Source organism: Chryseomicrobium palamuruense, assembly GCF_042649045.1.
Lineage (GTDB): Bacteria > Bacillota > Bacilli > Bacillales_A > Planococcaceae > Chryseomicrobium > Chryseomicrobium palamuruense.
In genome coordinates this window covers 173,015-229,990 of the sequence record NZ_JBHSEF010000011.1, presented here as the reverse complement: position 1 = coordinate 229,990, position 56,976 = coordinate 173,015, and the positions used below count along the sequence as shown (strand labels likewise).

62 protein-coding genes and 1 riboswitch (2 of these 63 only partly in view) are annotated in these 56,976 nt (G+C 41.4%); of the genes, 7 read left to right on the top strand and 55 right to left on the bottom strand.

Annotation, left to right across the window (positions count from 1 at the left end; translation table 11 throughout):
- The 11 genes from spoIVA to prsW all read right to left on the bottom strand — a co-directional run.
- On the bottom strand, positions 1-1,211 hold the 5' portion of the coding sequence (gene spoIVA, locus ACFO0S_RS05665; protein ID WP_378140841.1) for a stage IV sporulation protein A. Its footprint begins 244 nt before the window's first position; the window shows 1,211 of its 1,455 coding nt (coding positions 1-1,211); the start codon lies at positions 1,209-1,211; its stop codon lies beyond the left edge, outside the window.
- A gap of 56 nt (positions 1,212-1,267) precedes the next feature.
- Positions 1,268-1,978, bottom strand: coding sequence for a hypothetical protein (locus ACFO0S_RS05660; RefSeq protein ID WP_378140840.1), 711 nt, complete (start codon positions 1,976-1,978; stop codon positions 1,268-1,270).
- Complete coding sequence (locus ACFO0S_RS05655; RefSeq protein ID WP_378140963.1) at positions 1,975-2,163, bottom strand: DUF2768 domain-containing protein; 189 nt, start codon at positions 2,161-2,163, stop codon at positions 1,975-1,977. Before ACFO0S_RS05655 ends, ACFO0S_RS05660 begins: the two co-directional genes overlap by 4 nt.
- A gap of 32 nt (positions 2,164-2,195) precedes the next feature.
- The gene (locus ACFO0S_RS05650) at positions 2,196-3,218 is read right to left on the bottom strand and encodes an NAD(P)H-dependent glycerol-3-phosphate dehydrogenase (RefSeq protein ID WP_378140839.1); all 1,023 of its coding nucleotides are present in this window, start codon (positions 3,216-3,218) and stop codon (positions 2,196-2,198) included.
- A 12-nt stretch (positions 3,219-3,230) separates the two neighbouring features.
- Positions 3,231-4,541, bottom strand: a complete 1,311-nt coding sequence (gene der / locus ACFO0S_RS05645; protein WP_378140838.1) for a ribosome biogenesis GTPase Der — start codon at positions 4,539-4,541, stop codon at positions 3,231-3,233.
- 92 nt (positions 4,542-4,633) lie between these two features.
- Complete coding sequence (gene rpsA, locus ACFO0S_RS05640) at positions 4,634-5,776, bottom strand: 30S ribosomal protein S1 (RefSeq protein ID WP_378140837.1); 1,143 nt, start codon at positions 5,774-5,776, stop codon at positions 4,634-4,636.
- Between the two features lie 115 nt (positions 5,777-5,891).
- Positions 5,892-6,479, bottom strand: coding sequence for a lysophospholipid acyltransferase family protein (locus ACFO0S_RS05635; protein WP_378140836.1), 588 nt, complete (start codon positions 6,477-6,479; stop codon positions 5,892-5,894).
- Complete coding sequence (gene cmk / locus ACFO0S_RS05630; protein ID WP_378140835.1) at positions 6,476-7,153, bottom strand: (d)CMP kinase; 678 nt, start codon at positions 7,151-7,153, stop codon at positions 6,476-6,478. Before cmk ends, ACFO0S_RS05635 begins: the two co-directional genes overlap by 4 nt.
- 77 nt (positions 7,154-7,230) lie before the next feature.
- A complete protein-coding gene (locus ACFO0S_RS05625) occupies positions 7,231-8,514 on the bottom strand; it encodes a PepSY1/2 domain-containing protein (RefSeq protein ID WP_378140834.1) in 1,284 nt (427 codons plus the stop codon).
- A 9-nt stretch (positions 8,515-8,523) separates the two neighbouring features.
- The gene (gene sleB, locus ACFO0S_RS05620) at positions 8,524-9,270 is read right to left on the bottom strand and encodes a spore cortex-lytic enzyme (protein ID WP_378140962.1); all 747 of its coding nucleotides are present in this window, start codon (positions 9,268-9,270) and stop codon (positions 8,524-8,526) included.
- 105 nt (positions 9,271-9,375) lie between these two features.
- Positions 9,376-10,074, bottom strand: coding sequence for a glutamic-type intramembrane protease PrsW (prsW, locus tag ACFO0S_RS05615; RefSeq protein ID WP_378140961.1), 699 nt, complete (start codon positions 10,072-10,074; stop codon positions 9,376-9,378).
- Positions 10,075-10,143: 69 nt separating this feature from the next.
- On the opposite strand from prsW, the gene ACFO0S_RS05610 reads away from it, so the two are divergent.
- Positions 10,144-11,124, top strand: a complete 981-nt coding sequence (locus tag ACFO0S_RS05610) for an asparaginase (protein WP_378140833.1) — start codon at positions 10,144-10,146, stop codon at positions 11,122-11,124.
- A 27-nt stretch (positions 11,125-11,151) separates the two neighbouring features.
- Here ACFO0S_RS05610 and ACFO0S_RS05605 read toward each other — a convergent pair whose 3' ends face one another.
- The 5 genes from ACFO0S_RS05605 to ACFO0S_RS05585 all read right to left on the bottom strand — a co-directional run bounded on the left by ACFO0S_RS05605 (position 11,152) and on the right by ACFO0S_RS05585 (position 15,973).
- Positions 11,152-12,111, bottom strand: a complete 960-nt coding sequence (locus ACFO0S_RS05605; RefSeq protein ID WP_378140832.1) for a YpdA family putative bacillithiol disulfide reductase — start codon at positions 12,109-12,111, stop codon at positions 11,152-11,154.
- Between the two features lie 5 nt (positions 12,112-12,116).
- A complete protein-coding gene (locus tag ACFO0S_RS05600; protein WP_378140831.1) occupies positions 12,117-12,860 on the bottom strand; it encodes a metallophosphoesterase in 744 nt (247 codons plus the stop codon).
- A 56-nt stretch (positions 12,861-12,916) separates the two neighbouring features.
- Positions 12,917-13,498 (bottom strand): LysM peptidoglycan-binding domain-containing protein, encoded by a 582-nt coding sequence (locus tag ACFO0S_RS05595; RefSeq protein WP_378140830.1) that lies wholly within the window; start codon positions 13,496-13,498, stop codon positions 12,917-12,919.
- A gap of 67 nt (positions 13,499-13,565) precedes the next feature.
- Positions 13,566-14,966, bottom strand: coding sequence for a RecQ family ATP-dependent DNA helicase (locus ACFO0S_RS05590; protein ID WP_378140829.1), 1,401 nt, complete (start codon positions 14,964-14,966; stop codon positions 13,566-13,568).
- Positions 14,963-15,973: a YpbB family protein gene (locus ACFO0S_RS05585; RefSeq protein WP_378140828.1), complete on the bottom strand. Its 1,011-nt coding sequence runs from the start codon at positions 15,971-15,973 to the stop codon at positions 14,963-14,965. Before ACFO0S_RS05585 ends, ACFO0S_RS05590 begins: the two co-directional genes overlap by 4 nt.
- Before the next feature lie 98 nt (positions 15,974-16,071).
- Between ACFO0S_RS05585 and ACFO0S_RS05580 the strand changes: the two genes are divergently transcribed.
- Complete coding sequence (locus ACFO0S_RS05580; RefSeq protein ID WP_378140827.1) at positions 16,072-16,320, top strand: ferredoxin; 249 nt, start codon at positions 16,072-16,074, stop codon at positions 16,318-16,320.
- 45 nt (positions 16,321-16,365) lie between these two features.
- Here ACFO0S_RS05580 and ACFO0S_RS05575 read toward each other — a convergent pair whose 3' ends face one another.
- From ACFO0S_RS05575 to ACFO0S_RS05520, 12 genes are all read right to left on the bottom strand, one after another.
- The gene (locus tag ACFO0S_RS05575) at positions 16,366-16,950 is read right to left on the bottom strand and encodes an ECF transporter S component (protein WP_378140826.1); all 585 of its coding nucleotides are present in this window, start codon (positions 16,948-16,950) and stop codon (positions 16,366-16,368) included.
- Positions 16,951-17,104: 154 nt separating this feature from the next.
- Positions 17,105-17,231: riboswitch (FMN riboswitch) on the bottom strand.
- Between the two features lie 79 nt (positions 17,232-17,310).
- Complete coding sequence (locus tag ACFO0S_RS05570) at positions 17,311-18,504, bottom strand: hypothetical protein (RefSeq protein ID WP_378140825.1); 1,194 nt, start codon at positions 18,502-18,504, stop codon at positions 17,311-17,313.
- On the bottom strand, positions 18,476-19,030 hold the full coding sequence (gene sigX / locus ACFO0S_RS05565) for an RNA polymerase sigma factor SigX (RefSeq protein WP_378140824.1): 555 nt from the start codon (positions 19,028-19,030) through the stop codon (positions 18,476-18,478). The genes ACFO0S_RS05570 and sigX overlap by 29 nt, the downstream gene beginning before the upstream one ends.
- Before the next feature lie 46 nt (positions 19,031-19,076).
- Entirely contained in the window at positions 19,077-20,843 is a 1,767-nt protein-coding gene (locus tag ACFO0S_RS05560; protein WP_378140823.1) for an ATP-binding protein, read from the bottom strand.
- Positions 20,836-21,552, bottom strand: a complete 717-nt coding sequence (locus tag ACFO0S_RS05555; RefSeq protein WP_378140822.1) for a response regulator transcription factor — start codon at positions 21,550-21,552, stop codon at positions 20,836-20,838. Before ACFO0S_RS05555 ends, ACFO0S_RS05560 begins: the two co-directional genes overlap by 8 nt.
- Before the next feature lie 119 nt (positions 21,553-21,671).
- Positions 21,672-22,856: a c-type cytochrome biogenesis protein CcsB gene (gene ccsB, locus ACFO0S_RS05550; RefSeq protein ID WP_378140821.1), complete on the bottom strand. Its 1,185-nt coding sequence runs from the start codon at positions 22,854-22,856 to the stop codon at positions 21,672-21,674.
- The gene (resB, locus tag ACFO0S_RS05545; RefSeq protein WP_378140820.1) at positions 22,853-24,511 is read right to left on the bottom strand and encodes a cytochrome c biogenesis protein ResB; all 1,659 of its coding nucleotides are present in this window, start codon (positions 24,509-24,511) and stop codon (positions 22,853-22,855) included. The genes ccsB and resB overlap by 4 nt, the downstream gene beginning before the upstream one ends.
- 12 nt (positions 24,512-24,523) lie before the next feature.
- Positions 24,524-25,060 (bottom strand): thiol-disulfide oxidoreductase ResA, encoded by a 537-nt coding sequence (gene resA / locus ACFO0S_RS05540; RefSeq protein ID WP_378140819.1) that lies wholly within the window; start codon positions 25,058-25,060, stop codon positions 24,524-24,526.
- Positions 25,061-25,195: 135 nt separating this feature from the next.
- Positions 25,196-25,933 carry a pseudouridine synthase gene (locus ACFO0S_RS05535; RefSeq protein ID WP_378140818.1) on the bottom strand — a complete coding sequence of 246 codons (738 nt, stop codon included), beginning with the start codon at positions 25,931-25,933 and terminating at the stop codon, positions 25,196-25,198.
- 9 nt (positions 25,934-25,942) lie between these two features.
- The gene (locus tag ACFO0S_RS05530) at positions 25,943-26,929 is read right to left on the bottom strand and encodes a D-alanyl-D-alanine carboxypeptidase family protein (protein WP_378140817.1); all 987 of its coding nucleotides are present in this window, start codon (positions 26,927-26,929) and stop codon (positions 25,943-25,945) included.
- A 13-nt stretch (positions 26,930-26,942) separates the two neighbouring features.
- Positions 26,943-27,536, bottom strand: coding sequence for an SMC-Scp complex subunit ScpB (scpB, locus tag ACFO0S_RS05525; protein ID WP_378140816.1), 594 nt, complete (start codon positions 27,534-27,536; stop codon positions 26,943-26,945).
- Positions 27,502-28,284 carry a segregation and condensation protein A gene (locus ACFO0S_RS05520; RefSeq protein ID WP_378140815.1) on the bottom strand — a complete coding sequence of 261 codons (783 nt, stop codon included), beginning with the start codon at positions 28,282-28,284 and terminating at the stop codon, positions 27,502-27,504. The genes scpB and ACFO0S_RS05520 overlap by 35 nt, the downstream gene beginning before the upstream one ends.
- A 53-nt stretch (positions 28,285-28,337) precedes the next feature.
- On the opposite strand from ACFO0S_RS05520, the gene ACFO0S_RS05515 reads away from it, so the two are divergent.
- Positions 28,338-28,850 carry a DUF309 domain-containing protein gene (locus tag ACFO0S_RS05515; RefSeq protein ID WP_378140814.1) on the top strand — a complete coding sequence of 171 codons (513 nt, stop codon included), beginning with the start codon at positions 28,338-28,340 and terminating at the stop codon, positions 28,848-28,850.
- Here the strand turns inward: ACFO0S_RS05515 and ACFO0S_RS05510 are convergent.
- The 11 genes from ACFO0S_RS05510 to ACFO0S_RS05460 all read right to left on the bottom strand — a co-directional run bounded on the left by ACFO0S_RS05510 (position 28,844) and on the right by ACFO0S_RS05460 (position 37,428).
- On the bottom strand, positions 28,844-29,206 hold the full coding sequence (locus ACFO0S_RS05510) for a GNAT family N-acetyltransferase (RefSeq protein WP_378140813.1): 363 nt from the start codon (positions 29,204-29,206) through the stop codon (positions 28,844-28,846). The two genes, ACFO0S_RS05515 and ACFO0S_RS05510, sit on opposite strands and share 7 nt — an antisense overlap.
- 111 nt (positions 29,207-29,317) lie before the next feature.
- Entirely contained in the window at positions 29,318-30,637 is a 1,320-nt protein-coding gene (gene lysA / locus ACFO0S_RS05505; protein ID WP_378140812.1) for a diaminopimelate decarboxylase, read from the bottom strand.
- A gap of 76 nt (positions 30,638-30,713) precedes the next feature.
- Positions 30,714-31,457, bottom strand: a complete 744-nt coding sequence (locus ACFO0S_RS05500) for a SigF/SigG family RNA polymerase sporulation sigma factor (protein ID WP_378140811.1) — start codon at positions 31,455-31,457, stop codon at positions 30,714-30,716.
- Positions 31,457-31,903 carry an anti-sigma F factor gene (gene spoIIAB / locus ACFO0S_RS05495; protein WP_378140810.1) on the bottom strand — a complete coding sequence of 149 codons (447 nt, stop codon included), beginning with the start codon at positions 31,901-31,903 and terminating at the stop codon, positions 31,457-31,459. The genes ACFO0S_RS05500 and spoIIAB overlap by 1 nt, the downstream gene beginning before the upstream one ends.
- Positions 31,900-32,241 (bottom strand): STAS domain-containing protein, encoded by a 342-nt coding sequence (locus ACFO0S_RS05490; RefSeq protein ID WP_378140809.1) that lies wholly within the window; start codon positions 32,239-32,241, stop codon positions 31,900-31,902. Before ACFO0S_RS05490 ends, spoIIAB begins: the two co-directional genes overlap by 4 nt.
- Before the next feature lie 124 nt (positions 32,242-32,365).
- Positions 32,366-33,670: a pyrimidine-nucleoside phosphorylase gene (locus tag ACFO0S_RS05485; RefSeq protein ID WP_378140808.1), complete on the bottom strand. Its 1,305-nt coding sequence runs from the start codon at positions 33,668-33,670 to the stop codon at positions 32,366-32,368.
- Positions 33,671-33,682: 12 nt separating this feature from the next.
- Positions 33,683-34,864 (bottom strand): phosphopentomutase, encoded by a 1,182-nt coding sequence (deoB, locus tag ACFO0S_RS05480; protein ID WP_378140807.1) that lies wholly within the window; start codon positions 34,862-34,864, stop codon positions 33,683-33,685.
- Positions 34,865-34,941: 77 nt separating this feature from the next.
- Complete coding sequence (gene xerD / locus ACFO0S_RS05475; RefSeq protein WP_378140806.1) at positions 34,942-35,832, bottom strand: site-specific tyrosine recombinase XerD; 891 nt, start codon at positions 35,830-35,832, stop codon at positions 34,942-34,944.
- A 55-nt stretch (positions 35,833-35,887) separates the two neighbouring features.
- Positions 35,888-36,328: a ferric iron uptake transcriptional regulator gene (gene fur / locus ACFO0S_RS05470; RefSeq protein ID WP_378140805.1), complete on the bottom strand. Its 441-nt coding sequence runs from the start codon at positions 36,326-36,328 to the stop codon at positions 35,888-35,890.
- A 104-nt stretch (positions 36,329-36,432) separates the two neighbouring features.
- Positions 36,433-36,840: a hypothetical protein gene (locus ACFO0S_RS05465; protein ID WP_378140804.1), complete on the bottom strand. Its 408-nt coding sequence runs from the start codon at positions 36,838-36,840 to the stop codon at positions 36,433-36,435.
- Between the two features lie 42 nt (positions 36,841-36,882).
- A complete protein-coding gene (locus tag ACFO0S_RS05460) occupies positions 36,883-37,428 on the bottom strand; it encodes an NUDIX hydrolase (RefSeq protein ID WP_378140803.1) in 546 nt (181 codons plus the stop codon).
- 64 nt (positions 37,429-37,492) lie between these two features.
- Here ACFO0S_RS05460 and ACFO0S_RS05455 point away from each other — a divergent pair, with 64 nt between their 5' ends.
- A complete protein-coding gene (locus ACFO0S_RS05455) occupies positions 37,493-38,395 on the top strand; it encodes an aldo/keto reductase (protein WP_378140802.1) in 903 nt (300 codons plus the stop codon).
- Between the two features lie 16 nt (positions 38,396-38,411).
- Here the strand turns inward: ACFO0S_RS05455 and ACFO0S_RS05450 are convergent, their stop codons facing one another.
- Both ACFO0S_RS05450 and ACFO0S_RS05445 read right to left on the bottom strand, forming a co-directional pair.
- Positions 38,412-38,678 (bottom strand): YqkE family protein, encoded by a 267-nt coding sequence (locus tag ACFO0S_RS05450; RefSeq protein ID WP_378140801.1) that lies wholly within the window; start codon positions 38,676-38,678, stop codon positions 38,412-38,414.
- 3 nt (positions 38,679-38,681) lie between these two features.
- Complete coding sequence (locus ACFO0S_RS05445; protein WP_378140800.1) at positions 38,682-39,869, bottom strand: acetyl-CoA C-acetyltransferase; 1,188 nt, start codon at positions 39,867-39,869, stop codon at positions 38,682-38,684.
- An 80-nt stretch (positions 39,870-39,949) separates the two neighbouring features.
- On the opposite strand from ACFO0S_RS05445, the gene ACFO0S_RS05440 reads away from it, so the two are divergent.
- Together ACFO0S_RS05440 and ACFO0S_RS05435 are read left to right on the top strand one after the other, a co-directional pair.
- A complete protein-coding gene (locus tag ACFO0S_RS05440; protein ID WP_378140799.1) occupies positions 39,950-40,807 on the top strand; it encodes a hydroxymethylglutaryl-CoA lyase in 858 nt (285 codons plus the stop codon).
- Between the two features lie 49 nt (positions 40,808-40,856).
- Positions 40,857-41,786 carry an alpha/beta hydrolase gene (locus ACFO0S_RS05435; RefSeq protein ID WP_378140798.1) on the top strand — a complete coding sequence of 310 codons (930 nt, stop codon included), beginning with the start codon at positions 40,857-40,859 and terminating at the stop codon, positions 41,784-41,786.
- Positions 41,787-41,835: 49 nt separating this feature from the next.
- Here the strand turns inward: ACFO0S_RS05435 and hutH are convergent, their stop codons facing one another.
- The 11 genes from hutH to yneA all read right to left on the bottom strand — a co-directional run bounded on the left by hutH (position 41,836) and on the right by yneA (position 54,188).
- Positions 41,836-43,350, bottom strand: coding sequence for a histidine ammonia-lyase (gene hutH, locus ACFO0S_RS05430; protein ID WP_378140797.1), 1,515 nt, complete (start codon positions 43,348-43,350; stop codon positions 41,836-41,838).
- Between the two features lie 140 nt (positions 43,351-43,490).
- Positions 43,491-44,822, bottom strand: coding sequence for a YjiH family protein (locus tag ACFO0S_RS05425; RefSeq protein WP_378140796.1), 1,332 nt, complete (start codon positions 44,820-44,822; stop codon positions 43,491-43,493).
- 22 nt (positions 44,823-44,844) lie between these two features.
- Positions 44,845-45,780 (bottom strand): agmatinase family protein, encoded by a 936-nt coding sequence (locus tag ACFO0S_RS05420; protein WP_378140795.1) that lies wholly within the window; start codon positions 45,778-45,780, stop codon positions 44,845-44,847.
- Positions 45,777-47,024, bottom strand: a complete 1,248-nt coding sequence (gene hutI / locus ACFO0S_RS05415; RefSeq protein ID WP_378140794.1) for an imidazolonepropionase — start codon at positions 47,022-47,024, stop codon at positions 45,777-45,779. The genes ACFO0S_RS05420 and hutI overlap by 4 nt, the downstream gene beginning before the upstream one ends.
- 3 nt (positions 47,025-47,027) lie before the next feature.
- On the bottom strand, positions 47,028-48,698 hold the full coding sequence (gene hutU, locus ACFO0S_RS05410) for a urocanate hydratase (protein WP_378140793.1): 1,671 nt from the start codon (positions 48,696-48,698) through the stop codon (positions 47,028-47,030).
- Between the two features lie 196 nt (positions 48,699-48,894).
- Positions 48,895-50,313 carry a helix-turn-helix transcriptional regulator gene (locus ACFO0S_RS05405; protein WP_378140792.1) on the bottom strand — a complete coding sequence of 473 codons (1,419 nt, stop codon included), beginning with the start codon at positions 50,311-50,313 and terminating at the stop codon, positions 48,895-48,897.
- 160 nt (positions 50,314-50,473) lie between these two features.
- Entirely contained in the window at positions 50,474-50,710 is a 237-nt protein-coding gene (locus tag ACFO0S_RS05400; protein ID WP_378140791.1) for a YneF family protein, read from the bottom strand.
- Between the two features lie 129 nt (positions 50,711-50,839).
- Positions 50,840-52,828 (bottom strand): transketolase, encoded by a 1,989-nt coding sequence (tkt, locus tag ACFO0S_RS05395; RefSeq protein ID WP_378140790.1) that lies wholly within the window; start codon positions 52,826-52,828, stop codon positions 50,840-50,842.
- A 71-nt stretch (positions 52,829-52,899) separates the two neighbouring features.
- A complete protein-coding gene (locus ACFO0S_RS05390; protein WP_378140789.1) occupies positions 52,900-53,133 on the bottom strand; it encodes a DUF896 domain-containing protein in 234 nt (77 codons plus the stop codon).
- 84 nt (positions 53,134-53,217) lie between these two features.
- Entirely contained in the window at positions 53,218-53,880 is a 663-nt protein-coding gene (locus ACFO0S_RS05385) for a YneB family resolvase-like protein (protein ID WP_378140788.1), read from the bottom strand.
- A complete protein-coding gene (gene yneA / locus ACFO0S_RS05380) occupies positions 53,877-54,188 on the bottom strand; it encodes a cell division suppressor protein YneA (protein WP_378140787.1) in 312 nt (103 codons plus the stop codon). Before yneA ends, ACFO0S_RS05385 begins: the two co-directional genes overlap by 4 nt.
- Positions 54,189-54,350: 162 nt before the next feature.
- On the opposite strand from yneA, the gene lexA reads away from it, so the two are divergent.
- Complete coding sequence (gene lexA / locus ACFO0S_RS05375; protein ID WP_378140786.1) at positions 54,351-54,974, top strand: transcriptional repressor LexA; 624 nt, start codon at positions 54,351-54,353, stop codon at positions 54,972-54,974.
- A gap of 35 nt (positions 54,975-55,009) precedes the next feature.
- Here lexA and glnA read toward each other — a convergent pair whose 3' ends face one another.
- From glnA to ACFO0S_RS05360, 3 genes are all read right to left on the bottom strand, one after another.
- Positions 55,010-56,344, bottom strand: coding sequence for a type I glutamate--ammonia ligase (glnA, locus tag ACFO0S_RS05370; protein ID WP_378140785.1), 1,335 nt, complete (start codon positions 56,342-56,344; stop codon positions 55,010-55,012).
- 19 nt (positions 56,345-56,363) lie between these two features.
- Positions 56,364-56,753 (bottom strand): MerR family transcriptional regulator, encoded by a 390-nt coding sequence (locus ACFO0S_RS05365; RefSeq protein WP_378140784.1) that lies wholly within the window; start codon positions 56,751-56,753, stop codon positions 56,364-56,366.
- 86 nt (positions 56,754-56,839) lie between these two features.
- Positions 56,840-56,976, bottom strand: partial view of a methionine gamma-lyase family protein gene (locus ACFO0S_RS05360; RefSeq protein ID WP_378140783.1) — the final stretch only. It continues 1,102 nt past the right edge of the window; only the last 137 of its 1,239 coding nucleotides appear in the window; the start codon falls outside the window, past its right edge; the stop codon is at positions 56,840-56,842.

The window sequence follows — 56,976 nt, the reverse complement described above, 5'->3', positions numbered from 1 at the left end:
GCGAACTCTGAATTCATATCCACTCGAATCATATGAATTACTGGGGCTTTGGCTCTTAGACGAACACCGTGAAACTGATTTTCTCTAATTAGTTCTGGCGGGTATGGAACAAAATCTTCTTCTGTTGGCATCGCAATTCCATATCCTGTTTCAATTGCCTCTGTGATTCCCTGGGAAAATTTATTGTAAGTTTTCCCTGCATGATAAAACTCTCTCAGCAATTTCAAGTAATCGCTTTTTGTCTCGACTTCATATGGTAGCCACTTTTTACACGCAGCTTCGTATAGCGACTCTTCAGGTTGAAGCTGAATGATTGCACAGCCACTTGCTGGATCTACATCGATTAGATGAGCAGTTTCTACAAATTCTACCGATTTCACTTCATCTACGATAGCTTCTACGTCACGTAATTTGTGGACATGATCTGCACGATGATGAAGTATTTGTTGCACTGAGCGCATCATGTCATTTTCTTCATCGTACTGAAGCCATTCCGGGGCTTCCAGTTCAATCGTTTCAATCGGGAATTCAAATAGCAAGCGTTTCACAAGTTCATCTAAACGACTCTTATTCATATCACGCACAGATGCAGCTTCAACAGGGATTTCATAACGGTATTCTAGTTCTGCTATCAACTCTTGTGTAGCAGGGCTATAAGGCGATTCGGAGTTGATAAGCAGTAGAAATGGTTTTCCAATTGCTTTCAACTGCTGAACAATTACTTCTTCTGGTCCTTGCACTTGTTCGCGTGACAAGCCATTTACAGTGCCGTCAGTTGAAACCACTATACCTACCGTAGAGTGGTCTTGAATCACTTTATCGGTTCCTTGTCTGGCTGCTTGTTCGAACGGGATGGGCTCTGGATGCCAAGGTGTTTGAATGAGTTTATTATGGTTGCCGATTGAATCAATCATGTACCCCACACAATCCACAAATCGAATCTTCATTTGGAGCTCAGACCCTTGAACGAAAATGGATGCCGCCTGAGCTGGAACGAATTTAGGTTCCGTCGTCATAATTTCATTTCCTGCAGAGCTTTGTGGCAGTTCATCAATCATGCGCTTCCGTTCCATTTCATCTTCAATCGTTGGCAATACCAAATGCTCCATCAGTTTCTTGATGAATGAAGATTTCCCCACACGAACAGGACCCACTACGCCTATATAAACATCTCCATGTGTACGCTTCGCTAATTCGTTCAGGCTACTCATTGATCTCTCCCTTCATTGTCACCATATGAAAAAATGACTCACAGTAGACCTGTGAATCATTCGGGTAACATAAATATAGGTTCATTCTGATCATTAATGGTATAAGGTAAAGAATACGCTGGTACGATCGGAGAATCTTGCTCAAGGAGATAGCGAATATCAGTACCCGGCTCGATTGGATCATCAAGCTCTTGAAGCTTCCTATTAAGTTCAATTGAATAGTCTATATAAATCTGACCAGATCCAGTTGCAACGAGTGGTAGTTGAGTTGTTGAATAAGGACTCTGAACAGTAACCTCATTTCCATATCCCATGATCTCGTAATCTAATTTGTAGACACCCTCTGCGATCGTTTCTGCTATGGGAGCGTAGCCGTTAATGGTCCGACGGAAATTTAAATCTCTCAATACTTCTGTCACACGCAAATCGACAAGCTTCACTGTAGGAGTTTCTTCCACATCACGAATGACGTATTGATAGATTCCCCCTGCTTCAAACGAATTGGGAGGTACTTGTCCCATGAAAGCAGGAATGAGCTTCTGAAAATCAACCGGGTATTTAATATATTGGTCTACGCTTTGATCTCTCGTTTTGATGGGTAGTAAACCACCTGAGTCTTCTTGGAAACGATCAACTGCTTGTTGAACTTGTTCTAATTGCTCCGGATAAGGGTTCACATTATCTGGCTGGTAGCCACTCTGATATCCACACGCAGATAGGAATAGCATAGTAACGGCAAGGACAATAATTAAGCGTTTATTTTTCATGCCGCCGTCCCTCTTGTTGGATTAAAAATGATATAAACCATCGAAAGGAACCCAAGTACTAAACATAGCCATGCAATGATACGCAATGGGATGGCTATTACTTTATTTTGAATTTTAGTGTTTACAAAGAGCATGATAAGCATTGCAATAAACATGAATCCCATGGAACCAAATGAGACCCACATTTTGTCTAAAGAAGACATACTTTCCCTACTTTCTAATCAAACGATTTAAAATCTTCGAGTTCATGCTTTTTTGTTCGTAGCATCAACTGATCCACGCCTTCACGCGGTGACAACTCTTCAAATAAAACAGCATATAGTGCAGCGGTAATTGGCATTTCAATGTCATGCTGCTTTGACAACTGATAGGCTGCTTTTGTTGTTCGAACGCCTTCAACGACCATTCCCATATCCTCTAGCACATCGTCAAGACTTTTTCCTTGTCCGAGTAGATTACCCGCTCGCCAATTTCGGGAGTGAACAGATGTACATGTGACGATAAGGTCTCCCATACCCGTCAATCCAATAAATGTATAGGGTTTCGCACCCATATGGGCACCTAAACGACTGATTTCAGCAAGTCCCCGGGTAATGAGAGCTGCTTTTGCATTGTCACCATAGCCGAGACCGTCCACGATCCCCGCCGCAAGAGCAATCACATTTTTTAAAGCTCCCCCAAGTTCTACTCCAATCACGTCATCATTGGTGTATACTCGGAAATACTCACTCATAAATAAATCCTGTACAAGCTCAGCGGCTGATAAATCAGTACTTGCCGCTGTCACTGTTGTAGGGTGACGTAAAACGACTTCTTCAGCATGACTTGGTCCAGATAAGACGACGATGCTTTTTCTAAACTCTTGCGGGATTTCCTCTTCCATGATTTCAGAAATTCTTTTTAAAGAATCCGGCTCAATTCCTTTTGATACGTGAACAAAGAGTTTTGGAACGGACAAAATCGTAACAAATTGTGCAATTACTTCACGAAAGGCTTTTGTCGGAACTGCGAGGACGATCACATCACTATGTTGCATCGCTTGTTCAAGAGATGACGTCGCTTGTAAATTATGTGGAAGCAGTTGTTCACCTAAATACTTTTTATTCGTATGCTGCTTTGTGATTTCATCCGCTTGACCCTTACGATGAGACCAAAGCAACGTTTGGTGGCCATTTTCAGCCAACACAAAAGCAAGGGCTGTTCCCCAGCTCCCTGCTCCAAGTACAGTTACATTCTGCATCGTATCACCCCTTTACGTACGAGCCCGAGCAATAATTTTAATCGGTGTTCCCTCAAAATCAAATGCTTCACGAATACGGTTTTCTAAGAAACGTGTATAGGAAAAGTGCATAAGTTCAGGTTCATTGACAAACACGACAAACGTTGGTGGTCGAGTCGCTACTTGTGTCGCGTAGTAAATACGTAATCGCTTCCCTTTATCAGATGGAGCTGGGTTACGAGCTACCGCATCCTCTATAACTTCATTTAAGATAGATGATTGAATACGCATCGAATGATTTTCACTTACTTTTTGGATGACGGGGAAGACGGAATGCACACGTTGCTTGGTCTTCGCAGAGACAAATACAATCGGAGCATAATCTAGGAACAAAAAATGCTCACGAATCTGTTGTGTGAAAACATTCATCGTCTTATCGTCTTTTTCAAGAGCATCCCATTTGTTTACAACAATGATGACACCGCGACCCGCTTCATGAGCATAACCTGCGATTTTTTTGTCCTGTTCTTGAATTCCCTCTTCTGCATTCAAAACAACTAATACAACATCTGAACGTTCTATAGCTTTTAATGCACGAAGAACACTGTATTTTTCTGTATTTTCATAAACTTTTCCTTTTTTGCGCATACCTGCCGTATCAATCATGACGTATTCTTGATTGTCGTACGAATAGTGCGTATCAATCGCGTCACGCGTTGTACCAGCCACGTCACTGACTATGACGCGGTCTTGTCCTAGCACCGCATTGATTAACGATGATTTCCCTACATTTGGACGCCCAATAAGAGAGAATTTAATGACTTCATCCCCGTAATCGGCTTCACCCTCTTCAGGGAAGTGCTTCGCTGCCTCATCTAAAAGATCTCCCAGACCTAGACCGTGAGAACCTGAAATAGGAAATGGCTCGCCCATTCCAAGAGAATAGAAGTCATAAATCATATCTCGCATGTCCGGGTTATCTATTTTATTGACAGCCAAAACCACAGGTTTTTTTGTTTTGTAGAGGATTTTCGCTACGTATTCATCCGCAGCTGTGACCCCTTCACGACCATTTGTTAAAAAGATAATGACATCTGCCTCTTCCATCGCAACTTCCGCTTGCTGTTTTATTTGTTCTAAAAAAGGCTCATCACTTATCTCAATACCCCCCGTATCTATAATACGGAAATCATGGGTTAACCATTCAGCTGAACTATAAATTCGATCTCGCGTTACCCCTGGTGTATCTTCTACAATCGATACGCGTTCGCCTACGATTCGATTAAAAATGGTTGATTTTCCAACGTTCGGTCGTCCGACGATGGCTACTACAGGTTTTGTCATTTGTTTCATCCTTCCAACTTCATCTATGAGGTATTATACACGATTCTAAGACAAAAAGAAAAAACAGAGGTGCTCAAGCACCTCTGTGATCACTAGTCTTTATTAAAATCTTTGAAGCGGTCGCCAAGAACATCTGAAATAGAGAAACCTGTTGATTCTTCAGGAAGTTCATAATCAGAATACTCTTCACTCGTATTTTCTAGAAGTTCTTTAATGCTTAACGACAGACGACGCTCTTCCGGTTTTACATCAAGTACTTTCACTTCCACTTGTTGCCCTTCCCTCAACACCTCATGCGGAGAGCCGATGTGTTGGTGGGAAATCTGTGAAATATGAACAAGTCCTTCGACTCCTGGGAATACTTCGACAAATGCACCATAGCTGACAAGTCGCTTTACAGTTCCTGTAAAAACGCTACCTTTAGATGCTTTTTCTTCAATAGACTCCCATGGTCCAGGCAATGTCTCTTTAACTGAAAGTGAAATGCGTTCTGCATCTCGGTCAACAGATAAGATTTTCACCTTTACTTGTTGGCCTTCTTGTAGTGCACTCGCCACATTGTCAAGATGATCATGAGAGATCTGTGAAATGTGTACTAGCCCGTCAACACCGCCAATATCAACAAATGCACCAAATGATGCAAGACGTTGAACTGTGCCCTCGACAATGCTACCTACCTCTAAATTATCTAGCGTTTGTTGTTTCAAAGAAGATTTTTGTTCTTCCACCACTGCTCGGTGAGATAGAATTACACGGTTCTTCTCTTTATCTAACTCGACAATCTTGAACTCGAGGATTTTGCCTTTATAATCATCAAAATTCTCAACAAAGTGATCTTCAATGAGTGATGCCGGAATAAATCCGCGTACACCAATATCAACCACTAAACCGCCTTTAACGACTTCTTTTACTTCGGTTTCGATAATTGTGCCATTGTGGAATTTCTCTTCAAGACCTTCCCACGCTTGTACTGCATCAGCTTTACGTTTCGAGAGAACATAATTTTCTTCTTCTACTTTTGTAACCAAGAGTGTTAATGTATCGCCTACATTCACAACGTCAGATGCTTTTTCTACATGCAAGCTGGATAGTTCGCTGATGGGAACAATACCGTCGAAAGGTGCGTTGTCAATTTGGACAGTAATTGATTTTTCATCAACCTGTGCTACTGTTGCTTGAACAAGATCCCCTTCTTTCAGTACTGGGATATCGTTTACATTCATTTCTTCTGTCATGTGATTATCCTCCTCCACTACGTCTCTACCTTATTTTAGTCGAAATTGGTGGCAAATACAAAAGCTAGCCATTATCTACTATATGGAAGACAGGTAAAAACTATTCCATTCGTCATTAGGAAGACCGATGTTCATCCAGTAATTTTTGAATTTCTTGCATGATTGCCATAGTTACTTCGTCCGCACTTGCTTTCCGTTCTCGATAAGGTGTCATATCAAGAGGTTTACCATAGACGACTTTTAACCGTTTAAAAGGTTTGTAAGGACCAATAATGGCTGCTGGAACGACGTATGCCTCACCACGCAAGGCAAAGAATCCTGCCCCGGCAAGCCCAGGCTTTAGCTGGCCATCTGTCGACCTTGTTCCTTCTGGAAAAAGACCTACGACATTCCCATCTTTAAGTAGGTTGATAGCTTTTCGCATCGCTTCCCGGTCACTCATACCTCGCTTCACAGGAAAAGCGTTTAGTTTTGGAATCAAATGTTTTAAGATGGGTGCTTCAAATAATTCCTGTTTGGCCATAAAGTGAACAGGACGCGGTGCTAGAATTCCGATGACCGGTGGATCTAGCGCATGAATATGATTGGAGCAAACGAGTACCCCACCTGATTTTGGAAAATCATCCCGACCAATTACGTTAAATCGGTAAATGGGGGATAACGCAGTGAAAACTGCTCCTTTGGCGAATTGATATAAATTCATCCCGACTGCTCCTTTGCCTTTACTAGATTCACAATCTCTTCAACTACGTCTTCAATAGTAAGTGTGGTTGTATCTAAAAATATTGCATCTTCAGCTTGAATGAGAGGTGATGCTTCTCGTTCACTGTCCAATTTATCGCGGCGTAAAATATCTTGCTTTAGCTCCTCTACAGGAATATGTATTCCCCGTGATTTATTATCCTCAAAACGCCTTCTTGCACGCTCGTCCGCACTTGCCGACATAAATAGTTTAAGTTCTGCGTCCGGAATAACATGTGTTCCAATATCTCGTCCATCCATTAAAACACCTCCCGACTCAGCGAGTTTCATCTGACGGTCAACCATTTCCTTTCGTACAGCAGCATGCGCAGCAACTTCTGAGACGTTTGCTGTAACTTCTGGCATTCGAATTGCTTCGGATACATTTTGTCCGTCTAAGTAGACTTGTTGTCCAGCCGGTGAAGGTTCCAACTCAATACATGAACTCATTAATAATTCAAGTAGTGCTTGTTCATCCGCAAGATTTTTTTTCTGTTGCAATGATTTATACGTTAACGCGCGATACATTGCTCCTGTATCTACATAGGTATACTGTAGTTTTTCAGCTGCCAATTTAGCAATTGTGGACTTTCCTGCACCAGCAGGACCGTCAATGGCAATACGAATTTTCTTCATTTCATTTCCTCCACTTCATCAAAATTAGTTTATCATAAAAACTCCTCCAATCGAAATGCATTGGAGGAGTAGGTAAATTACCCTTTTATTTTTTCTTTCTTTATAATTTTACCGTCTTTAGCATCAACGTACATCCTGTATTGAGTCCCTGTTTCTGTTCGAATCACCCATTCATAACAAAGAACTTGATTCATTTTCGAATCTTCAATATATGCTAATCGACTACTTTCCAATGTCACGTGATCATCAAGAATATTCTTTGAATCAATTTCGAGGGGTACTGTGTCAGGTAGGTTTTCTTTTTGAATATATTCAATCGGTTGGAGTCCGAGAATCTCTCCCGTATCTTTAGCAAGTTTCAGTTGAATACTATCACTGTATACGACAGCTTGATTTGGCACTTGTCTTGTAAAGGTGAAGTGCCATGCGACGTGATTTTCGCGACTCGACGTCATCACCGTATCCTCGTAACCTAAGTGCGTCATTTTTTCTTTTGCAAGTTGTTGAAGCTCTGCAGGATCTTTTGATTTTTCCGTAAATGGCTGTTCAATTAGTGTGGTCAGGAGATGACCACCCACTTTAGAATAGTCGGCGAATCCTTTTTTCTTGTCTCCACTAAATTCAATATGGTAGAACGGGTACGGCGCATTTTTTTTACTTTCGGTAATTCGAATCGTGGCATTTTTAAATTCAGGGAAATCTGTTTTCCATTTCTCCACCACTTCATTTTCTGACAATGTCTCTCCATCTAGATTTGCCATCGCCTTTTTCTTAGCATAATCTGCTTCACTTGTGGAAGCAGGAAAGTCTGTTTCCGTATAACTCTTAACAAGTTCATTTAACTTTCTCATTTCTTCCAAGGATTTTTCTGACGCTTGTTGATGATAGAAACGGCTGAGTAGTTCTTCTTTTTTCTCAACAGATCCATTTGATCGCATCCACTCAGAAGTCACTACTTGTAAATTTTCTCGACTCTTTCTCATGGCATCTTTCCATGTAGAAAAATCTAACTCACCATCTGATGTCAATTTTGCAGCATCTCCAATTCGAGCGAGATAATTTAACCAATAGACAGATGCATCCTCTTCAAAAGGTAAGGTACTCATTTCATTTCTGATTTTATCCGTCATACGCCATATGCCTTCTAGATCATCTTGCGCAAGATCAGCCTTGGCAGGAAGTAATGCTCCGTCCACATGTTCACCGAGTTGTTCCATGCTTTCCCCAATGTTATAGACTTTGCTGGCATAGTTTGTTGAGACTGTTGATGCCATTGCTTCATATCGTGATTGTTGCCATAGATAAAAAGAGCCCAATAAGACCAATGCAGCAGTTAAGGCGACACCCCATTTTAAATTCATGATAGCCTCCTATGCACAGAAAATGTGCCTTCCGATTGTTTTGATTTGTGGACGTGTCCAAATCCATTTGCTTGTTGCAGTAACTGGATTAAAATAGTACAGTGCGTTTTCTGTTGGATCCCATCCATTAATGGCATCAATGACGGCTTCTCTTGCTCGATCATTTGGTGTAAGCCATATCTGGCCATCATCAACTGCGGTAAATGCACGTGGTTGAAATATAACTTCAGAGACGGTGTTCGGAAATTGCGGAGACTCGATTCGATTTAAAATGACAGCAGCTACAGCTACTTGCCCCTCGTAGGGCTCACCGCGGGCTTCTCCGTAGACCGCACTGGCTAACAATTTAAGTTCATGTTCTGTATATCCTGGAGGAAGTTGTGCGGTAGAGGGCTGGCGGTACGTTTTCTTTACTTGTTCCTCTAATGGTTGTCCCCCGTAATAAGTGAATTCTCTTCCACTTTGAATTTGCTTATGGACATATTCTTTGTCAAAATCTGAAAATCCCACCAACTTCTTTTTAGTGGCTGATCCTGCAACTCCATCAATGGGGAGACCAAACTCTTTCTGAAAGGCTTTTAAAGCTTCTGCTGTTCCTTCCCCAAAATGTCCATCAATCGAGCCGTGATAGTACCCTAAATACTGTAATCGAGCTTGCAATTCGATGACATCGTCTCCATAACTTCCTTTGACCAGTTGCTGATCAGTAAAAGCCGCAACTGAAGAATCATCGTATGCGAGTGAAAAAATCATCATGAGCGAAAAAGCAAAGACTATAAATTTCTTATGCACAGCGTGATACCTCCTTTTACAAATAAAGGTGTGCAAAATTAATAAAACTATACAAAAAAACGCTCCTCACTAGGAACGTTTTTTTGTTTTCTCTTCAAATAACGGATGATTCCCCATGCGGTACTCTCTTGAAAAAATATGTGCTTGTTTGACTCTTGATAGCGCAATTAACCAAAGAGCAAGCATAAATAGCGACCAAATAAGCCATTGCTCGGTTTTTGAATACAGTAGAGTATTGTAAAACGTATGTAAGATAAAAGGTGCAAAAAATGCTAAAGCAATCTGTGATTTGACATAATTAGTTGAAAACTGTGCTCTCCCTAAATAATAACCCATAACAACCCCAAATAGTGCATGACTGGTGACGGGAAGCATGGCACGAAACAACGCTTCATCTATGCCAAAACTAATGAGATATAAAATATTTTCCACCGTCGCAAAACCTAGTGATACACTCGCCCCGTAAAGAATCCCATCATATGGATCATCGAACCGGGTTTGCTTGAAAATCGCAATAAATAGCATCAGCCACTTTACGAATTCTTCAAGAAAGGCAGATAACGGTCCGCTCCAAAAACTCTGAGCAGTTAACGTTGTTTCTTCTTGGACAACATGTTGGATAAAGAGTACTGGAAACGTTAATACAGCTCCGTACATAAAGGCATATAACAAAAGCCTAGATGGTTCCGAATCGATATCACGACGAAGGTAAAAGTAGCTAAATAATGCAAGAGATGGTGCAATTGCAACTGATAGCAGTATAAGCAGATCTTTTCTCCTCCTCTCGTGGTACTATAATCATATCCTATCTGGAATTTGAATCAAAGGGGTGTTGTTATGAAATCATTACTCGTTTTACACACAGGAGGAACCATTTCGATGCATGCGGATGCTGAAAGTGAAGCGGTTATACCATCTGAGAAAAATCCTCTTTCTGCAGAATTATCAAAATTAGCTTCCCTAGCTGATGTGCATGAAAGGGAAGTATTTAACCTTCCTTCACCACATATCACACCATCCAATATGATGACGTTAAAAAATGTCATTGAAGAAACTTCGCAAGAAACCCTTTATGATGGAATCGTCATAACGCATGGAACAGACACACTCGAAGAAACTGCTTATTTTTTAGACTTGACTCTTCATCTTGACATTCCTATCGTCATGACTGGTGCCATGCGTTCATCAAATGAAATTGGATCAGATGGAGTCTATAACTTATTATCTGCTGCTCGAGTGGCATTACACAGTTCGTCAAAAAATAAAGGCGTACTTGTTGTATTGAATGACGAAATCCATACAGCTGAAAATGTAACCAAGACACACACCAGCAATGTCAGCACATTTCAATCCCCGTCTTATGGACCCATTGGTCATATTACAAAGTCGATCATCCATATCCACTATACACCTGTTCGTACACCACATTTACCTATTCAGGATTTGTCAAAGCGTGTTGCATTATTAAAGGTGTATGCTGGTATGGAGCCTGAACTAATTGAAGCAATCATTGAAAAAAACTATGACGGATTAATTATTGAAGGGCTTGGACAAGGAAACATCCCACCACTCCTTGTTCCGCTAATCGATGAGCTAAGAAGAAAAGATATTCCGGTTGTTCTTGTGTCTCGTTGTTTTAATGGAATCGCTCTCGATGTATATGGGTATGCGGGAGGAGGACGGGATTTAAAAAATCGCGGTGTTCACTTTGCACATGGGTTAAATGGCCAAAAAGCTCGTCTCGCTTTATTAGCTGCCCTCCATCAGCCGGACCCTCATGGTGCATTATCCCAGTTCTTTCATTATCCTACAGACTAACAAAAAACTCACTCGCTAGCGAGTGAGTTAATTTTTTGTATGGATAGCTTGTGCAATTTGTTCCCCATGAAAGCGTCCATTCTCTATAAAAATTTCATTCGCATTATTTCCTGCTGCCAGTACACCTGCTATATAAATACCAGGAACATTGGTTTCCATCGTATCTTCATTAAGAAATGGACGTCCTGATTCTTCGTCAAATGATACACCCATCTCTTTTAAGAACGCATGGTTTGGATGATACCCTGTCATCGCAAACACAAAATCAACTGGGTGAACGTACTCTTTTCCTTGAACAGTTATGAGGACTGCATTTTCTGTGATTGATTCAACAGTCGTTTCAAACAACATTTGAATCTCTCCGGACTTCACAGCACCCTCAAATTCTGGAAGCACCCATGGCTTGATAGACGAAGAGTAATGGTCACCGCGGTAAGCAACTGTCACCCTTGCTCCTGCCTTGTTTAATTCCAGGGCTGCGTCAATTGCTGAGTTTTTGCCACCAATGATGAGGACTTTTTGATTGAAATAAGGATGTCCCTCTTTAAAATAATGATACACATGCGGTAAATCCTCACCGGGAATATTCATAAGGTTAGGCTGATCATAATAGCCAGTTGCAATCACGATATTCTTCGCAATGTATATATCTTTCGACGATTGAACACGAAATGTACTATTTAGTGGTTCAACATGTTCCACTTTTTCAAAGGCGTGTACATTTAATTGTTTGCGTTTGACCACTTCACGATAATAAACAAGCGCTTGATTTCTCCTTGGTTTTCGCTCCTCTACTAAAAAAGGAACATCGCCAATCGATAATTTTTCACTTGTACTAAAAAAGGTTTGATGGGTCGGATAGTTATAGATTGCATTGACAATATTGCCTTTTTCTAGACAAACATAAGACAACCCTTTTTCCTGCACAGCGATAGCCGCCGCCAATCCACAAGGGCCACCTCCAATAATCACCACGTCATAGATCATTCTTTTCACTTCTTTCTGTCGATCTGAATCAGATGAATTTCACTTTCTGCTCCTATTCGAAATGGCAAAGCCGTGGTTCCGAACCCATTGCTAATGAGTTCATATCTATTATCTTTTGCCTCAAAAGAACCCAGAGGTTGAATCCCCCATTTCCCAAAACGGATTTGTCCTCCGTGGTAATGTCCAGCAATAGCTAAATCTACTGAAACCTCTTCTGGTATTTTTTTAATAAACGCAGGAGAATGCGTCATAAATACTGTAAAGGACGTATGGTCAAGCAAGGAAACTGCCTTTTGCATGTCTACTTTACCATTATACCCATCATCCAATCCAACGATTTGCAGCGACTTCTCGGGAATCTGCACCGAATCATTTTGCAGTATGGTTACCTGATATCTCTTTAATAAATCAACCAGGTTTTCCTCCCCTACTTCACGATCGTTATTTCCGAATACATAGAATAAAGGGCCGACTTGCTGTAACTTCATAAAGTTCGTAGCTGTTCTTGAAATTGGGACCCCTCGTTCTGTGATATCACCTATTAATAAAATCGCATCCACATGATTAGGTAGTTTCGATAAGAGTCGATCTGAGATGCTGCGTCTATGAATATCCGATATCACAAGTAGTTCCAGTGAACCTTTTCCTTTAAAAGAAGTGATATGGTGGGTTTTAATATTTTCTTCAATTGCCATCCTCATAGCATATACACTAAGAGCCAAAGATGACCTAACAAACCAGTTAATCATTATCAAGACCCCTTTTACATGAAAAAGAACAACTCGCCCCCGAAGGAGCGAGCAAGTTAAGGTAAAATTAAAACTTGTCCAACACGAATTTCGTTGGATGATAAATTATTTGCTGCTTTTATCCGCTCAACAGCTGACGCATCATTATAATAATTCATTGCAATACGGTATAACGTTTCCTGGGGTTGAACCGTGTGAGTACGTGAATTTTCAGGTTGAGATGGTTGCGCTACTGGCTCTTGCACTTCAGGTTCCTGAACCTCTGGTTGTTGTTCTTCTTGTTCTTCTTCAACTGGCTCAGGTTCTGGTTCTGGTTCCACTTCTTCTGCCGGTTCCTCTTGACTCTCTTCTTCCTCATCTACTGGTGGAGTCACCGGCTGCACATCTAGCTGAACAACTTGTTGATTGTCAGGAGATTCGTTGGCTGCAGGCTCATAGAAAAAGTATGCATATGCAAGAAGGAAGATAGGCAGAATTATTCCAATCGTAAAAAGTGTCGGCAGAAAATAACTGCGAGAGCCCGTCGCTTGTTTTTTCTTTACTTTCTTTTTTTGACGAGACCGTCGACTAATAGTCGAACCGTCTCCAATTTCTTTACGATGTTCATCTAATTTTTTTTGATAGTCGTTGTTCGCCATGATGCATGTCCCCTATACCGTTCTTTTGTCTAATTATGCCGAAAAATCTGCCGAAAGTAAATGAAGTTTATGGGAAGATTTGTTTTAGCCGATCTTTCCAGCTAAAGTGTGAGGGAGTTGGTGGACGGCTTTGACGTTTTTTTATCGCCATACGCGTCTCTCCACAACGATCACAACAAGGGTGCGGTTTTTCTTCTAATTTCCCATCAAACACATGTACTAACGCTTCCCTTAAACATCTAGAAGAGCTTATCAACTGATAGAGTGTATGAATCTCTAGACGTTTCTTTTGTTGAAGTTCATCAAATAATGAAACGATTTTTTCTCCAGGAAGTTTCGTTTTCCAATAATCTAAAATGCGCTGTTGTTGCTCAGGTAGTTCTACTTCAGGATGCTCCAAATAATAAAGAATATCTTCCCTCGTCGGTAGGTCTTGCATTGCGACAAACCGGCTCTTTTGTTCATCACTATGGATGTAATACATCGTTGCGAGTGAAGGAAGACTATCTCGAGATGCGCGGCCTATTTCTTGCATATAATTCGAAAGTGATGTAGGAATGTGATCATGAATCACTTGTCTAATATTTTCTTTATGAATACCCATACCAAATGCATTCGTCGCACATATCCATTCCAAATTCCCTAACATAAATTGTTGTTGTATCAGTCGGCGATCCTCTTGTTGCATCCCCCCATGATAGGCTGCCACCTGAACTCCCTGATTTCCTAGTTCTCGGGCAAGATTTTCCGCACGGACACGCGATTGAACATACACGATTCCGGGACCCTCATATGTAAGCACTTGTTCCGTCAGGAGATCTGTTTTTTCTTGCTCATTTTTTACTTCAATGGTTTCAAGAGCAATCGTTGGCCGATCCACACTTGAAACGACTTCAATCATCGCAGGGCTTTTCAGCAGTTCTTTAATTTCTTGGCGTGTCTTTGTATTTGCTGTTGCAGTTAATGCTAACAGTTGCTTGGAAAATGCTTGCCGAATCCACTCGACGGCACGCAAATAATCTGGACGGAAGTCGACTCCCCACTGAACAAGACAATGCGCTTCATCGAGTACAAAGTAAGCAATGTGAAGCGTCTGTATCGCTCGGCGAACGGCTTCATTTTGTAAGATTTCTGGAGACACAAAAATATACCTGTAACTTTGAATATGGGAGAGTGCATATTTTCGTTCATTGGCCGTTTGAAAGGAAGTAAAGGCTACAGTCTGTTTCATACCACTTTTTTTCAACTGTTCCACTTGATCTAACATTAAAGAAACAAGCGGAGATACAATGATAACCGTTCCACTAAAGTAACTGCTCGGAAATTGATAAAGTAACGATTTGCCTGTACCTGTAGGAAGAACTGCTAACACATCATTACCTCTTAGAAAGGTTTCAAGAACTTCCTGCTGTCCTGGACGAAAGCGAGGATAACCAAATCGGTTTTGTAATTCTTCAACTAATTTCAAGATATTATCTCTCCTTTCGCTAGCGCAAGACGAAGTTGGAAGTACGAATAGTGTGGCAACTGTTCACGAAGACTTTTTAGTTTATGGGTATCTAATTCCTTGCGTACGCAGAGGATCTCTCTTACCTGTTCTTCTGTCAGAATTTCATTGAATGAAAGGTCCGGTCGAGCAGACGCAATTTCTACAAAATGATCTTCTATCGTGCTTTCTTTTAATCGTCTAATCGAGGCAATTTCATGAAAGTTATGACCTTTTGTATACCATTCTAATGTTTTTCTTGCTGTCTCTGTCAATAGTTCACTTTTTGGGACAATGACTGCAATTTCGGATTCATTTTGAAGCAGGTATGTAGCAAATTCAGCAAGAAGGGATCGATATTTAAATAGCGCATCCAGAGGTCGTAAATTTAGTTGTTCGCCGAGTTGAGTCCAAGTTAGACCGGCTGATTCATATCCAGTTAATCGGTAAACAAATATCATTTTCACCTCTTCTTGCTGTCCAGTTTTTTCTAAGAACTCCCCAATAACTGTTTTTAGTTGAAGTGATGTCTTATCCACACCTCCCAACAGATGAATTAACCTCTTACAATCTCTTTGAATGATTTCATCCAAAATAACGGGATAATATGTAGGGATATGCGCTAAGCGATTCGATGCCACTTGAGTCAGCAGCAGCACCCTCTTTTCAAATTCACCAAGTACGGAATTCGTCGCATACGAATACATCGGTTCAATAAACGATTCCAATTCACGTTGCCCTCTTTGAGTAAGTTTAGGTTCGTCTTCGTTGGTCACCCAATAATTTGTAAAGAGTTGGTCGACTTCTTGTTGATAGACCTCTTTTGTTAAATCAGGCGCAATGCCAAAATAGAAGGTTGCCTGATAATAATGAATATCTTGTAAGGTCTGTCCTGATTTTTTTCCTCGCAGTATATAGTAAGGCGCCATACTACTTCGCTCACCGTTTAACTTTGAAAATAAATCGAGAAGAATTTGCTGAAAATACATAGGTCACCTCAAGTTCTGACGTTTAATGGTTGAAAAGCAAGGGAAGGAGCTTTAAAATGAAATCTAGCAAAGTATTGTTTAAAAAAGGAGAGACCATAATGGCTAAATATACAATTGTTGATAAGGATACATGTATCGCTTGTGGTGCGTGCGGTGCAGCGGCACCTGATATATACGATTACGATGATGAAGGCATTGCATTTGTTATTCTAGATGATAACATGGGGACCTGTGCAGTTCCAGACGAACTACTGGAAGATATGGAAGATGCATTTGAAGGCTGCCCAACGGATTCAATTAAAGTAGCGGATGAATCGTTTGATGGTGATGCGTTAAAATACGAATAGAGACAAAAGAAAAACTCGTCTAATGAGTAGACGAGTTTTTTTTAATTAGTTGAGCTGGTAAGACCGGCTGACTTTATCTAAATAAGGTTTCATTTTCTTAAACAACAAGACCATGACTAGTGTGATCAATGCGCCTTTAATTAAGTTAAACGGCAAGATACCGTATACAAGTGTATTCATTAATGCAGAACCTGTTTCCATCGGGAAGTTTAAGAAATAAGAATACATAGGTAGGAAGACAAAGTAATTTAATACTGTCATTCCGATAGCCATAGAAATGGTACCTGCTACAAGACCGATATACATTCCTTTTGATGAGGCTACTTTACGATAGATGATATACACAGGTGCTATAAAGAGAATCGATGTGACAAAGTTGGCCATATGACCGACCGGTACACCGGTTGGGCTTCCTGAGAAAAACCAATCAAGTACGTTTTTCAAGAAAGCGACTGCGATTCCGGCAACAGGTCCCATCGTGATTGCTGCTATAAGTGCAGGCACATCACTAAAATCAACCTTTAAATAAGCTGGCAATGCAGGTAGTGGGAATGCAAGCAGCATTAAGATAAAGGATAAACTGCTGAGCATCGCCACCGCAATGAGTTTGCGTGTGTTGCTTTTTGACATGACTTTCCGCTCCTTTTGCGATTCACTTCACAAGAGGAAAGGTTCGCCATTTATGCATGACTTATCTGTGTACAAAATAAAACCCTTAAACCAAAACGGTTTAAGGGAGAAAGGTACACTTAAATAAGCGTTTGTTGTCGCATAAACGCTGCACCTTCACCTTCTCCCATCCAGACTATACTGTCGGCTCTGGAATCACACCAGGATCTGCCTTTCGGCTCGCGGGCTAAACTTTCGTCATTACCGCCGGTCGGGAATTTCACCCTGCCCCGAAGATGAATCATAATAATTAAATTGTTACATACATAGTGTATGCACAATTATCATATCAAAGTGAGCGAGTTGTTGCAATATGTGTGCTTATTCTGTGGCAAGGATAATGGGATTGATCCCTACGATTGAATCTGATTCATTGGGTAAGGAATAAATCGTTTCATCCCAATTTTCTAGAATTAGTTGCTTATCCATCTGAGCAGCTGTGGCTAGCATGGATTCGATGAATAATTGAAGGGAATAACCGGTTAAGCTTTCCGAATTTAAAGTCTCTGCAAAGGTGACCACTACTTGTGTATCTGTTTCTTCTACAGTAAATTCAACGTTCTGGGGAATAGCAGGATCCACAACATTATACTCAGGTGCTGTCAGTTCATGCAAAGCAGCTTCAAAATTTGGATAACTGGTTCGACTATAAGGAACTAAATACGATTCACCAAGTGCATTCTGAGAGATATTAAATGCGTAGTTGCCCTGTGATAAATCAACTGGTTCAACGAGTGGACCTACTTGGTCCCAATCAAGCGGCTCACCAGCTTCATTTAAAAGATAAGCTTGATCAAACTCTGTTCCAAATACATCTTTTAAGGTGTTCATATATACTCCCATCGTGGCTGAAGCCATATCATAGGGGTGATCATCCGGAAGCGTAATTTGAAGTCCCTCTTCAGTCGCTTCGTACTCGCCTAATAGAGGATGTGTTTCAGAAAACCCTAGACCTTCCTCATCGACCAGTGATGCATAGGTCTTGTAGAGGTCCAAATTTGATACCGATAGTGTTCCAAAGTCTTGTTCAATTCGCTCATTCGGGATGAGTAATGAAATGGGAATTGCATATGCATTGTAATCCATCGCAAAAGGAAGCAAAGTATGTGTATCTAGTAAGGGATCTGATGATAAGAGAATGCGGGAATGCAAGCTGCTCTCTCCCTTACCCATAATGGACATGTCCGCTTGTTCCGTTTCTTGAGCGGCGCTCTCAGCGCTATCTTCCGCTTCACTCATCGCCTGGTCTGCCGTTCCCTCGTCCACTGCCATACTTTCAGTAGCTGCTTCATCATGTGTTATTGTCCCCATCATGGACTGGACAAATAAGACAAGGACAAATAGAGCGGAAACCGAAATGACGGCCGGAAGCCATGGTTTTGATTTCTTACGAGGTGGCTCCGTTTGTTGCTTTAACTTTTTTAACATTTCCTCTTTCGAACGTTGATCAGAAAGTGGAGGCATTTGGTGGAGGAGTTGTTCAATGTCATGATCGGTGTACTTCTTTTTTGTCATTTACATGTTCCTCCTCTCGTTCAGATGACATTGCTTGTCGCAAATGATGAATCGCACGATGCTGTGTCGTTTTTACTTTTGATTCTGTCCATCCAAGTGCATCTGCTGTTTCACTGATGGATAACTGTTGAAAATAGCGAAGGACAATCACCATTTTTTGATCGCCCGTACAATTGTTTAAATGATGTAACATCAATTGCATTTCGTCATTCAGTAAGGTGATGTCTGCAGGCTCCATTTCTCCAGAGGCCAATTGCATCGTTTCCCAATCGAATGAGTCAAATTGTCTTTTTTTACGGACGGCTTGTTTTCTGAAATGATCAATGGCTACATTTTTAGCAATTGAAAAGAGCCAAGTTTTTTCAGAACTTTTACCTTGAAAGGAGTCATAGGATTTTAAAACTCGTATATACACTTCTTGAGTCAAATCTTCTGCCACCTGTCTGTTTTGCACCAAATAGATCAGGAATTGAAACAAGTCCTGATGATACGAATCATAGATTCGGTGAAAAACGGAGTCTCTCATCTCTTTCCCCCCGTTCTATAGAGTAGTCGTTTGAATTTAAACAAAGTTACATTTTTCGAAGAAGAATTTCAAAAGTCGTCCCCATACCTACTTCGCTAAAGACCCGAATCTCCCCTTCATGACGATCAATGATATTCTTAGCGATGGCAAGTCCTAGACCGGTACCACCTTTACCGCGAGTTCGCGCCTTATCCGCTTTATAGAAACGTTCAAACACATATGGTAAGTCTTCTTTCGGAATTCCGTATCCGGTGTCTTCAATAGTGATTTTCACATATTCACTCGCATCGGTGACATGAACGTTTACTTTTCCACCTTCTGCAGTATGACGAAGGGCATTGTCTATCAAGTTGGTCAAGACTTGTTCAATTCGGTCTTCATCCACAAACAATTTGGTTTCGAAAGGTATAGTTGAAGTATAGGTGAGCTTTATATTCTTCTCTCGTGCCCGTTGACTAAACTTGGTCGTCATCCTTTCCACGCTTGCAGCAACTTGGACAGGGGATTGATAAATCCGTAAATACCCAGACTCTAAGCGAGCAAGGTCAAGTAGTTCCGTGACTAATCGACCCATACGATTCGATTCATCTGAAATTACACGAATCATCTCGTTTTTATCCTCCTCTGTTTCAACGACACCATCAAGAATGGCTTCACTATATCCTTGCAGCATAGCAATTGGTGTGCGGAGCTCATGACTCACATTAGCAATGAAATCACTGCGAAGTTTTTCTAACCGGTGTTGTTCTGTCATATCTCGAATAACAGCTACCGCTCCTCGCACGACATCTTTCGAATACAAAAGGGAAAGGCTTACACTGTAATAGTGAGCGTCCAGCTCGAATTCTTCTTCTAATTCCTCCTCATTTTCCAGCATATGTTCAAGCATATGATACAGCGCTGCTGGGAGTGGTTCATCTGATGATGCGCTCATAGGACTCCAGCGGCGAATCAATTCGTCAGCAGGTGGGTTGCTAAGCAATATAGAGGCGTCTTTATTAAAAGTGATCACGGCATCTGTCATTGATGATAAGATATTGGATAGTTGCTCTTTCTCTTGGTTAATAACTTCTACATGGTGTTTGATTTGCATTCCCATGCGGTTAAATGCAGCTCCCAGCTCCCCAATCTCATCTTTCTGAGATGACGGCACACGTGTCTGAAAGTTTCCTTTTGCAAGCTCATGCGCGCCTTCTCGCATTTTACGCAAAGGCGACGTGATTCGAGTGGAAAGGAAAAATGATAGGAGTGTCGTTAACACCATCGCTAAAAACCCAGACAAAAACACAATTTTTGTCGTTTGATTGGACGTATTGTTCACTTCTTTTAAACTTTGATAAATAAACACGGTACCATGAGGTGAAGCTTGATCATCAAGTGGATACGCAAGAACCAAGTAGTTTTCCATGCGGTTGTCTTCCGTTAAGGAAGGTAGCAACATCGTCCGAATTTCTGAAGTATCAGTGACGAATGCCCCTTCATACAACGAACTCGATTTAATTTTTTCTTCCGTCTCAACACTGCCTAGTCCTTCATGAATTCGAAACGTAATTTCTTCTTCTGATGAAAAAATCATGACGTTTGTTTCATCAGCTAAAATTTCCTGAATTAATGCCAGGTCCGGTTGCTGTTGTTGATTAACAATATTGGTGATAAGGCTTGCTTCTTGACGGAGTTTATCTTCGGCTTGCTGTGTGTGAAAGTCTTCTAGAAATTCGAGCATTAGGACGGTAACAATAAATAATACAAATAAGACGAGAAGCATAATGGTTCCCCATAGCTTCCCGACTACACTGTTCCATATTCTATTCATTGATGACCTCGAATTTATACCCGACGCCCCACACTGTAACAATCATTTTTGCTGCACTTTCAGAAACACGATTTAATTTCTCACGTAAGCGTTTTACGTGTGTGTCAACTGTACGTAAATCTCCAAAAAAGTCGTAATGCCAAACTTCTTTAAGTAGCTGTTCCCGATCAAATACTTTATCAGGAGATTTGGCTAGAAAATAAAGAAGTTCATATTCCTTTGGTGTCAAGCTGACTTCTACACCATCGGCAGTCACGCGGTGAGCATCGTGATCTATCGTTAGATGTGGAAACACCACGATATCTTTACTTACGCCTGGTGTGTTTGACGGAGCTACAGAAGCAGAACGTCGAAGAATTGCTTTTGTACGAAGGACAACTTCTCTCGGACTGAAAGGTTTCACAATATAATCATCCGCTCCCCCTTCAAAGCCTTCTACACGGTTCGCTTCTTCGCCTTTTGCAGTTAATAGCATAATTGGGGTCTGTTTAAGTTCGCGAATCTCTTTCATCGCTTCTAGTCCATCTTTAACCGGCATCATAATATCTAATAAGATTGCGTGAAAATCGTATTCGATTGATAAATCAATAGCTTGTTGTCCATTTTCTGCTTCCATAATTTCATAGCCTTCACGCTCTAAATACATACGTAAAAGTCTGCGGATTCTTTCCTCGTCATCTACTATTAAAAGCTTCACTGTTTCAGACATGTCGACACTCCTTTAAACTGTCATCTACTCTACTTCATATTGTACCGTACCAAACCGTGAAAGCAAACCTTGGTTGATAGAAGAAAAAGCTGCCACTTCATGATGTGACAGCTTTTTCCTTACGCGTAACTGTGAAGTCCCGCAATAATTAAGTTAACCGCAATTAGGTTGAACATGATGATGATGAAACCAATGAGAGCGAGCCACGCACTTTTCTCTCCGTGCCAACCTTTTGTTAAGCGAAGGTGAAGATAAACGGCATAGAATAAGAACGTGATAAGCGCCCACACCTCTTTTGGATCCCAGCCCCAGAAGCGTCCCCATGCCTCATGAGCCCAAATCATCGCAAAGATGAGTGCTCCTAAACTAAATAGCGGAAAACCTATCAATACCGAACGGTACCCGATCTCATCCAGTAAAGAAGAGTTGGTACGTTTTGTAAAGGGCTGAACGACTTCTGCTAAACGTTTGCGTAAAATCAAGCGTAGAAGTCCATAAATAAGTGTTCCAAATAGAATAGACCAGACTACCGTTGTAAGTTTTTGTGCATTTACAAGTGGTGGCATATCTACTAATGGTTGCATTCCGCCTTCCGTAATAACTTGTGATTCATTCATTCCGAAAAGAGCAGGCTTTACATACTCAATCGTCTTTTCTGAACCTTCTGCATCCACATACGAATAGTCAACCGGTTCATAAATAGCACTAAAAGTTAAATTGGATGCTACAAATCCAAGTACCAGCACTAGTACGTACATAACCGCTTCAATCCAGAACCGTTGTTTGGATTTCTTGGACATATCAATATTTTTCAAAAGATAAATTAGTCCAGCTACTGCACTGATTGCCAAGACTGCTTCACCAAGTGCAGCGGTAATAACATGAATCGTCAACCAATGACTTTGTAGGGCAGGGATAAGCGGTGAGACATCTGTCGGAAACATACTTGCATAAGCAATGATTAAAACAGCGAGTGGTAATGCAAATAAGCCAAGTGCTGAAATTTTATATATACCATAAATTAGAATGAATGCACCGACCACCATCATTCCAAAGGCAGCTGTAAATTCAAACAAATTACTTACTGGTGCGTGTCCAGCCGCAACCCATCGTGTGATAAAATACCCAAGATTGGCAAGGAAACCAAAAATCGTCAACCCATAAGCATATAATCCCCAGCGCTTGTTCATCGCTGATTTTTCTTTGTTACCGAATCGTACGGCTCCTCCAAAGAATAAAGTCGCGATTAAGTACGCAACGAATGCGACGTAAAGAAGCGTACTGCTCCATTCTACTAGCGTCATTGTTCTTCGTCTCCTTCATCAAAATCCATCGTCGCTTCCGGATCTTGTTGATCCACTACACGCGGAAGAGTAGTATGTTTTGAGAGCGCGTGAATATCTTTTTTAACTGCATTCCAGTTCTTGTTCGTATGTCCTGCAACTAGTACTTCCCCTGTTTCAGTTTGCTGAATCCAAATTCGTCGATGATTCCAGTATGCACCTTGTGCTACACCTATCATAAAGATAAGTCCTCCAAGCATCAAGATGGGCAACGTGAGATCTTTACGAATCGTTAAACCAGAGATGTCACGTGTTTCAGCCGCTTGGAAAGCAAGTTTATGTGTATTTTCACCAAATGGTTCAATCGTTTCACGTATCAACACAAAACTAGTTTGTGGGTCCGCATCGGGTGTATACATTCGGACAAGAAAAGCCGGATTGTTCGGTACCGGTGACTTCGACTGGGGTTCTCCATTTTCAAACCCTGTAAAATCTGCATAGTAATCAACCAGTTCAACTCGGTATCCATTCCCTAAATCATATTCAGGTTCCGGATTAATTAAATCAATCGTAAACTCTCCAAAGCTATCTGCTGTCTCTTTGTTCTGTAACTGGAATGTCATAGTTTTCAATTCGTCCAGTCGGAAATCCATCTGATAGACATTGTACGAGTCAAATTTGAACGGTTTATTAACAATCGTTGGGCCATTCTTAATTTCTGTTAACTCGCCCGGGTCACCCACTACATCTTCGTTCTCTCCCTTATATAAAGTGAGATTCGTTTGATAGTTGGAAGCAATTGTCCCTACACGTTCGATGGCATCCGAGAATACTTCGTCAGCGGATTCTGGATCATAGATGTCAAACAGAAAATCATCATTTTGTAAGTAATAACCAGGAGCACCAGGAACCGCTAACGTTTCACCTTCGCGCAACCACATCGTCTCGTCGACATACACACCTGGAATGACGCGAAGCATGACACCTCCAAGGAAGATGATGAGACCTAGATGGTTTACATAAGGACCCCAACGTGAAAATCGGCCTCTCTCTGCTAAAATAGCTCCATTTTCACGACGTACATTATACTTTAACTCTTTCAATTTCTCCTCGGCAGGAGTTAATACATCGATAGCAATGTTTTCACCTTTACCAAATAAACGTTGCCGCTGTAAAAAAGAGGTATGGCGTTTTACTTTTTGCTTTTTAAGAGATTTATAGAGTGGAATTACACGATCCAGGCTGGCAATAATCAATGAAATACCTAACATCCCAATCAAACCTTGGAACCACCAAGAACTGTATAGGTCAGATAATCCTAAATCATTATAAATTCTTCCGAACGTCCCATAGAGACGTTCATAATAGGCTGCTATCGCTGCTGGATTGTTCGTCGCAACCGGGATGTAGAATACTTGAGGTAAGAAGGTCCCAATGGCAGCAGCTAAGAGAATGGCTACTATAATCCACATACCAACTTTAACACTTGAGAAAAAATTCCAAATTTTATCTATGATTGATTTGTTATAGGTTTGTGACCGACGTGCCGAACCTTCATACCGCATATCAGCAATCGTTGTACTTTTCGCTTCATCACTAAGTGGACGACCACAGCTCTCACAAAGTTGAGTACCAATGGGGTTTATATGTCCACATGCACATTCAATCGATTTCATTTCAATAACTCCTTACAATGGCTTGATTTCTTCCATGAAATTCGCCACGTCTTGTTCCGTCATCTCACCCTTAATAATTCGAACAATTTCACCATTCGGATTAATTAAAAAAGTGGTTGGAAGCGGCCCAATATTATAAAGATCCATGACATTTTTTTTTCGGTCAATCACAACAGGGAACGTCATCCCGTATTGTTTGGTATAACTATTCACTTTAAAATCCGACTCGGCAATGTTCACAGCGATTGTTTGAACACCTTGCTCTTTAAACTTTTGATATTGATTATCAATATAAGGCATTTCTTTTGCACATGGTTTACACCATGTTCCCCAAAAATTCAAAAAGATTCCTTGTCCTTCATAATCAGAAAGCCGATGCAGATTTCCATCCATATCTACTAGTTGAAAGTTAGGAGCTTGATCTCCTACTGCTAATACTGCATTTTTATCTTTAGTAAGATTCACGTAAATCGTACTAATAATAGCTACGGCTAATACCGTCAATATGGCGGTGCGAACATAAAAACGTTTTTTCTTATTGAGTGCCACGTCTCTTACTCCTTTCACCATGAAACTCTTCGTATAAATTCTAGTATAACAAAGAATAATCCATCCTAAAGAGTGAGTTATGAATGCTTTGTGAACGACAAGAAAAGCCTATACACGATAGACTTTTCCTGGCAATTAAATATGTCCTACTTTACCTGTATCTGCGAGTACTCGCAATTGTTTCACTTCATGTGTCGTCAGTTTCCGGTATTCTCCAGCATTTAATCCATGGAGAGTTAATAAACCAAACTTCTCCCGTTTTAACTTTTGAACCGGATGGCCGATCGCTTCGAACATTCTACGAACCTGGCGATTGCGGCCTTCATAAATGATGATTTCCACTATTGATTTATCCGCTTTTTTATCTTCAGAAAGCATTTTCACTTTAGCTGGAGCTGTCTTTCCATCTTCTAACATAATTCCTTTTTGCAATTGCTTTATCTTTTCACGAAAAGGAATTCCTTTAACTCGAGCGACATACGTTTTCTCCACTTTAAATTTGGGATGTGTAAGTGCGTATGAGAAATCTCCGTCATTTGTAAGAAGAATCAGACCTGATGTATCGTAATCAAGTCTCCCTACTGGAAAAATGCGTTTATCTTCGATATCAATCAGATCAACTACTGTTTTCCGACCTTTATCATCGGTGGCAGCGGAAATAATACCACGTGGTTTATATAGTAAATAATAAACTTTCGTCTCTTTCTCGAGAAGCACTCCATTTACTTCTACGTCATCCGAATCAGATACTTTTGTACCTAACTCCCGAACCACTTGTCCGTTTACTTTTACTTTACCTTCTTCGATGAGTCCTTCTGCCTTCCGACGAGAGGCAATTCCTGCGTTTGCAATTACTTTTTGTAGCCTTTCCATTACTTTCCCTCATTTCATTCGATAAATCACTGGAAAACGCAGTGTCTGTCCTCCAGCTTGTATGGACCATTCTCCGACTTTCGATTGTTTAGACAAAACCACTGTATGAGAAATGGATTCATCTTCCTTTTGTAAATAGCGAAACGGCATGGGTACTGTCAAAATCACATCATGCTGCGCATAATAGGTACCTTCAATTGTTTGAAGCGTTGTTGAATCAAAGGCTAGGCGGCTTAACGAAGTATGTGAATTCCAATCATCACGAACATTTAACGTCGTCACAATTAGTCGTTTATCATCTTTTATGAATTCACTTATCAGTGTGCGACCTGCTACTGAAGTATACCCTGTTTTACCTGCAAAAGCTTTGTTTTCTTTTACTAGACGGTGTTTATTCATCCACAATACGCGTCTTTCTTTTGGCACATACTGCTTCATTGAAGCAATTTGACGAAACTTCTCATCATTCATTGCGATAGCAAAGAGCTTCCCCATGTCTGAAGCTGTTGTTAAATGTTTTGGATGATGTAGACCTGATGCATTCATGAACCAGGTATTTTTTACTCCCGCCTTCTTCACATAAAAATTCATTAGTGTAGCAAATGCGGCTTCACTTCCTGCCACATGTTCTGCAATCGCTGCGGCCGCATCATTTCCAGACTGAAGCATAGTACCGTATAACAGGCTTTCTAAACTCCACACTTCATTTTCTATTAAGTATACGGACGAACCTTCTTGTTGACTAGCAACTCGACTGATACGAACTTGATCCGATACATCAGCTTCTTGCAGTGCCACATAAACTGTCCAAATTTTTGTGATACTGGCAGGTGGCAACTGCAAATCTCCTTGGTCTTCATAAAGGACACGTCCCGAATGGGCATCTATAACGGCATAAGAACCAAAACTTATTGTTGGAAACAGAACGAGTCCTGCTAGGAAACAAAAAAGACTGACCCATTTCTTCAGGTCAGTACATGATACCCTTAAAAACACGTTGTCATCCTCTCTATACGAGTTCACCTTCGAATTGCTCTTGAAACTTTGATAAAAATAAATCCGTCTCCTCGTCCAAGTCCTCTTTTTCAAGCGGCAAGGGTGGTAAATCATCTAAACTTTCTAGACCGAAAACTTGCATAAACTCTGTCGTTGTCCCGTATAAAATGGCACGTCCCGTTCCGTCTGCCCTCCCCACTTCTTTCACAAGGGCACGTGCAACCAGTGTTTGTAAAGCACTGTCTGATTTGACACCGCGAATTTCATCCACTTCCACTCGAGTGATTGGTTGATTGTAAGCAATAATAGCAAGGACTTCGAGCGCAGCTTGTGACAAGGAGTGAGAATGAGCAGATTCCATCATTTTCCCTATAGTTTCTGCATTAGATTTTTTAGTAACAAACTGATACCTTCCAGCATATCGACGTAGTTCAAGTCCACGTGTTTCATCTCGGCTAAGTCGCTGTCCCATTTCAATTAAGTGGCTATGCAAAGTTTCTTCGTCTATAGTTAAATAGTTTTGAAGTTGTTCGCTCGACATGCCTTCGTCTCCTGCAATAAACAATAAACTTTCAATCTGACTCATCAAACTCGGAATCCATTTCATGTTCGGACACTTCCTCAGTTAATTCTATTTCAAGAGTGGTAAAATTATCCCCTTGGTTGACTTGAATCATTTGTCGTTTCATTAATTCAAGCAGGGATAAAAATGTTGCTACCACAACTGCTTTTTCATGGGAATCGAATAATTCTTCAAACCTTACTTTTCCATGTGCAGCTTTTAGTTTAGTTACTACATTATTCATTTGTTCTTTTATGGAAACTTCTGATCGGCTAATTCGAGTGGCGAGAGGTGCTTGTAATTGCTTCCGTTTTAACATCCGCTGAAATGCACCTAATAAATCATATACTTCATAAGACTGATCAAGAACCTGCGGGGCATCACTCTTTTCAACTTCAATAAGAGATGGAAGTTTTGTGAAGTGAAGACTTTGCCCATTCTCAAGTTCCTTTAACTCTCCTGCTGCTTCCTTATACCGTTTATATTCCAGTAGACGACGCACTAGTTCATCCCTTGGATCTTCTTCAAATGAAAATTCTAAATCGTCTTCCATTTCGATTGTTTCTGTAGGCAATAACATTTTACTTTTAATACTTACCAGTGTCGCGGCCATTACTAAGTATTCACTGGCTTCATTAAGTTCCAGGACTTGCATCGCATGTACGTGTTCCATATACTGAGAAGTAATTTCCTTCATTTTAATATCATAAATATCGATTTCTAGTCGATGAATGAGATGCAACAATAAATCGAGAGGCCCTTCAAACGCCTCCACTTTAATTTCATAAGCCATAAATTCACCTATATTCGCAGATTGACTACTATTATAACGGAAGTGATTCAACTATGCACCTAGCGAAATTACAGGCTTTCCAGCAATTCCTCTTTGAATTTCATATTACTCGAGATTATTTTGAGTGTCATGAAATATTTGAAGATCTTTGGAAGGAAATTGCCCCCAGACAGAAACAGCATGAACTCGTAGGGTTCATCTTATTAGCAACTGGTATGTATCACTGGCGAAGAGGAAATAATCAAGGGGGAAGTCGTTCATTTCAAAAAGCATATGCCTTATTAAACCGTACAGATGTAGAAAATAACTCTTTTCTCAGCAAGTTTGACCAGAACCAATTACTCCAACTGGTAGCAGCCAGTGGAGCCTCCTGTGAAAACGGAGAACCCTATCAGTCGATTTTATTACCGCTTCGTGATGAAACATTACAATTTTTTTTAAATTCTTTCCCACTAGAAAAGAAACCCGTTTCAAATGAGATTGTTCACAAGCATCGCCTGCGTGACCGCAGTGAGGTCATTAGCGAAAGAGAACGTGCAAAACAACAAAGACACAGCACTCATTGAGAGCTGTGTCTTTGTTGTTCTTGCCATTTTTCAAAGAGCTGTTCTGTTCGTGGAGATGGGATGAGGGACGAAGTTACTTGTTTTTCTAAACAACTAATTAGATGACATCCGATACCTTCTCCGCGATGTGATGGGCTGACGACTAAATGATGAATCGTAAACCCTTCCTCCCCTTGGTGACCCCCAATCAATCCAATAAAATCATCGTTCTCTTTATATAAAAACAATCTCCATTCTGGAAGTTGCTCATATTTGTCGATGATGGATTGCAAAATGTGATAATCTCCTTGGCTAAACATAAAAGACAGCAGACCCATAGCAATTTTCGATTGCCCGGGTTTATATGAGTAAATCATAAAAACTCCTTTATATTGATGCATTCGGGGCAATCCATACCCAGTACACGATGCCCCATCCAAGTCCCATCATAAGTAAAAGTAAGAATAATGTGATGTTGCGCCTTCTCATTATTTCTCCTCCGATTCATAAAGGGATAAATCGTTACGAACAATATCCTCATATACTTCACGTCGAATGACCAATTGTGATTGACCACCTTCAACAAACACAACAGCAGGTCTTGGTAACCTGTTATAATTACTCGCCATGGCATAGCCATATGCGCCTGTAGAGAACATAGCTAAAATATCCCCTGTTTGCACTTCAGGTATAGATAAGTCTTCAATTAATTTATCACCGGATTCACAGCATTTTCCCGCGATCGTTACGATATGATTTGTGGGTGCAGTCATACGATTTGCAACTTTTGCATCATATTTTGCTTGATAGAGAGCGGGGCGAATATTATCCGACATCCCTCCGTCTACCGCAACATAGTGCCGTGTACCAGGAATCTTCTTTTGGCTTCCAATCGTATACAGTGTCGTTCCCGCATCACCAACGAGAGAACGACCTGGTTCAATCCAAATTTCCGGAAGGGGAAATGCAGACTCATTGGAAAGTCTCTTAATCGCAAGAACCATTTCTTTCACGTAAATTTCAGGTGAAAGTGGTTCGTCTTCATCTGTATAGCGAATGCCAAACCCTCCACCCAAATTTAATACCGGGCATGTATATTGATACGTCTCGTTCCATTGTTGCATTTTTAGCAACAACTTCTCAGCAGCCGCTACAAATCCATTTGTTTCAAAAATTTGCGATCCAATATGACAATGAAGCCCCAGTACTTCGATATATTCATCATCGTAAACGAGACGGAAGGCTTCATCTGCTTGGCCATTCCCTAAATCAAATCCAAACTTAGAATCCTGCTGACCTGTCGTAATATAGGTATGGGTGTGCGCTTCGATTCCTGGCGTCACACGCAATAAAATTGCCATCCGCTGTTTTCGTTCTTTCGTCAACTGACGTAGTGTAAGTAGTTCATCAAAATTATCCACAACGATACAACCGATATTTGCATCAAAAGCCATCTCAAGTTCCTGATAGCTTTTATTGTTTCCATGAAAGTGAATCTTATCCGGTGGAAAGTCGGCTTTAAGCGCAGTATAAAGTTCCCCACCAGAAACGACATCCAAAGAAAGTCCTTCTTCTTTCATCACCTGATAGATGGCAATAGATGAAAATGCTTTAGATGCATAAGCCACTTGAGATTTGACATTTAATTCGTCAAATGTGTCTTTAAACTTTCGAGCGCGTTGTCTTACAAGGTCTATATTATAGGCGATGACCGGTGTGCCGTATTCCTTGGCTAACTCTACAGCATCCGCTCCTGCGATTGTTAAATGTCCTTCTTGATTGACTGGATAGTGCAGCGTACTGACCATTTGCATCCCTCTTGTTCTCCAAATTTACTACACACACTCTATCATATTGAGAAGTTGGTTTCAATGCAGCCATTCGTTAATTCGATGAAACAGGAAGCCAGCTCCGCATACGTTGAAGAATCTTTTTTTCCATTCGGGAAACTTGCACCTGTGACACGCCTAATCGTTCTGCCACTTCTGTTTGAGTGAAATCAGCGTAATACCTTAGACGAATCACTAATTGTTCCCGTTCCGAAAGACGGGTCAGTAATTCTTCCAAGAAAAAATGTTGAAATGCCTTTTCCGCGCGGTCATCTTTCATCTGATCCATCAGCGTTATTCCATCTTCTCCCTCTTGTAGTTGTTCGTGAAGGGATGCCGGATCACGAAGCGCATCAAACGCTAGAACGACATCTTCTATCTTCATATCTAACAGTTGAGAGATTTCATTTAGTGTTGGATTTCTTTCATGCTCTTTTTGGAAGGCTTCCATCTGTTGTTTGATTCGAATCGTATGATCTCGGATAGTCCGACTGACTTTCACCACCCGATCATCTCGTAAATACCGTTGAATTTCTCCAATAATCATGGGCACAGCATACGTTGAAAACTTCACATCAAAACGTAAATCAAATTTGTCGACTGACTTCACTAGCCCGATACAACCGATTTGAAATAAATCATCCAAGTCCGCTCCTCGATTACTGAACCGTTGAACAATACTCCATACCAGTTTTGTATTGTTTTCAATCATTTCTTTTCTGGCTAATTCGTCACCTTCTTTCGCGAGTGCTAACAGTTCTCTCATACGTTCATGACTCAGAGGTGATTTATTGGCCATTAGTTCACCTGCGAAAAAGAAGCCGTTGGTGTGAAGTGCTTGATAAGTTGAATGGTTGTTCCAAGGCCATTGCTTGAGTGGATGGTGACTTCATCACAGAAGCTTTCCATAATGGTAAATCCCATACCTGAACGTTCCTCATGTGCACGACTGGAGTAAAGGGGTTCCCTTGCTAATTCTATATCCGGAATACCTGCTCCTTCATCTCGTATTTCAACAGTCACTGTATGTTCTTCGATACGTGCAGTCACGTAAACCCAGCCATCCTCCGATTCATCATAGCCATGAATGATGGCATTAGTTACAGCTTCCGATAGCGATGTCTTAAATTCTGCCAGTTCTTCGACGAGTGGATCAATCGGAGCTAAAAATGCGGAAATAATTAATCGTGCCAAAGCCTCATTTTCACTTAAAGCAGGAAAGCGCACTTCTAAAGCATTGTTCATTTGTTTACCTCCTCAATTTTCAAGGTTTCTTCTGCAGTCACAATGTACGGACCAAGTCCAGCGTATTGAAAGATTTTTCGAATCGTTGGGCTCGCATGAACTATCATCGTTTGTCCACCAAATGGTTCCATCTCACGCATTCTTCCTAAAATAAGACCGATACCTGAACTATCCATAAAGGAAACATTTTTTAAATCCCAAACAATCATTCGTATAGGTTGAGTGACCAGGCAGAAACTAATTTCCTTTCGTAATAGTTTAATGGTGTGATGGTCAAGTTCCCCTTGTAATCGAATGATGAGTGTTTGATCTCCTATTTTTTCGATGATTGAATTCATTGTCATTCCTCCCTCTTATTAAATTAGTTTCGCATATTTTTTTAACTTTTCCTTCTTGTCGACAAAACTAGAAAAAACAACAAAAAAAACCACCAAATTCGACATTTGGTGGTTAGTCAGTGAACTATTTTGTGATGACTTTATAGACCAGTGGAGGAGCTTCTACTTTGTCGTCTGAAATTGTAAAGTTCGCTAGGAATAAGTTTTTTGCATCTGAAATATCTTCTGAATTTGCATAGAATGTGGCAAGTGACTCGCCTTGTTCTACTGCATCTCCAACTTTTTTGTTTAATATGATCCCAACAGCCAAATCAATTTCCGATTCCTTTGTCGCACGACCTGCACCAAGGAGCATGGCTGCTGTTCCTATTTCATCCGCTTCCATATATGTCACGTATCCTGAACGTGGAGCTTCGATCTCAAATGAATACTTTGCTTGTGGAAGAAGGTCTGGCTGAGCAACAATCTGGCCATTTCCACCTTGCCACTCAATAAACTGCTTGAAAATCTCTAAAGCGCTACCATCTGCGATAACGCCTTCGAGTATTTTACGGGCTTCATCAAGTGTCTTGGCTTTGCCACCAACAACAACCATCTGACTTCCTAGAAGTAAGCATAATTCGGTTAAATCTTCCGGGCCGTTACCAGATAGTGTGTCAATTGCTTCTTTCACTTCTAAAGCATTACCAATGGCATTTCCGAGTGGTTGGCTCATATCTGAGATAATCGCCATCGTATTGCGTCCTACATTGTTCCCAATACGGACCATAGCAGTTGCTAGTGCTTCAGCATCTTCTACCGTCTTCATAAAAGCACCTTCACCGGTCTTCACGTCCAAGACAATGGCATCTGCACCTGCTGCAATTTTTTTACTCATAATGGAACTTGCAATGAGAGGGATGGAATTGACTGTAGCTGTCACGTCACGAAGTGCATAGAGCTTTTTATCAGCAGGTGTCAAGTTCCCACTTTGACCAATCACCGCAAGCTTGAGTTCATTTACTTGTTTGATAAACTGCTCACTTGTTAGCTCAACATGGAACCCTTGAATAGCTTCCAGTTTATCAATTGTTCCACCCGTGTGACCAAGTCCACGACCACTCATCTTAGCTACAGGCACACCAACGGCTGCAACCAATGGACCTAAGACAAGTGTCGTTGTATCACCTACGCCCCCAGTGGAGTGCTTATCTACTTTAATGCCTTCAATGTCAGATAAAACAATTTGGTCTCCTGACTCCACCATAGCCATCGTTAAGTTGGCTCTCTCTTCGTCTGTCATATCTTGAAAATAGATAGCCATCATTAAAGAACTTATTTGATAATCAGGAATTTCTTCTTTTGTATACCCTTCAACAAAAAAACGTATCTCTTGTTCAGTTAATTCATAGCCGTCCCGCTTTTTTTCGATAATATCAATCATTCTCATGGTACATTCTCCTTACTGTAAGTCTTCTTTAAAGCTTGTTCCGAACGCGGTTGTTGGTGTATTGAAGATATCTGTAATCGTTGCTCCGATATCCGCAAAGGTTTGACGTGGTGCCAACTCTTTCCCACCTTCAAATTTAGGTGAGTACACAAGTAATGGCACAAATTCACGAGTATGGTCGGAACCAGGCATCGTTGGATCGTTCCCATGGTCTGCTGTAATGATTAATAGATCATCTTCTTTTAATAGACGTAATGTCTCTTCTAAACGCTGGTCAAATGCTTCGATGGCTTCAGCGTAGCCTTTTGGATCACGACGATGACCATAGAGGGCATCAAAATCCACAAGATTCAAGAAACTTAGACCCGTAAAATCTTTTTGAAGGACTTCGTGTAATTTATCCATGCCGTCCATATTGTCTTTGGAGCGGACGGCTACCGTGATTCCTTCACCATTATAAATATCATCGATTTTCCCAATGGCAATCACGTCGAGCCCTGCATCTTTTAGTTCATTCAGAGCGGTACGTCCGAATGGTTTAAGGGCATAATCATGACGATTAGTTGTACGTTCGAAATTGCCAGGCTCCCCAATGAATGGACGTGCGATCACACGTCCAACTAAAAATTCTTCAGACAACGTGAGTTCTCGCGCAATCTCACAAATCCGGTAAAGTTCCTCAAGCGGGACAATCCCTTCATGAGCGGCAATTTGTAAAACTGGATCTGCTGACGTGTAAACAATAATTGCCCCTGTTTCCATATGCTCTTTTCCAAGTTCATCTAAAATCTCTGTTCCACTTGCCGGTTTATTCCCAATGATTTTACGTCCTATTTTTTCTTCTAATTGCTGAATAAGCTCTTGAGGAAATCCATTCGGATAGACCTTGAAAGGCTGTTCAATATTTAAACCCATTATTTCCCAGTGACCAGTCATTGTATCTTTTCCAACTGAAGCTTCTTGCATTTTTCCAAAATAAGCAGCTGGAGTGTGAACTGGATCAATTCCAGGTAACGCATCGATGTTACCTAAACCAAGCTTTTGTAACTGAGGCGTCGTGAGACCGTTTACAGACTGTGCCGTATGAAGAAGTGTATGTGACCCTTCATCTCCAAACACTTTCGCATCAGGTGCTTCTCCAATTCCCACAGAATCCATTACAATAACATGTACGCGTTTAAATGAATGTGTCATGCAAATCCCTCACTTTATATTGATACTGTAATAGTAGCAGATAACTTGGTAAAAATACACGTCAGACCTCTTACTTTTTAGGCACGTGGATGGAATTCTTTATAAACCTCTTTTAACCGCTTTTTCCCTACGTGCGTATAAATTTGTGTGGTCGCAATTGCCGCGTGACCAAGCATCTCTTGAACAGCTCGCAAGTCTGCCCCGTTCTCCACTAAATGTGTTGCAAACGAATGTCTTAACAGATGGGGAGTCATTTCTTTTGTAAAACCGGCTGCGTTTGCATGCTGTTTTAATAATTTCGCAATTCCTTGACGAGTTAGTCGCTTACCTGCTTGATTAATAAACAATGCTGTCTCATCTCCACCTGGTTTAAACAGCTTTCTACGAGCAGTTTGCAAATAAAAGTCAATTCGGGTAATCGCTGTTTGATGGAGCGGAATGATTCTCTCCTTGCTGCCCTTTCCAAATACGCGTACAAAACCCATGGACAACTGAATGTCTTCTAAATTTAATTGCGTGCACTCTGAAATACGCATCCCTGTGGCATACAGTAATTCAATAATAGCGAGGTCTCTTACACCTTGAGCTTTGTCAGTAGATACGGCCTGGCACAAGGAATCAATTTCTTCGGTCGTAAGGTATTTGGGTAAATTTTGTTCAAGCTGAGGGTGCTCAATTTGGTGTGCTGGATCATGATCCGTCACTCTTTCCCTGATGAGGAATTGATGAAATGAACGGATAGCAGCAATTTTTCTTGCTACTGTGCGTGTCGACTTCCCTTCCCCTTTCTGCTTCCGTAAATGCTGCCCGATGGTATCCCGTTTCACATCTTGCCATGAGGAGATTTCCCATTTCTTTAAGTCCTCCGCATACGTTTCTAAGTCTGTCCGATAGGCTATGAGTGTATTCTCAGCTAATTGTTTTTCAATACGTAAAAAGTGTAAGTAGTCTTCGATAGCCTCTTTCACAAAATAACCCTCCTGGATTGAAAAAAGGATAGCTGAAATAGCTATCCTCTCTCGTTTATTTAGAATGACACCGATGGCAAATGCCATGGAATGTTAATCGATGATCTTTAATTTTAAAGTTCCATTTTGTTTCTACAATTTGTTCAACGTCTTCGAGTAGATCTTCTTGAATCTCATCTACAGCACCACATTCCATACAGACGAGATGATGATGAAAGTGAGCAGCCCCTTCTTGTCTCAAGTCATACCGAGAGACCCCATCACCAAACTGGATTTTATCGACGACATTCAATTCATTTAATAGTTCAAGTGTGCGATAAACAGTTGCAAGCCCAATATCCGAAGATTTGTTTCTCACAAGGAGAAAGACGTCTTCTGCACTTAAATGAGCTTCTTCGTTTTCTAATAGAACACGGACAGTTGATTCTCGTTGCGGCGTCAACTTATAGCCCGCACCGGATAACTGTTTTTTTATACGATCAATACGGCCTTCCATACGACGCCTCCTAACCTATCACTTAGTATACCAAAGGATATTTTCAAGTGACAAGTGTAACCTTTTATAACTGATAGTTTTTAAGAATGATTCTAAGAAGAAAATTAGTAAATAGTGATGAGGTGAAGAATGGTAAGTACTATATAGAGTAAAATCCACCCTTTACCGTTCGAATGGATGGCAAACCATAGGAAGATAAACTGACCGATAAAAAACACAAAATCAAATGAATACTCCATGATTCCATGTCGTTCAAGAATAATAGGACCTAGATATGCATGAAAACAGCTGTAACAAGCCACTACTATCTTAGCAAACCATGAGTAGATGGATGACAAAGGTACAAAAAATAGTGGCAGAAGAACAGCATACATAAGAAGCACACTCTCTTGACTTAAATCTGTCAGGAACTTGATTGATTCTGTAGAAAAAGAAGTCTGCTTATACAGCCAGTAACCACCTAGGCTGCTCATGATAAATACAATCCACCCTTGTAGGAAATGCTTGCTCATTTGTTCCCTCCTTTTTAGAGGATATGAACAATTTGTCATCCTTTAGAACTGATGAAGTCTCCACCACTGGATAGCAAAGGCCGTTTTCGCATCAAAGATTTCTTCGCTCTCGATTAACTCTTCTGCTTCACGGAGCGTAATTTCTCTTACCTCTACAAATTCATCTTCATCGAGGGTCTGCTCCGTTGCTAATTTCTTTAACCCTTGGGCAACATACATATAAATAATCTCATCCGCAAATCCTGGGGATGTAGCAAAACGCTGAATAAAATGTAAATTTGATGCCGTATACCCTGTCTCTTCTTCGAGTTCACGAAGGGCGGTATCTTTGGGTTCTTCTCCTTTTTCAATCTTGCCAGCTGGAATTTCCAAGATACTCCGCTCAAGAGCTTTCCTGTATTGTTCAACAGTCAGTAAACGATGATCATCTGTGATGGCAATAATAGCCACTGCACCAGGATGCTTCACAAGTTCTCTTTTCGACTGTTTGCCATTTGGTAAGCGCACATCATCCACTTGGAGAGAAATGACTCTTCCTTCATGTATTTTGGTTGTCGTTACGGTGACTTCTTCAAATTTATTACCCATTTGTTTCACTCCTCTTTGTGCTTTCTATCCCCTCATTGTACCATTAGGGAAAGGAGGCGATTCAATGAAGTATCGAAAATTGGGGAAAAGTTCATTATCGATGAGTGAATTAACGCTTGGAGGTATGTCCCTTCCAACTGATCCTACAGCAACAACGGAAATGATGGAATATGCAGCTTCGGAAGGAATCAATTGGATTGATACAGCAGATTTGTATGAGCAAGGAGCAAATGAAGAGCGAATCGGGAACGCACTTAACTCGTTTACGAACGATTTTCATGTCGCAACTAAAGTAGGGAATCGTTTTCAAGCGGGGAAAGAAGGTTGGACGTGGAATCCAGACCCGACATGGATTCGTCAAGCAGTTGAAAACAGTTTGACTCGTCTTCAACGTGAGGTCATTGATCTTTATCAACTCCACGGCGGTACGAAAGAAGATTCTTGGGATGACATCATAGAGACATTTGAAAGGCTTAAAGAAAAAGGGCTAATTCGTGAATATGGAATTTCTTCCATTCGGCCGAACGTGATTTATCCTTATTTCGAAAAAAGCTCTGCTGTTTCCATAATGATGCAGTATTCTGCTCTCGATCGTCGACCAGAAATGGTATTTCCGTTTCTAAACAACCATCAAATCGGACTCCTTGTACGTGGAGGCCAAGCCAAAGGCCTGTTGACAGATCAGGGGCTTCCAAAGCTTCAAAAAGTGAAAAATTATGGGGACTATTCGAACGAGGAATTAGAGCACCTTGTTGCTCATATGCATAAGAACTTGGATAATTTAGGCGCTGTCAGTCTTCATCAGATTCTACGGGAAGAACCCGTTACTTCTGTGGTAATCGGAAGTAGTAAAATGGATCAGTTAAAAGACTCTATCAAAAATTATCACACACGCGTGACTCAACAATCGATTGACCATTTATTAGAAATTTTACCTACCCAACTATATAAAGAGCATACCGACTAAGCGGTATGCTCTTTTCCTAGTATTTGGAACCTTTATCACCATGCTGACTTAGTAATTCTTCAAAAGACATATTCTTTTCACGCTGTTTCTTCTCAAACGCACGGCGCGCTTCTTCTTCTTGTTCTTTTTGGATCTCTTCTTCTTTTAATTCACGCTTCTTTGCTTGCAGCTTCTCAAAAATAGAATCTGATAATTGTTCTTTCAATGTAAGTCTATCATCTTTTGTTTCCTTCTCCCGAGTTACGTCCGCTCGAGTTCGATTATCCTTTTTCTTTTTTGCCATTGATTATTCTCCTCGTGTAACAATGGTTGCGACGCCTTGACCTCCACCTATGCAAAGAGTCGCCAAACCAGTTTTTGCATCTCTTTTTTGCATTTCATGGATGAGTGTGACGAAGATGCGTGTTCCACTTGCACCTATCGGATGCCCTAGCGCAATCGCTCCCCCATTGACATTTAATTTTTCCGCATCAAACTTTAGTTCTTTATCGACAGCTAATGCTTGCGCAGCAAAGGCTTCGTTTGCTTCGACTAAGTCCATATCTTGGACCGTCATGCCTGCTTTTTTCATGACTTTATTCACTGCTTCTACCGGTCCAATTCCCATAATGGATGGGTCAACTCCTGCAGATGCATTCGCCTTGATAGTTGCTAAAATAGGTAGACCGAGCTTCTCAGCCTTTTGTTTTGACATCACAACAACTGCTGCTGCCCCGTCATTGATACCGGAAGCATTTCCTGCTGTTATACTTCCATCTTTTTTAAAGGCTGGACGTAGGCCTGCTAGTTTCTCTGCTGTTGATCCTTTTTTCGGATATTCATCTACTTTAAATTCAATCGGATCGCCTTTTCGCTGAGGAATCTGAACAGGGACGATTTCTTCATCGAAGCGACCTGCTTCGATAGCTGCTGTTGCTCGTTGTTGAGAACGTGCAGCAAATTCGTCTTGTTCTTCACGGCTCAAACCATAATTCGAGCATAAGTTTTCTGCAGTGACACCCATATGATAGTCATTAAATGCACACCATAGGCCATCAGATATCATACTGTCTACTGCTTTTTGATTCCCCATACGATAACCATCACGAGCACCCATTAATAGATAGGGTGCTTGACTCATATTTTCCATCCCACCTGCAACAACGATTTCGGCATCTCCTACTAGTATGGCTTGAGTTGCTAAATGAATCGTTTTAAGTCCAGACCCACATACTTTATTAATCGTCATGGCAGGAACCGTTTGTGGAAGTCCTGCATGAATGGCTGCTTGACGCGCTGGATTTTGCCCAAGTCCCGCCTGCAGTACATTCCCCATAATGACTTCATCTACTTGATCCTTAGTAATTCCCGCACGACGTACTGCCTCTTCGATAACGATGGCACCAAGATTGGTTGCTGAAATATCTTTTAATGAACCTTGAAATGATCCGACGGCTGTTCTGACAGCGCTTACAACCACTACTTCTGTTGACATAGTGACACTCTCCTTTTTCTTCCCTTACTTGCGACCACTTCCCCGAAACAGGTAAACTATTCATAAGGGGGAATGGTTCCATGATTAGTTTACCAAATCGTGTGACAATTATCGAGGTCGGTCCTCGAGACGGGTTACAAAATGAAAAAAATAATGTACCTACCGAACAAAAACTAGCTTTTATTCATGCACTACAAGATGCGGGCATCAAGGAAATGGAATTAACATCTTTCGTTTCACCTAAATGGGTGCCACAGATGGCGGATGCAGCTGAGATAGTAAAACTTACAAAGAAAGTGGGCCGCCAATTTGTATTAACCCCTAATCAACGGGGAATGGACGCAGCGAAAGAGTCTGGTGCGAAAAGCGTCGCAGTATTTGTTGGCGTCTCCAATTCATTCAATAAAAAAAATATTAATAAAACGACGGATGAAGCGATGGGCCAATTAGAACAACCTATCAAAGAATTGATTCGAGAGGGCTATTTTGTTCGTGCATGTATTTCAACTGCTTTTTACTGTCCTTACGAAGGCAAACAACGCGTAGAAGATGTACTTGCTCTTTGTCAACGATTCATTGATTATGGCGTTCATGAACTTAGCGTAGCGGATACGATTGGCAAGGCTTCTCCAAAAGAAAGTCATGAGCTCTTCTATTTATTAAAACAAGCATTTCCTAATGTTCTTCTTACCGCTCATTTTCATGACACTGAAAAAATGGCGCTTGCCAATATTTTCGCTGCCCTCCAAGCTGGCGTCGATCGATTTGATAGTTCGGCAGGTGGACTGGGAGGGTGTCCATTCGCACCGGGTGCTACAGGGAATGTCGCTACTGAACGTGTGGTTCATATGCTGCATAGAATGGGAATAGAAACTGGTATCGATGAAGAAAAATTAAACGACGCATATCAGCATGTCGCTACCTATGTATCAAAGTAATTAGATTAGGGTAAGGTTTTTGTAAATAGACGTATCGGAGAGGATGCAGATGAGAAAACGAGTCATCATTTGGACGAGTGTCGTTACCAGTCTTCTTACCGCCTTAACTACTCTTCTTGGATTTGTTGCCACCAATCGATTGATGTATATCAAGCGGAAAGAAACTGATTTTATTTTAAACCGAGAAATTTCCGAGAAAAGGCTCGATCAGGCTTGGTATGACGCGATTAAAAAAGAAGATGTATGGATCGAGTCGAAAAATGGCTATCAACTAAAGTCTATTTTTATTCAACCACATGACACGAAGAATTATGTCATCATTTGTCATGGTGTGACCGAGAACAAAGTAAATTCATTACGTTTTGTGCGAATGTTTGAACGACTTGGATTCAACAGTGTGATTTATGACCACAGACGTCACGGAGATTCAGGTGGAAAGACGACAAGTTTTGGTTACTACGAGAAGATGGATCTTGAATCCGTGGTCGATGCGTTACGAGACCGAGTTGGTGAAGGAGGCGTGATAGGTATTCACGGAGAATCGATGGGAGCCGCTACTACACTCCTCTATGCTGGGTCGATACGAGATGATGCCGATTTCTATATTTCAGATTGTGCGTTCTCAGATTTTGAAAAACAAGTGCATCATGTCATGATGCAAACGATTCCTATTAAGTCGATGCTGACTGTACGACTTGCCAACATGTTTATGAAGTTGCGTGATGGTTACACTTTTCGAATGGTCTCTCCGATTGATGTGGTCGATCAAATTGAAAAACCGGTCTTATTTATTCATTCATGGCCAGATGAATTCATTCTGCCTTATATGGCACAGGAATTATATGATAAAAAACAGGGCGCTAAAGAACTTAAGATGTTTGACAAAGGAGCTCATGCGAAGTCGATTAATGAGAATCCAGAGGAATATGAAGAGACTGTCCATGATTTCTTAACTAAATATGATTTATTCGCGAAATAAAGCAGCTCGGCTTGAGCTGCTTTTTGCTTGTTTTACTGAATTCCTATCCTTAAGACACGACACTCTCTTTGACACCAAAATACGCCTCTTCCAGAAGAAATGTAGCAATTTTTTCGATTTCCGGACTAAATACCCGGTCTTCATCAATCGGTCCCACTAGTTTTCGGATAGTGCTTAGGCGCTCTGCTGTTCTTGGTGACATCCGTTCTACTCCTCGGTATTCTACTGCTTGAGCCGCGCAATATGCTTCAATCGAGAGTACACGACGCGCATTTTCCGTAATATCGCGTGCGTGACGGGAACCTATTGTCCCCATGCTGACGTGATCTTCCTGGTTTGCCGAAGATGGAATCGAATCGACTGATGCGGGATGTGCGAGTGTTTTGTTTTCTGAAACCAAGCTTGCCGCTGCATATTGCAGAATCATTGCGCCGGATTGAAGGCCAGGTTGCGGACTGAGAAATGCGGGCAGACCTTCATTTAACACAGGGTTCACAAGGCGTTCGATACGACGCTCCGAAATGTTCGCAAGTTCCGCCACTGCCACTTTTAGAAAGTCCATTGCAAACGCAATCGGCTGTCCGTGGAAATTCCCACCTGAAATGATCACTTCCCCATCTTCAAAAATCAATGGATTGTCGGTTGCGGCATTGATTTCAATTTCAAGCTTTTCTTTGACGTAAGCGAGCGCTTGCCAACTGGCTCCATGAACCTGCGGAATGCAGCGCAGCGAATACGCATCTTGCACACGCATTTCCCCTTGTTTAGTCGACAACTTACTGTCCTCTAACCACCAGCGCATACTCTCTGCCACTGCCACCTGTTCTTTGTAGCCACGCGCCTCATGAACTGCAGGATGAAAAGCGTCCATGACACCATATAAAGATTCAAACGTCATCGCTGCAATCCATTCACTCTGTAGCGCCAGTGTTTCCGCTTCGATGTAGGTGACGATTCCTTGTGCCGTCATCGTTTGCGTACCGTTGATTAGTGCGAGCCCCTCTTTCGCCGCCAGTTCAATGGGATCAAGACCGTGATTCTGCCAAACCGAAGAAGCCTCTATGGGCTCTCCGTCTTTCCAGTATTGACCTTCCCCAATGAGTACGAGTGCCAAGTGTGAAAGTGGTGCAAGATCCCCGGAAGCACCCAGTGAGCCTTGTTGCGGAACAACCGGATGGATTCTTTCGTTAACCATCATAGCCAACCGTTCTGCAACAAGTGGACGGATGCCTGAGAATCCTTTTAGCAAAGAGTTTAGTCGCAATACGACCATAGCTCGTGAGACAGATTCCGAAAATGGCTTACCGATACCGCAGGCATGAGACCGGATCAAATGTAGCTGGAGAGTATTCACGTCTTGTTCAGCAATACTAACATTACTGAACAATCCAAATCCCGTATTGATGCCATAAACAGTCTTGCCTTCCACTACGATGCGATCGACAGCTTCACGACTTTTGCGAACACGATCCATTGCAGCCTCATCCAAATGGATTTTTTCGTTTTCAAATAGGATTCTGCGCAATTGTTCTATTGTTAAATTGTTCCCCGTTAAAGTAATCATGTAACTCCACCCCTTTAAAAAAAGATGCGACAGCAGTCGCCATCGCATCTTTGATTACCTTCAGTATAAATTTACCCAAATGAAAGCTCAAGGATTTTTTTCCATAATTTAACAAGATACAGTGGTAACGCGTTAGCAGGTTAAAGAATAAAGTACGCGAATGGCGTGACAAAAATTAATGTCAGAATAACGCGCTGCACCCAGATAACCACTAATTGTGGGATTGATAATGGGATATCCGTTGCAACGATACAAGGAACTAATGCTGAGAAGAAGATAATTGAAGAAACAGATACTACTGCAATGACAAATTTAATCAATAATTCAGCTTCCACCACTAGTAAAGCCGGCAAGAACATTTCAGCGATGCCAAGAGCGCTGGCTTTTGCTACAAGCATCGGTTCAGGTAATTGTAGTGCCCATGTGAATGGATAGAATAAATAGCCGATCCAGTCGAATACAGGTGTGAATTCAGCTAATAGAAGGCCCAGTAATCCAATCGACAGGATGGTCGGTAAGATAGCCATAGCCATCAAAAAGCCATCTTTAAGATTCTGTACCACATTATCCATCAGATTAGGAGCCCGTTGAACCGTTTGTTTCGCTTCCTTCCAAGCAGTTGCAAAACGATTCCCTTCCACTTTCTGCTCTGGTTGCGGAATTGCATCCGGATGATAGTCATCTTTAATTTTTGATAAAGGCCAGATTCTGACCGTCACCATTGTCACAAGAAATGTAACAATCAACGTGACCCAGAAATAAGTCAACCACATATCCATAATGTTAAGGGTTGATGCTACAACAACCATGAAAGTGGCCGAAACTGTAGAAAATCCAGTGGCAATAATAGCCGCTTCTTTCGCTGAATATTTTCCTTCTTTATAAACTCGGTTCGTGATTAATAGTCCTAGTGAATAGCTGCCTACAAACGAAGCTGCAGCATCGATAGCAGATCGACCAGGTGTCTTAAATAAAGGACGCATGATTGGCTGCAGCAAGACTCCGATGAACTCTAGGAGTCCATAACCAACCAGCAGGGATAGAAACACAGCACCAATTGGAACAAGTAACCCAACAGGTATAACTAGTGAATTAAATAAAAACGGTCCCATGTTTGGTTCAAACAGCCACGAAGGTCCAAAACTGAAAACAATCATCACACCTACAACTAACCCTACTACTTTAAAAATCGAAAATACTTTATCTACATTGCTTTTTTTCCATGCTCCTGACACAAATGGATAGATGGCGCCTGCAGCAATTATTGCAAGTGCGTAATACGGTAAAACTCCGCTGATGTTTCCTCGGATGAGCGTCACCATGTGATCAAGCATTATTGAGCTTTTACCAGCAATCGTAACAGGCACAAAGAACATAAATGCGCCGATAAAACTGTATACAAAAAACTTCCACATGCCTGCATTGCTTTTCACTTTCTCGATATCGTTACCTTTAACAGCTTGTGTCACCATTTTCCCATCCCCTTTAATTGTATTATTTCCTCATCGCGACGCCCGTCATAAATTGCAGCCACGCATACACCCCTGTTTTGACTGTGGCTGAAACGTGGTTGTCTTTTTGTGGGTCCAAGCAAACAAAATCGATATGTTTCACTTTTTCCGCTTTACCAATTTCAAGCAACGCTTCGAACAATTCTTCAGACTTCATACCACCAGGTGTCGATGCAGGTACTCCAGGAGCCACACTGATGTCTAGCACATCCATATCGATCGTCGCGTAAATGCGATTCACTTTTTCGAGCGAGTTCACAGCTTTTCGAATGGTCTCAGTAAGACCAACCAGTCTGGCACCCTTCATCGTAATCATTTGGATACCGTTTTCATCGGCATACTCCACCAGTTCTTTCGTATTGAAATAACCATGTAAGCCGATGTTGACGACATCTTCTCCTTTGATGGTCTCTCCATCAATCAATTGGCGGATAGGTGTACCATTCGCCGGACCCAATTCTTTCGGGTCCCGCACATCAAGATGCGTATCGAGCTGCAGGATGCCAATTCGCTCATTTGGAAATGCTTTCTTTAAACCCCTAACGGCACAAGCGGTCGTCGAATGGTCGCCTCCGATCATACAGGTCAACTTGTTGTGTGCGAGACTCTCGACTGTATCTTCAATGCGTCGATGGGATTCTCTAATATCGGTCGTGTGCATCTGAATATCTCCGGCGTCACGCACGGTGACTTTCGTCAGATCGATTCGCTCATCCAGATTATACGTAGCGAAACCTTTCCACATTTTACGGAATGCCTCTGGATAATCCGAAGCTGCTGAGGCCGAGATGGATGAACGAGAAAGAGGGGCGCCAAATAAAATGACGTCTGCCTCTCCCTCCTGCTTGACCCAGTGATGCACATGTGCCAAATGATCCTTGGTCTGCCAGCTCCATTCCGGTTTCTTCATGTACGTCATCCAACCACCCTCTCGCCATTCTTCCAGACGGTTTGAACATGATTGACACCGAATAAATATTGCAGTTCCTGGTAGGTTTTCACTTTCCATAAAACAATGTCCGCTTGTTTGCCCACTTCAATTGACCCTACACGGTCTTCTCGCTTAATCGAACATGCTGCATTATACGTCGCAGCAACTAACGCTTCTGCAGGTGTCAAACGCATCGAGATACAGGCAAGATTCATGACAAGCGGCATCGAAACGGTCGGTGATGAACCGGGATTACAGTCTGTCGAGATCGCAACGGCTACCCCTGAATCAATCATCTTGCGCCCCTCGGCTGCTTCTTCCCGGAGATAAAGAGCCGTTGCCGGCAATAGGCAGGCAATGACACCGGCTTCAGCCATCGCATGGATGCCCTCGTCAGATGCTTTCAATAAATGTTCCGCTGAAATCGCGCCGACTTTCGCAGCGAGTTCCGCTCCCCCGTAAGACACGATTTCATCCGCATGGATTTTAGGCGTCAGGCCGTATCTTTTTCCCGCTACCAGAATACGCTCGGACTGTTCCGGCGTATAGACATTTTTTTCACAGAATACGTCATTGAATTCGGCAAGTTCAGCAACTTTCGGCAGCATTTCTTCTATCAGATAATCGACAAATTCATCTTCTTTTCCTTTATATTCGGAAGGAACCGCATGCGCCCCCATGAATGTCGGTACAAGGTCAATCGGATGTTCTGCGTTAAGTTTTTTCATCACTTTTAACTGCTTCAGCTCTGTTTCTAGATTCATACCGTATCCGCTTTTTCCCTCAACCGTTGTGACACCATGCTCCAAGAAAGAATCAAGACGTTTTGTTGTCTGCTCCACCAATTCTTGTTCGGTTGCTTCGCGCGTCATTCGCATGGTTGCGTGAATGCCACCCCCTGCATTCATGATGTCCATGTAGGAAACGCCTTGAAGTCGTTTTTCAAATTCACCTTCACGGCTTCCGCCATATGCAACATGAGTATGAGGATCAACAAGTCCAGGTGTCACCAGTTGCCCCTTAGCGTCGATAATGTCTGCATCCCCCGAACGATTCGCGTATCGTTCCTCAAGCTCTGCTGTGGTGCCAACTGCCGCTATTTTACCGTTCTCCAGCCAAACACTGCCGTCTTCTATCGATCCGAGTTCGCTCATTGCTTCCTTGGATCTCGGGCCCTGCTGTCCTTTGATGGTCGCGAGTTGTGCATGCTTGATCCAAACCGCTTTAAACATTTTTTATTTCCCACCTTTCATCATCGGAATGGTGACGCCTTTTTCACGTGCCGTTTTCTCGGCGATTTCATATCCAGCATCCACATGGCGCGCTACGCCCATACCAGGATCTGTAGTTAATACGCGTTCGATTCGTGCTTCCGCATCTTTAGTACCGTCTGCCACAATGACCATACCAGAGTGGATGGAATACCCCATACCAACACCTCCACCGTGGTGTAAAGAAACCCATGTTGCGCCACCCACCGCGTTGACGAGGGCATTCAGAATCGGCCAGTCAGCAATCACATCAGAGCCGTCTTTCATAGCTTCCGTTTCACGATTCGGTGAAGCCACGGATCCAGAGTCTAAATGGTCACGACCGATGACAATTGGCGCACTTAATTCACCACTTGCGACCATGTCATTGATGATCTTCCCGAAACGTGCACGCTCCCCGTAACCGAGCCAGCAAATCCGCGCAGGCAATCCTTGGAACTGTATTTTCTCTTGAGCCATTTTGATCCAGTTGCAAAGATGCGTATTATAACTAAATTCCCGAAGAATAACTTCGTCTGTCTTGCGAATATCTTCAGGGTCACCAGACAACGCCACCCAGCGGAAAGGCCCTTTCCCTTCACAAAATTGTGGTCTGATGTAAGCCGGTACAAATCCAGGGAAATCAAAGGCATTGTCAACGCCCTCGTCTTTAGCCACTTGTCGTATATTGTTGCCATAATCAAACGTAATTGCGCCTTTTTGTTGCATTTCTAGCATCGCGCGTACATGCGTTGCCATAGATGCTTTTGAGAGCTTGATATATTCAGCAGGATTCGATTCTCTAAGAGCCTCAGCTTCGTCGAGTGACATCTGGGATGGGATATACCCATTTAACGGATCATGCGCTGAAGTCTGGTCGGTCAAGACATCGGGTGTAAAACCCCGCTTAATCATTTCTGGCAATAAATCCGACGCATTGCCAAGTAAACCGATTGACAATGCACGACCTTCACTTTTCGCTTCTTCCGCTAAGCGAATTGCTTCATCTAATGAATGTGTTTTCACATCTGTATAGCGGGTCGCAATTCGTCGGTCAATTCTTGTTTCATCTACTTCAATACCAATGCAAACGCCGCCAGCCATTGTAACTGCTAGAGGTTGTGCCCCTCCCATGCCACCAAGACCCGCAGTAAGGGTGATTGTTCCTTTTAACGTCTCTCCGAAATGCTGCTTAGCAAGCTCTACAAACGTTTCATAAGTCCCTTGCACAATCCCTTGTGACCCTATATAAATCCAACTACCCGCCGTCATCTGGCCATACATCATGAGCCCTTTTTTATCAAGTTCATGAAATGTTGCCCAGTTTGCATAAGCAGGAACGATGTTTGAATTGGCAATTAAGACTCTGGGGGCATTTGCATGTGTCTTAAAGATGGCTACCGGTTTTCCGGATTGGACCATCAATGTTTCATCATTTTCTAGGTCTTTTAAGGAGCGAACAATGGCATCAAAACTCTCCCAGTTTCTTGCCGCTTTTCCAATTCCACCGTAAACCACTAAATCTTCTGGTCTCTCTGCAACTTCAGGATCAAGATTATTCATCAACATACGAAGTGCAGCTTCCTGTTGCCAGCCTTTTGTATGGAGTTTAGTACCCGTATATTGAACGACTTTATTTTCCGAAACCGTTTTCATACCTAATTCCTCCTTTGTCTATATTTTCATTTTATATGAACTATTCAGTTTTTTTGTTTTGATAATTTGCATTATTGTCGATTTTTTTTAACTAATTTGATTTATAGTTGGTTACTATTCATATATTTCACGTTTGAATTGGTACTTAATTGAAAAATGATAAAAAAAACGGCCACAACTGCTGGCCGCATTATTTCTAGTTATAGACGCTACCTTGCCGGTAGTCAGTTGGTGTCCGTTTTTCATATTTCTTATAAACCGCACTGAAGTACGATGCAGTGCTGAACCCACTGAGCCGCGCCACTTCTTCCATAGGGATATCCGTCTCTTTCATCAAACGATTCGCTTCCCGTATACGAATCCGGATTAACAGCTCACTAAACTTTTGCCCCATCTGCTTTTGAACACGTCGGCTTAATGTACTTTTATTGATGCAGAGTTGATCTGCACATGCGGACAGATTCCAATCGGGATTCCAATAATTAGCTTCCATCAGCGCAAGAATTTCCTCAGAAGCTGTTGTTGCGCCGTTCGCGCCACTCTTACTTGCAGCCGACACGACATGGATAATAAAGTTTAACGTGGATTGGACGATTCTGTAAACGACCGATCCTTTGACGATGATCTCAAACACTTCGTGATAACTCTGTTCCCATTGATCGTCATGTAGATGTGCTGATTTCATATAACGTCTCACCTGTGCCAGAACACTTGTCAATCGAATACGAATCATTTCTGGATCAGGGTAAGGACGTGAAAAAGAAAGAAATTCATTTTGCATCCACATTTGAATAGACTCGGTATCTTTCTTCTCAAGCATTTCAATCCAATGCCTCTGTTCTATAGGAGTCAAAAATGGATCGAGTGGCTGCCAATTGATCGTTTTATGTTCAATCACGGAAATGTCATAGCCTTCGTAAAAAATAAGTGATGTCATATCTTTTGTTTTCTTAAAGTAATCTTTCAGGTTACTTGCGCGATTCGCATTGACGAAAATGGATAAATCTCCTCTTATCTCGCGCTTCCACTGTTCATGAAACATCCTGCTCTCTTCGATGGTTGACTGTTCATCTTTTGTTAAAAAAGCCACTAAAACAAAATCTGAAAACGCAAATACTTCCACAACTTTATGAAAAGGATAGCTTCTTAAACTCTTTGTTAAGACGGGGTAATCTCCTTTATCAGCGAGAACAAAAGCCGCTAATGTGATAGGCGTCGTCGTTATTTCTCCGCTAAAAAAATCCTCATACTTTAGAGCATTTTTAGTCACGTCTTCATAATGCGTCTTTACATTACGCATTTTAAACCGGATTTGTTGGACCTGTTTGACTAGCAACAAAGGATCAAATGGTCGAAATAATAAATCGACTGCATTTCCTTTTAAGGCACGATAGGCAGTTAGAAACGTTCTATCGGAGGATAATCCTATCCATGGAACGCCTTGTTTAGATAGTCTTTCTTCGAGATCTTCGTCCCAAAATTCCATGTCCACGACATAACAATCTACAGACTCGTTTTCGCTAAACGAAACATTTACACCATTCATATGAGATTCTGCAATCCATTTCAATCCCTGGGCTTCCAGGTCATTTTGCGAAATCACGACAATATTCACAAAATCCCCTCCCTCTCACTCTTTTACCATCATACTACACTGCCGAAGTGCATTCACTTATGTAAACGTGATCGATATTTAGGTTACTATTTCTTTTAAAAAAAGACCGAAGACGGACTCAATTACACGGAGTCTATCTACAGTCTTTGTAAGCTGTGAATTATTTAAGTTTACCAGGCTTTTCTTGTACACGGTTCATTTGCGCCATCATTTGTTTGACTTGTTTTTCAGATGGTTTTCGTCCCATTTGGGCCATCATCATACGAAGCATTTGTTCATTGATCGGCGGATTGTCTTTTAGATATTTCATCATATATTGACGGGCTGCGAAAAATCCTCCAACAAGACCGAGAATAAGAGCAACGATAATCAACGTAATCGCTAGTGCTAAGTTCATGTATGTCATCCTCCTTTGCTGGCTAATCGACGTGTCTCAGACACCAAATATCAGTATACTATACCTTTCCTAGAATTGACTAGAGGAAGACAAAAAAAGAGCATCCGCAGACGCGCGGATGCATTTTATTTAGCGTAATGCTTTGTATCGGTTTGCTACGTTTTGTGCAGTAAATCCGAACTCTTCCATAATTTTCTCTCCGGGTGCACTCGCACCGAAGCGGTCGATTGCCAATACATCTCCATCAAAGCCAGTATATTTGTGCCAGCCATGTGAGGATCCCATCTCAATCGCAAGTCGTTTTGTCAATTTGCGAGGCAATACTTCTTCTTTGTAAGAAGAATCTTGTTGTTCAAAACGATCCCATGCAGGCATTGAAACCACTGAAACGTCAATTCCTTCTGCTTTCAACAGCTTTTGTGCTTCTATAGCTAAGCTTACTTCAGATCCCGTCGCAAGCAGTAATCCTTCTGCATTTTCAGATGGAGAGACAACATAAGCACCTTTCGCCACTCCTTCAGCAGCTCCAGAAACTGTACCTTCAAGAACAGGCAAGTTCTGGCGAGAAAGAACGAGTAATGTTGGTGTATCTGTAGATTCAACTGCAAGCTTCCAAGCCTCTTGAGTTTCTACTGCATCTGCTGGACGGATAACAGAAAGACCTGGCATAGCGCGTAGAGAAGATAAATGTTCTACAGGCTCGTGTGTAGGACCGTCTTCACCCACAGCTATACTGTCATGAGTAAACACGTAAGTAACTGGTAAGTTCATGAGGGCAGAAAGACGAATTGCTGGTCTTACATAGTCACTGAATACGAAGAAAGTTCCACCGAAAACAGTTAGACCACCATGTAACGCCATACCGTTTAGAGCGGCACCCATAGCAAATTCACGAACACCAAACCAAATGTTTTTTCCTTCGTATGAATCCGCTGAGAAATCTCCAGCTGACTTCATTGTCGTCTTGTTAGAACCTGCAAGGTCTGCACTTCCTCCAAAGAACGATGGTAAGTATTTCGCGATGGCATTAATTGCATCACCAGAAGCAGAACGGGTAGCCACTGAATCACCAACTTCATACGTAGGTTTCACAGCATCCCAATCAATTTGTTTTGTACCATTGATAGCTTGTTGTAGCTCATCTGCTAGTTCTTTGTTAGCTGATGCAAATTCATTAAATAAATTATTCCATTGTTGTTCTTCTTGGACACCAAGACGATCCGTTGCTTCTTTAAATGTTGTATAAACCATATCATCCACATAGAAGTCTTCTTCAAACGTCCATTTATATGCTTCTTTGACCAATTTGGTTTCATCTGCGCCCATCGGTGCACCATGTGCATCTGCTTTTCCTGCGCGATTAGGCGAGCCAAAACCAATGACTGTTTTCACTTCAATCACCGTTGGTTTATCAGATGTTTTTGCTTGAGTGATCGCTTGATCGATTACATCTACATCTGTACCGTCCTCAACATAAAGATAGTTCCATCCGTAAGACTCAAAACGTTTTTGAATCGATTCAGAGAAAGATTTATTTAAGTCGCCATCAAGAGAGATATCATTGCTATCGTATAATACAACCAGTTTATTTAATTTTAAGTGTCCTGCAAGAGAAATTGCTTCTGCAGCCACACCTTCCATCAAATCTCCGTCTCCACATAATGCGTATGTGTAATGATCAATGACGTTATGGCTCGTATTGTATTTAGCACTTAAGTGTGCCTCTGCCATTGCCATCCCAACTGCCATACCAATCCCTTGACCAAGTGGACCTGTCGTAGCTTCCACTCCGTCTGTATGACCAAACTCAGGGTGACCTGGAGTTTTTGAATCCCACTGGCGGAAATTTTTGATTTCTTCCATTGGTAAATTATATCCACTTAAATGTAGTAAGCTGTATAAAAGCATAGAACCATGCCCCGCGGATAGCACAAAACGGTCACGGTTGAACCACTGAGGGTTTGCTGGGTTATGACGTAAGTGACGTGTCCAAAGAGTATACGCCATTGGTGCAGCCCCCATTGGTAGACCCGGATGACCTGAATTTGCTTTATCGATGGCATCAATAGATAATGTACGAATCGTATTAATAGCTAATAAATCTTTTTCTGATTGCATGAATGACATCCTCTCGAATTTGATTACTTTCTTAGTGTAGTCAACCTTTTCTATTCTAGCAACTACTTCACTTAGTTTAGGCGATTATTCCGTTTCGCTTGTTGAACTTTTTCTGGTGTAACGTCATTTCCATCCGGGTCTACGACTTTTACGTTTTCAATTGTTTTTCGCATCGTCGAACGGAATGTTTCTAAATATTCTTTACGAAGCTTTGTTTGTTCTTTAGCTTCCTCTATAGATAACCCTTCAGCTTTAGATTTACGGGATAACTCACCAATTCGCGCTAATTTGTCTGGACTTAACATGGGTCAACCTCCTTTATCTCTTACTCACGATAGCATAAAACACAAAAACCTGAAAAGCAGATTGCCTTTCAGGTTCGTTTAACTCTATGCATTTTCTTGAGATCTTTGTTTATATTCTTTATATCGTCTATGAACCGTTGTTGTGCTGATGCCATGTCCCAGTGCCGTTAAACTTTTGCTAATTTCTTCATAGGTCATGCCAGCTATCCGCAAGCGGACAATTTCTTCTATAGGCACCTCAATACGCTCACGCCCCATGGGATTACCTCGAGACTTTAAATTACGTTCAGGATGATATCCATTTTGAACAGCTCGTTTCATGCCTCGTTTAATTTTCGCATTATGAATCTTACGCTGATATTCTTCAACGATAGAGAGAATTTCAAGAACCATACTATCCATATCGGATAAGGCAAGTTCGCCATTATGTTGTCCAGAAAGGACGAGTACGCCTTCTCTTTCCAAGAGATGTAGGATTGCCATTCGGGCATGTCCTCTACCTAAACGAGTTTCATCTTGAATAAATAAGGCATCTACATCATTTTCTTTTATATACGTGAGCAATTCAAGCAATCCTTCTCTTTCCACGTCGTAACCGGAATGTTGATCTGAATAGATTTCAAGAATTTGATAGTTTAATTGTAAGGCAAGTGTACTAAGCTCTTCTTCCTGTCGTTCAAGTGAAGTTTCTTGAGACTCTTTATCTGTACTTACTCGACAATAGATGACGCAACTTTTAGTTGTCATTCGTCAACACCTGCCAATTGTGTTGGTTCACCCAGATAATTAAACTTTTGATCACTAGGAATGACGAGCTCTTGTCCCTCTTTAATTTGGCTATCCGTCATAAAGTTTAGCTTCATAACAGAATCTATCCAATAAGAACGTTCGTTCTCATCCACATATTGCTGTGCTAGTGTCCATAATGTATCTCCAGTAGACACCGTAATATGATTGACTTGCTGGGATGACGACTTTGTATGTAATAGAGAAAAAGTAAGTAATAAAATAGCAAGTAATGTTAGTATGGATGAATTAATACGGATTCGTTTCATAAAAAACCCTCCCTAAGAATGTATGTTCGTATGAGTTAAAACAATCATAATACGAACACACGTTTCTTGTCAATCCATTTTAGAACCTATGTTTGCATTTCAATAGTCTAAATGCTATACTTGGACTATGAAATAAGGAACGTGATATGGAGGGGACAACAATTGAGAAAAGCTTCAAAACGACAAGAAGATATATTAGCTTTCATCAAAGATGAAGTTCGAAAAAAAGGATATCCACCATCCGTTCGTGAAATTGGGGAAGCTGTTGGCCTTGCCTCCAGTTCAACAGTCCACGGGCATCTCGCACGATTAGAAAGCAAGGGTTTGATCAGACGGGATCCTACAAAACCACGTGCCATTGAGATTTTGGAAGAAGATCAGCTCCAAGACATTTCACCAGCAGCTGTTGTTCAAGTACCGTTAGTTGGTAAAGTCACAGCAGGACAACCTATCACAGCTATTGAAAATATTGAAGAGTTCTTCCCTCTTCCTACAACATTTGGTTCACTCGATGATCAATTGTTCATGTTGGAGATTATGGGTGATAGTATGATTGAAGCTGGTATTTTAAATGGTGACTACGTGGTGGTTAAACAACAAAATTCAGCAAATAATGGGGACATCGTGGTAGCTATGACTGAAGAGGATGAGGCTACTGTTAAACGCTTCTTTAAAGAACAAAATTATTTCCGTTTACAGCCAGAAAATTCTTCGATGGAACCGATTATTGTCGATTCCGTATCCATTTTAGGAAAAGTAGTTGGCGTTTATCGCCATATTCACTAAAAAAGCATTCGCCACGTCGGCGAATGCTTTTTTGATTAATACATCTTTAAGTATTGCTCACGTTCCCAAGGGTGAACGGTCGTCCGGAACATATCCCATTCGATTTCTTTCGCTTCAACAAAGTTATCGTAAATGTGTTCACCTAACCCTTGACGAACTACTTCATTTTTTGATAACTCTTTGAGTGCTGCTTGCAATGTACCTGGAAGATTTTTAATGCCTACTTCTTCGCGCTCTTTTTCATTCATGTTGTAGATGTTGCGGTCTACTGCTGGTGGTGGAGTTAGTTTATTTTTAATTCCATCAAGACCTGCTTTTAAAATAACAGCCATTGCTAAGTATGGATTTGCTGCTGGATCCACAGAACGTACTTCGATACGTGTACTTAAGCCACGTGATGAAGGAATACGAATAAGTGGACTACGGTTTTGTCCTGACCAAGCTACGTATACAGGTGCTTCGTATCCAGGTACTAGACGTTTAAACGAGTTAACTGTAGGGTTTGTAATAGCTGTAAAGCCTTGCACGTGCTTTAATACACCTGCCATAAACTGCATAGCTGTTTCACTTAATTGCATATCTGCATTCTCATCAAAGAATGCATTCTCTTTCCCATTAAACAGAGATAAGTTAAAGTGCATCCCTGAGCCATTAACACCAAACAATGGTTTTGGCATGAAAGTGGCATGTAAACCGTGTTTACGAGCAATCGTTTTAACAACCAATTTAAACGTTTGGATATTATCACATGCTTCTACCGCATTCGCATATTTAAAATCGATTTCATGTTGTCCTGGAGCTACTTCATGGTGAGAAGCTTCAATTTCGAAGCCCATTTCTTCAAGTTCAAGAACGATATCACGACGACAGTTTTCTCCTAAATCCATTGGTGCTAAATCGAAATATCCACCGTGGTCATTTAATTCAAGTGTCGGTTCGCCTTTTTCGTCTAATTTGAAAAGGAAAAATTCTGGCTCTGGCCCCAAGTTGAATGAACTAAAACCGAGCTCTTCCATCTCTTTTAAAACACGTTTTAAGTTGTTTCGAGGATCTCCTTCAAACGGCGAGCCGTCTGGACGGTTAATGTCACAGATTAAACGAGCAACTTTCCCTTTCCCTGTAATCCAAGGGAAGACTACCCAAGTGTCCAAATCTGGAACAAGATACATATCCGATTCTTCAATACGAACGAATCCTTCAATTGAAGACCCATCAAACATCATCTTATTATCGAGTGCTTTATCTAACTGACTTACCGGAATCTCTACATTTTTAATGGTTCCGAGAATATCCGTAAACTGAAGACGAATATACCGTACGTCATGCTCTTTTACTAAGTTTTGAATGTCTTCTTTTGTGTACTTGCCCATTTTGTCACTCTCCTAAAATTTAATATCTTCCTTGATTGAAAAACCTTGAAAGGTCGCCTTGCCGTAAAGAGACACGTTGATTCAGCTGGGATTTCTTCAATTCCTCTTTCACAATAGAACGAAGCTCTGCATCTGAAATCGCGTTCGTGGAGGTGCCGGTAGGTTGCTTCTTCATTTCAAAGATTTGTTTGATGCCTGCGATGTTGACGCCACTTTGTAACAGATCTTTAATCTCGAGCAATGTATCAATATCATCTAAAGAGAACATTCGTTGTTTCCCTTCCGTTCGAGAAGGAAAAATTAACTCATTTTCTTCGTAATAGCGAATTTGCCGAGCCGTAAGACCGGTAAGTTGCATCACAATATTCATTGACAATAATGGCATACTTCTTCTCCACTGCTTTTCCATACCGCACCTCCTCTCTTTCGATACACTTAGTATATGCCATGTAAGCTAACCTGTCAACACGATGTTAGCTAATATAACACAAAAAATTATATAGAGAACAGTGAGCGTAGAATAGCTGTCTTTACATGTTCATAGGTGAGTCCACCTTGTACAAAAGCAATATAGGGGGGACGCAGAGGACCATCGGCAGTCAATTCGATACTCGATCCTTGTATAAATGTCC

Bases quoted from the DNA above. Each gene is read 5' to 3' on its own strand.
- scpB (WP_378140816.1), bottom strand. From the start codon at position 27,536: ATGAAATGGATTCCGAGTTTGATGAGTCAGATTGAAAGTTTATTGTTT.
- ACFO0S_RS05485 (WP_378140808.1), bottom strand. From the start codon at position 33,670: ATGAGAATGATTGATATTATCGAAAAAAAGCGGGACGGCTATGAATTA.
- ACFO0S_RS05400 (WP_378140791.1), bottom strand. From the start codon at position 50,710: ATGAACTTAGCACTAGCGATTACGTTGATTATCGTTGCTCTTATTCTC.
- ACFO0S_RS05500 (WP_378140811.1), bottom strand. From the start codon at position 31,457: ATGGCCAATAAATCACCTCTGAGTCATGAACGTATGAGAGAACTGTTA.
- rpsA (WP_378140837.1), bottom strand. From the start codon at position 5,776: ATGACAGAAGAAATGAATGTAAACGATATCCCAGTACTGAAAGAAGGG.
- ACFO0S_RS05535 (WP_378140818.1), bottom strand. From the start codon at position 25,933: ATGGAAAGGCTACAAAAAGTAATTGCAAACGCAGGAATTGCCTCTCGT.
- ccsB (WP_378140821.1), bottom strand. From the start codon at position 22,856: ATGACGCTAGTAGAATGGAGCAGTACGCTTCTTTACGTCGCATTCGTT.
- ACFO0S_RS05455 (WP_378140802.1), top strand. From the start codon at position 37,493: ATGAAGTATCGAAAATTGGGGAAAAGTTCATTATCGATGAGTGAATTA.
- deoB (WP_378140807.1), bottom strand. From the start codon at position 34,864: ATGACACATTCATTTAAACGCGTACATGTTATTGTAATGGATTCTGTG.
- ACFO0S_RS05425 (WP_378140796.1), bottom strand. From the start codon at position 44,822: ATGGTGACACAAGCTGTTAAAGGTAACGATATCGAGAAAGTGAAAAGC.
- hutH (WP_378140797.1), bottom strand. From the start codon at position 43,350: ATGATTACTTTAACGGGGAACAATTTAACAATAGAACAATTGCGCAGA.
- resB (WP_378140820.1), bottom strand. From the start codon at position 24,511: ATGAAATCGATTGAATGTGCATGTGGACATATAAACCCCATTGGTACT.
- ACFO0S_RS05600 (WP_378140831.1), bottom strand. From the start codon at position 12,860: ATGATTAACTGGTTTGTTAGGTCATCTTTGGCTCTTAGTGTATATGCT.
- ACFO0S_RS05605 (WP_378140832.1), bottom strand. From the start codon at position 12,111: ATGATCTATGACGTGGTGATTATTGGAGGTGGCCCTTGTGGATTGGCG.
- ACFO0S_RS05440 (WP_378140799.1), top strand. From the start codon at position 39,950: ATGATTAGTTTACCAAATCGTGTGACAATTATCGAGGTCGGTCCTCGA.
- ACFO0S_RS05515 (WP_378140814.1), top strand. From the start codon at position 28,338: ATGCACCTAGCGAAATTACAGGCTTTCCAGCAATTCCTCTTTGAATTT.
- der (WP_378140838.1), bottom strand. From the start codon at position 4,541: ATGACAAAACCTGTAGTAGCCATCGTCGGACGACCGAACGTTGGAAAA.
- ACFO0S_RS05585 (WP_378140828.1), bottom strand. From the start codon at position 15,973: ATGTATTTTCAGCAAATTCTTCTCGATTTATTTTCAAAGTTAAACGGT.
- ACFO0S_RS05445 (WP_378140800.1), bottom strand. From the start codon at position 39,869: ATGTCAACAGAAGTAGTGGTTGTAAGCGCTGTCAGAACAGCCGTCGGA.
- ACFO0S_RS05555 (WP_378140822.1), bottom strand. From the start codon at position 21,552: ATGTCTGAAACAGTGAAGCTTTTAATAGTAGATGACGAGGAAAGAATC.
- ACFO0S_RS05610 (WP_378140833.1), top strand. From the start codon at position 10,144: ATGAAATCATTACTCGTTTTACACACAGGAGGAACCATTTCGATGCAT.
- ACFO0S_RS05520 (WP_378140815.1), bottom strand. From the start codon at position 28,284: ATGGCTTATGAAATTAAAGTGGAGGCGTTTGAAGGGCCTCTCGATTTA.
- sleB (WP_378140962.1), bottom strand. From the start codon at position 9,270: ATGATGATTTTTTCACTCGCATACGATGATTCTTCAGTTGCGGCTTTT.
- ACFO0S_RS05460 (WP_378140803.1), bottom strand. From the start codon at position 37,428: ATGGGTAATAAATTTGAAGAAGTCACCGTAACGACAACCAAAATACAT.
- ACFO0S_RS05625 (WP_378140834.1), bottom strand. From the start codon at position 8,514: ATGAATTTAAAATGGGGTGTCGCCTTAACTGCTGCATTGGTCTTATTG.
- ACFO0S_RS05510 (WP_378140813.1), bottom strand. From the start codon at position 29,206: ATGATTTACTCATATAAACCCGGGCAATCGAAAATTGCTATGGGTCTG.
- cmk (WP_378140835.1), bottom strand. From the start codon at position 7,153: ATGAAGAAAATTCGTATTGCCATTGACGGTCCTGCTGGTGCAGGAAAG.
- ACFO0S_RS05660 (WP_378140840.1), bottom strand. From the start codon at position 1,978: ATGAAAAATAAACGCTTAATTATTGTCCTTGCCGTTACTATGCTATTC.
- ACFO0S_RS05435 (WP_378140798.1), top strand. From the start codon at position 40,857: ATGAGAAAACGAGTCATCATTTGGACGAGTGTCGTTACCAGTCTTCTT.
- tkt (WP_378140790.1), bottom strand. From the start codon at position 52,828: ATGCAATCAGAAAAAGATTTATTAGCTATTAATACGATTCGTACATTA.
- ACFO0S_RS05595 (WP_378140830.1), bottom strand. From the start codon at position 13,498: ATGGCGAACAACGACTATCAAAAAAAATTAGATGAACATCGTAAAGAA.
- fur (WP_378140805.1), bottom strand. From the start codon at position 36,328: ATGGAAGGCCGTATTGATCGTATAAAAAAACAGTTATCCGGTGCGGGC.
- ACFO0S_RS05490 (WP_378140809.1), bottom strand. From the start codon at position 32,241: ATGAATTCAATCATCGAAAAAATAGGAGATCAAACACTCATCATTCGA.
- ACFO0S_RS05580 (WP_378140827.1), top strand. From the start codon at position 16,072: ATGGCTAAATATACAATTGTTGATAAGGATACATGTATCGCTTGTGGT.
- ACFO0S_RS05420 (WP_378140795.1), bottom strand. From the start codon at position 45,780: ATGACGTACATGAAGAAACCGGAATGGAGCTGGCAGACCAAGGATCAT.
- ACFO0S_RS05570 (WP_378140825.1), bottom strand. From the start codon at position 18,504: ATGACAAAAAAGAAGTACACCGATCATGACATTGAACAACTCCTCCAC.
- ACFO0S_RS05635 (WP_378140836.1), bottom strand. From the start codon at position 6,479: ATGAATTTATATCAATTCGCCAAAGGAGCAGTTTTCACTGCGTTATCC.
- ACFO0S_RS05560 (WP_378140823.1), bottom strand. From the start codon at position 20,843: ATGAATAGAATATGGAACAGTGTAGTCGGGAAGCTATGGGGAACCATT.
- spoIIAB (WP_378140810.1), bottom strand. From the start codon at position 31,903: ATGAACAATGCTTTAGAAGTGCGCTTTCCTGCTTTAAGTGAAAATGAG.
- ACFO0S_RS05390 (WP_378140789.1), bottom strand. From the start codon at position 53,133: ATGTTAAGTCCAGACAAATTAGCGCGAATTGGTGAGTTATCCCGTAAA.
- ACFO0S_RS05365 (WP_378140784.1), bottom strand. From the start codon at position 56,753: ATGGAAAAGCAGTGGAGAAGAAGTATGCCATTATTGTCAATGAATATT.
- lysA (WP_378140812.1), bottom strand. From the start codon at position 30,637: ATGGTCAGTACGCTGCACTATCCAGTCAATCAAGAAGGACATTTAACA.
- yneA (WP_378140787.1), bottom strand. From the start codon at position 54,188: ATGAAACGAATCCGTATTAATTCATCCATACTAACATTACTTGCTATT.
- ACFO0S_RS05465 (WP_378140804.1), bottom strand. From the start codon at position 36,840: ATGAGCAAGCATTTCCTACAAGGGTGGATTGTATTTATCATGAGCAGC.
- hutI (WP_378140794.1), bottom strand. From the start codon at position 47,024: ATGTTTAAAGCGGTTTGGATCAAGCATGCACAACTCGCGACCATCAAA.
- ACFO0S_RS05385 (WP_378140788.1), bottom strand. From the start codon at position 53,880: ATGACAACTAAAAGTTGCGTCATCTATTGTCGAGTAAGTACAGATAAA.
- hutU (WP_378140793.1), bottom strand. From the start codon at position 48,698: ATGAAAACGGTTTCGGAAAATAAAGTCGTTCAATATACGGGTACTAAA.
- ACFO0S_RS05575 (WP_378140826.1), bottom strand. From the start codon at position 16,950: ATGTCAAAAAGCAACACACGCAAACTCATTGCGGTGGCGATGCTCAGC.
- ACFO0S_RS05450 (WP_378140801.1), bottom strand. From the start codon at position 38,678: ATGGCAAAAAAGAAAAAGGATAATCGAACTCGAGCGGACGTAACTCGG.
- glnA (WP_378140785.1), bottom strand. From the start codon at position 56,344: ATGGGCAAGTACACAAAAGAAGACATTCAAAACTTAGTAAAAGAGCAT.
- sigX (WP_378140824.1), bottom strand. From the start codon at position 19,030: ATGAGAGACTCCGTTTTTCACCGAATCTATGATTCGTATCATCAGGAC.
- ACFO0S_RS05655 (WP_378140963.1), bottom strand. From the start codon at position 2,163: ATGTGGGTCTCATTTGGTTCCATGGGATTCATGTTTATTGCAATGCTT.
- ACFO0S_RS05650 (WP_378140839.1), bottom strand. From the start codon at position 3,218: ATGCAGAATGTAACTGTACTTGGAGCAGGGAGCTGGGGAACAGCCCTT.